Source organism: Micromonospora chaiyaphumensis, assembly GCF_900091435.1.
Lineage (GTDB): Bacteria > Actinomycetota > Actinomycetes > Mycobacteriales > Micromonosporaceae > Micromonospora > Micromonospora chaiyaphumensis.
In genome coordinates this window covers 56,987-113,362 of record NZ_FMCS01000002.1, presented here as the reverse complement: position 1 = coordinate 113,362, position 56,376 = coordinate 56,987, and the positions used below count along the sequence as shown (strand labels likewise).

Annotated in this window: 52 protein-coding genes and 1 pseudogene (2 of these 53 only partly in view); 36 read left to right on the top strand and 17 right to left on the bottom strand. The window is 73.5% G+C overall.

Going from position 1 to position 56,376, the window contains the following annotated elements:
* Together GA0070214_RS06270 and GA0070214_RS06265 are read left to right on the top strand one after the other, a co-directional pair.
* Positions 1–931, top strand: partial view of a hypothetical protein gene (locus tag GA0070214_RS06270; RefSeq protein ID WP_091260137.1) — the 3' portion only. It extends 107 nt beyond the left edge of the window; 931 of the gene's 1,038 nt are visible here — the last part of the coding sequence; its start codon lies off the left edge, out of view; the stop codon is at positions 929–931.
* A 254-nt stretch (positions 932–1,185) separates the two neighbouring features.
* Positions 1,186–2,190 carry an ArsR/SmtB family transcription factor gene (locus tag GA0070214_RS06265; RefSeq protein ID WP_091260133.1) on the top strand — a complete coding sequence of 335 codons (1,005 nt, stop codon included), beginning with the start codon at positions 1,186–1,188 and terminating at the stop codon, positions 2,188–2,190.
* A 50-nt stretch (positions 2,191–2,240) separates the two neighbouring features.
* On the opposite strand, the gene GA0070214_RS06260 is transcribed toward GA0070214_RS06265, so the two are convergent.
* Both GA0070214_RS06260 and cofD read right to left on the bottom strand, forming a co-directional pair.
* On the bottom strand, positions 2,241–3,326 hold the full coding sequence (locus tag GA0070214_RS06260) for a coenzyme F420-0:L-glutamate ligase (RefSeq protein WP_091260131.1): 1,086 nt from the start codon (positions 3,324–3,326) through the stop codon (positions 2,241–2,243).
* Positions 3,323–4,270, bottom strand: coding sequence for a 2-phospho-L-lactate transferase (gene cofD, locus GA0070214_RS06255; protein ID WP_091260128.1), 948 nt, complete (start codon positions 4,268–4,270; stop codon positions 3,323–3,325). The genes GA0070214_RS06260 and cofD overlap by 4 nt, the downstream gene beginning before the upstream one ends.
* A gap of 99 nt (positions 4,271–4,369) precedes the next feature.
* Between cofD and GA0070214_RS06250 the strand changes: the two genes are divergently transcribed.
* The 6 genes from GA0070214_RS06250 (at position 4,370) to GA0070214_RS06225 (ending at position 10,899) form a co-directional block, all read left to right on the top strand.
* On the top strand, positions 4,370–5,287 hold the full coding sequence (locus GA0070214_RS06250; RefSeq protein ID WP_091260126.1) for a hypothetical protein: 918 nt from the start codon (positions 4,370–4,372) through the stop codon (positions 5,285–5,287).
* Positions 5,288–5,365: 78 nt separating this feature from the next.
* Positions 5,366–7,873 (top strand): bifunctional FO biosynthesis protein CofGH, encoded by a 2,508-nt coding sequence (locus GA0070214_RS06245; RefSeq protein ID WP_091260125.1) that lies wholly within the window; start codon positions 5,366–5,368, stop codon positions 7,871–7,873.
* 154 nt (positions 7,874–8,027) lie between these two features.
* A complete protein-coding gene (locus GA0070214_RS06240; protein ID WP_091260123.1) occupies positions 8,028–8,309 on the top strand; it encodes a hypothetical protein in 282 nt (93 codons plus the stop codon).
* A gap of 86 nt (positions 8,310–8,395) precedes the next feature.
* Positions 8,396–9,793, top strand: coding sequence for a DUF4331 domain-containing protein (locus tag GA0070214_RS06235; RefSeq protein ID WP_091260120.1), 1,398 nt, complete (start codon positions 8,396–8,398; stop codon positions 9,791–9,793).
* A 60-nt stretch (positions 9,794–9,853) separates the two neighbouring features.
* The gene (locus GA0070214_RS06230) at positions 9,854–10,147 is read left to right on the top strand and encodes a phospholipase (protein ID WP_091261398.1); all 294 of its coding nucleotides are present in this window, start codon (positions 9,854–9,856) and stop codon (positions 10,145–10,147) included.
* 491 nt (positions 10,148–10,638) lie between these two features.
* Entirely contained in the window at positions 10,639–10,899 is a 261-nt protein-coding gene (locus tag GA0070214_RS06225) for a WhiB family transcriptional regulator (RefSeq protein ID WP_013284161.1), read from the top strand.
* 137 nt (positions 10,900–11,036) lie between these two features.
* Here the strand turns inward: GA0070214_RS06225 and GA0070214_RS06220 are convergent, their stop codons facing one another.
* Positions 11,037–11,486 (bottom strand): metallopeptidase family protein, encoded by a 450-nt coding sequence (locus GA0070214_RS06220; protein ID WP_091260118.1) that lies wholly within the window; start codon positions 11,484–11,486, stop codon positions 11,037–11,039.
* A gap of 154 nt (positions 11,487–11,640) precedes the next feature.
* Between GA0070214_RS06220 and GA0070214_RS06215 the strand changes: the two genes are divergently transcribed.
* The gene (locus tag GA0070214_RS06215; RefSeq protein WP_091260116.1) at positions 11,641–12,012 is read left to right on the top strand and encodes a DUF3499 domain-containing protein; all 372 of its coding nucleotides are present in this window, start codon (positions 11,641–11,643) and stop codon (positions 12,010–12,012) included.
* Positions 12,013–12,226: 214 nt separating this feature from the next.
* On the opposite strand, the gene GA0070214_RS06210 is transcribed toward GA0070214_RS06215, so the two are convergent.
* From GA0070214_RS06210 to GA0070214_RS06195, 4 genes are all read right to left on the bottom strand, one after another.
* Positions 12,227–13,603 (bottom strand): NAD(P)/FAD-dependent oxidoreductase, encoded by a 1,377-nt coding sequence (locus GA0070214_RS06210; protein ID WP_208602669.1) that lies wholly within the window; start codon positions 13,601–13,603, stop codon positions 12,227–12,229.
* Positions 13,603–14,343, bottom strand: coding sequence for a pyridoxamine 5'-phosphate oxidase family protein (locus tag GA0070214_RS06205; RefSeq protein ID WP_091260114.1), 741 nt, complete (start codon positions 14,341–14,343; stop codon positions 13,603–13,605). Before GA0070214_RS06205 ends, GA0070214_RS06210 begins: the two co-directional genes overlap by 1 nt.
* Positions 14,328–15,674 (bottom strand): aspartate aminotransferase family protein, encoded by a 1,347-nt coding sequence (locus GA0070214_RS06200; protein WP_091260111.1) that lies wholly within the window; start codon positions 15,672–15,674, stop codon positions 14,328–14,330. The genes GA0070214_RS06205 and GA0070214_RS06200 overlap by 16 nt, the downstream gene beginning before the upstream one ends.
* Positions 15,675–15,822: 148 nt before the next feature.
* On the bottom strand, positions 15,823–16,335 hold the full coding sequence (locus tag GA0070214_RS06195) for an Lrp/AsnC family transcriptional regulator (protein WP_091260108.1): 513 nt from the start codon (positions 16,333–16,335) through the stop codon (positions 15,823–15,825).
* Between the two features lie 207 nt (positions 16,336–16,542).
* Here GA0070214_RS06195 and GA0070214_RS06190 point away from each other — a divergent pair, with 207 nt between their 5' ends.
* Genes GA0070214_RS06190 through speB form a run of 7 tightly spaced genes read left to right on the top strand, consistent with a single transcriptional unit; the run spans position 16,543 to position 24,261 of the window.
* Positions 16,543–17,727 carry a polyamine ABC transporter substrate-binding protein gene (locus GA0070214_RS06190; protein ID WP_091260106.1) on the top strand — a complete coding sequence of 395 codons (1,185 nt, stop codon included), beginning with the start codon at positions 16,543–16,545 and terminating at the stop codon, positions 17,725–17,727.
* 5 nt (positions 17,728–17,732) lie between these two features.
* Positions 17,733–18,887: an ABC transporter ATP-binding protein gene (locus GA0070214_RS06185; RefSeq protein ID WP_091260104.1), complete on the top strand. Its 1,155-nt coding sequence runs from the start codon at positions 17,733–17,735 to the stop codon at positions 18,885–18,887.
* Positions 18,884–19,792 (top strand): ABC transporter permease, encoded by a 909-nt coding sequence (locus tag GA0070214_RS06180; RefSeq protein WP_091260102.1) that lies wholly within the window; start codon positions 18,884–18,886, stop codon positions 19,790–19,792. The genes GA0070214_RS06185 and GA0070214_RS06180 overlap by 4 nt, the downstream gene beginning before the upstream one ends.
* Complete coding sequence (locus GA0070214_RS06175) at positions 19,789–20,631, top strand: ABC transporter permease (RefSeq protein ID WP_244167577.1); 843 nt, start codon at positions 19,789–19,791, stop codon at positions 20,629–20,631. Before GA0070214_RS06180 ends, GA0070214_RS06175 begins: the two co-directional genes overlap by 4 nt.
* Complete coding sequence (locus GA0070214_RS06170) at positions 20,628–22,049, top strand: NAD(P)/FAD-dependent oxidoreductase (protein ID WP_091260100.1); 1,422 nt, start codon at positions 20,628–20,630, stop codon at positions 22,047–22,049. Before GA0070214_RS06175 ends, GA0070214_RS06170 begins: the two co-directional genes overlap by 4 nt.
* Entirely contained in the window at positions 22,049–23,251 is a 1,203-nt protein-coding gene (locus GA0070214_RS06165) for a saccharopine dehydrogenase family protein (protein WP_091260097.1), read from the top strand. Before GA0070214_RS06170 ends, GA0070214_RS06165 begins: the two co-directional genes overlap by 1 nt.
* Positions 23,248–24,261, top strand: coding sequence for an agmatinase (gene speB / locus GA0070214_RS06160; protein ID WP_091260095.1), 1,014 nt, complete (start codon positions 23,248–23,250; stop codon positions 24,259–24,261). Before GA0070214_RS06165 ends, speB begins: the two co-directional genes overlap by 4 nt.
* A 4-nt stretch (positions 24,262–24,265) precedes the next feature.
* On the opposite strand, the gene GA0070214_RS06155 is transcribed toward speB, so the two are convergent.
* From GA0070214_RS06155 to GA0070214_RS06140, 4 genes are all read right to left on the bottom strand, one after another.
* Positions 24,266–24,709, bottom strand: coding sequence for a hypothetical protein (locus tag GA0070214_RS06155; protein WP_091260093.1), 444 nt, complete (start codon positions 24,707–24,709; stop codon positions 24,266–24,268).
* A gap of 100 nt (positions 24,710–24,809) precedes the next feature.
* Positions 24,810–25,157: a DUF779 domain-containing protein gene (locus GA0070214_RS06150; protein ID WP_091260090.1), complete on the bottom strand. Its 348-nt coding sequence runs from the start codon at positions 25,155–25,157 to the stop codon at positions 24,810–24,812.
* Complete coding sequence (adh, locus tag GA0070214_RS06145) at positions 25,157–26,662, bottom strand: aldehyde dehydrogenase (protein ID WP_091260088.1); 1,506 nt, start codon at positions 26,660–26,662, stop codon at positions 25,157–25,159. The genes GA0070214_RS06150 and adh overlap by 1 nt, the downstream gene beginning before the upstream one ends.
* Before the next feature lie 40 nt (positions 26,663–26,702).
* On the bottom strand, positions 26,703–27,986 hold the full coding sequence (locus GA0070214_RS06140; RefSeq protein WP_091260087.1) for a GAF domain-containing protein: 1,284 nt from the start codon (positions 27,984–27,986) through the stop codon (positions 26,703–26,705).
* Between the two features lie 129 nt (positions 27,987–28,115).
* Here GA0070214_RS06140 and GA0070214_RS06135 point away from each other — a divergent pair, with 129 nt between their 5' ends.
* The 7 genes from GA0070214_RS06135 (at position 28,116) to GA0070214_RS06105 (ending at position 35,638) form a co-directional block, all read left to right on the top strand.
* Positions 28,116–28,976, top strand: a complete 861-nt coding sequence (locus GA0070214_RS06135; RefSeq protein WP_091260085.1) for an SCO6745 family protein — start codon at positions 28,116–28,118, stop codon at positions 28,974–28,976.
* 181 nt (positions 28,977–29,157) lie between these two features.
* Positions 29,158–29,823 (top strand): response regulator transcription factor, encoded by a 666-nt coding sequence (locus GA0070214_RS06130; protein ID WP_091260083.1) that lies wholly within the window; start codon positions 29,158–29,160, stop codon positions 29,821–29,823.
* Complete coding sequence (locus tag GA0070214_RS06125; protein ID WP_091260081.1) at positions 29,820–30,872, top strand: sensor histidine kinase; 1,053 nt, start codon at positions 29,820–29,822, stop codon at positions 30,870–30,872. Before GA0070214_RS06130 ends, GA0070214_RS06125 begins: the two co-directional genes overlap by 4 nt.
* Positions 30,873–30,972: 100 nt before the next feature.
* Complete coding sequence (locus GA0070214_RS06120) at positions 30,973–33,126, top strand: pyridoxal-phosphate dependent enzyme (RefSeq protein ID WP_091260079.1); 2,154 nt, start codon at positions 30,973–30,975, stop codon at positions 33,124–33,126.
* A complete protein-coding gene (locus GA0070214_RS06115) occupies positions 33,123–34,241 on the top strand; it encodes a D-alanine--D-alanine ligase family protein (RefSeq protein ID WP_091260076.1) in 1,119 nt (372 codons plus the stop codon). Before GA0070214_RS06120 ends, GA0070214_RS06115 begins: the two co-directional genes overlap by 4 nt.
* Positions 34,238–34,873 (top strand): M15 family metallopeptidase, encoded by a 636-nt coding sequence (locus GA0070214_RS06110; protein ID WP_091260071.1) that lies wholly within the window; start codon positions 34,238–34,240, stop codon positions 34,871–34,873. Before GA0070214_RS06115 ends, GA0070214_RS06110 begins: the two co-directional genes overlap by 4 nt.
* Before the next feature lie 81 nt (positions 34,874–34,954).
* Positions 34,955–35,638: an RlpA-like double-psi beta-barrel domain-containing protein gene (locus GA0070214_RS06105; RefSeq protein WP_091260069.1), complete on the top strand. Its 684-nt coding sequence runs from the start codon at positions 34,955–34,957 to the stop codon at positions 35,636–35,638.
* 46 nt (positions 35,639–35,684) lie between these two features.
* Here the strand turns inward: GA0070214_RS06105 and GA0070214_RS06100 are convergent, their stop codons facing one another.
* From GA0070214_RS06100 to GA0070214_RS06080, 5 genes are all read right to left on the bottom strand, one after another.
* Positions 35,685–36,674 (bottom strand): ABC transporter permease, encoded by a 990-nt coding sequence (locus tag GA0070214_RS06100; protein WP_091260067.1) that lies wholly within the window; start codon positions 36,672–36,674, stop codon positions 35,685–35,687.
* A complete protein-coding gene (locus tag GA0070214_RS06095) occupies positions 36,671–37,561 on the bottom strand; it encodes an ABC transporter ATP-binding protein (protein WP_091260064.1) in 891 nt (296 codons plus the stop codon). The genes GA0070214_RS06100 and GA0070214_RS06095 overlap by 4 nt, the downstream gene beginning before the upstream one ends.
* Positions 37,562–37,572: 11 nt before the next feature.
* A complete protein-coding gene (locus GA0070214_RS06090; protein ID WP_091260062.1) occupies positions 37,573–37,989 on the bottom strand; it encodes a GntR family transcriptional regulator in 417 nt (138 codons plus the stop codon).
* Positions 37,990–38,318: 329 nt separating this feature from the next.
* Positions 38,319–39,587, bottom strand: a complete 1,269-nt coding sequence (gabT, locus tag GA0070214_RS06085) for a 4-aminobutyrate--2-oxoglutarate transaminase (protein ID WP_091260060.1) — start codon at positions 39,585–39,587, stop codon at positions 38,319–38,321.
* A 3-nt stretch (positions 39,588–39,590) separates the two neighbouring features.
* The gene (locus tag GA0070214_RS06080; RefSeq protein WP_091260058.1) at positions 39,591–41,027 is read right to left on the bottom strand and encodes a gamma-aminobutyraldehyde dehydrogenase; all 1,437 of its coding nucleotides are present in this window, start codon (positions 41,025–41,027) and stop codon (positions 39,591–39,593) included.
* A 141-nt stretch (positions 41,028–41,168) separates the two neighbouring features.
* Here GA0070214_RS06080 and GA0070214_RS06075 point away from each other — a divergent pair, with 141 nt between their 5' ends.
* Positions 41,169–42,608, top strand: coding sequence for an aldehyde dehydrogenase family protein (locus GA0070214_RS06075; protein ID WP_091260057.1), 1,440 nt, complete (start codon positions 41,169–41,171; stop codon positions 42,606–42,608).
* Between the two features lie 6 nt (positions 42,609–42,614).
* Here the strand turns inward: GA0070214_RS06075 and GA0070214_RS06070 are convergent, their stop codons facing one another.
* Positions 42,615–43,847 (bottom strand): SUKH-3 domain-containing protein, encoded by a 1,233-nt coding sequence (locus GA0070214_RS06070; protein WP_091260055.1) that lies wholly within the window; start codon positions 43,845–43,847, stop codon positions 42,615–42,617.
* A gap of 81 nt (positions 43,848–43,928) precedes the next feature.
* On the opposite strand from GA0070214_RS06070, the gene GA0070214_RS06065 reads away from it, so the two are divergent.
* The 12 genes and pseudogenes from GA0070214_RS06065 to ahcY form a co-directional block, all read left to right on the top strand.
* The gene (locus GA0070214_RS06065; RefSeq protein WP_091261391.1) at positions 43,929–44,342 is read left to right on the top strand and encodes a YbaB/EbfC family nucleoid-associated protein; all 414 of its coding nucleotides are present in this window, start codon (positions 43,929–43,931) and stop codon (positions 44,340–44,342) included.
* Positions 44,343–44,347: 5 nt separating this feature from the next.
* Complete coding sequence (locus tag GA0070214_RS06060) at positions 44,348–44,704, top strand: hypothetical protein (protein ID WP_091261389.1); 357 nt, start codon at positions 44,348–44,350, stop codon at positions 44,702–44,704.
* 24 nt (positions 44,705–44,728) lie between these two features.
* The gene (locus GA0070214_RS06055; protein WP_244167608.1) at positions 44,729–49,006 is read left to right on the top strand and encodes a toxin glutamine deamidase domain-containing protein; all 4,278 of its coding nucleotides are present in this window, start codon (positions 44,729–44,731) and stop codon (positions 49,004–49,006) included.
* Positions 49,003–49,443 carry a hypothetical protein gene (locus GA0070214_RS06050; protein WP_091260051.1) on the top strand — a complete coding sequence of 147 codons (441 nt, stop codon included), beginning with the start codon at positions 49,003–49,005 and terminating at the stop codon, positions 49,441–49,443. The genes GA0070214_RS06055 and GA0070214_RS06050 overlap by 4 nt, the downstream gene beginning before the upstream one ends.
* A 75-nt stretch (positions 49,444–49,518) precedes the next feature.
* Positions 49,519–49,788 carry a hypothetical protein gene (locus GA0070214_RS06045; protein WP_091260048.1) on the top strand — a complete coding sequence of 90 codons (270 nt, stop codon included), beginning with the start codon at positions 49,519–49,521 and terminating at the stop codon, positions 49,786–49,788.
* Positions 49,785–50,515 (top strand): annotated as a pseudogene (nfi, locus tag GA0070214_RS06040) (deoxyribonuclease V). Before GA0070214_RS06045 ends, nfi begins: the two are co-directional and overlap by 4 nt.
* Positions 50,516–51,228: 713 nt before the next feature.
* On the top strand, positions 51,229–52,212 hold the full coding sequence (locus GA0070214_RS06035) for a hypothetical protein (protein ID WP_091261387.1): 984 nt from the start codon (positions 51,229–51,231) through the stop codon (positions 52,210–52,212).
* A gap of 185 nt (positions 52,213–52,397) precedes the next feature.
* On the top strand, positions 52,398–52,604 hold the full coding sequence (locus GA0070214_RS06030) for a Trm112 family protein (protein ID WP_091260046.1): 207 nt from the start codon (positions 52,398–52,400) through the stop codon (positions 52,602–52,604).
* On the top strand, positions 52,601–53,797 hold the full coding sequence (locus GA0070214_RS06025) for an SIS domain-containing protein (protein WP_091260044.1): 1,197 nt from the start codon (positions 52,601–52,603) through the stop codon (positions 53,795–53,797). The genes GA0070214_RS06030 and GA0070214_RS06025 overlap by 4 nt, the downstream gene beginning before the upstream one ends.
* Before the next feature lie 28 nt (positions 53,798–53,825).
* Positions 53,826–54,839, top strand: a complete 1,014-nt coding sequence (locus GA0070214_RS06020) for a cation diffusion facilitator family transporter (protein WP_091260042.1) — start codon at positions 53,826–53,828, stop codon at positions 54,837–54,839.
* Position 54,840: 1 nt separating this feature from the next.
* Positions 54,841–55,992: a mannose-6-phosphate isomerase, class I gene (gene manA, locus GA0070214_RS06015; RefSeq protein WP_091260041.1), complete on the top strand. Its 1,152-nt coding sequence runs from the start codon at positions 54,841–54,843 to the stop codon at positions 55,990–55,992.
* A 285-nt stretch (positions 55,993–56,277) separates the two neighbouring features.
* On the top strand, positions 56,278–56,376 hold the start of the coding sequence (ahcY, locus tag GA0070214_RS06010) for an adenosylhomocysteinase (RefSeq protein WP_091260039.1). The gene runs 1,401 nt beyond the window's last position; 99 of the gene's 1,500 nt are visible here — the first part of the coding sequence; it begins with the start codon at positions 56,278–56,280; the stop codon falls past the right edge of the window.

Below are 56,376 nucleotides of genomic sequence, written 5' to 3'. Positions count from 1 at the left end.
CTGGACCGTCCTCGACGAGGGCCCGGTGGAGCGGTGCCTGGCCGTGCTGCTGGAGCGCACGGACGGCGAGTGGGTGGCGCACCACGTGACCGCCGACGCGGGCCGGGAGAACGGCCGCACCGAGGACGGTGAGGCGCTCGCCCACCACGACGGCTGGGTCTACGTCTTCGGCTCGCACTTCGGCTCGAAGGCCGGCCCGCTGCGCCCCCGCCGGGCGTTCGTGGCCCGGTTCCGGGAGGACGACGCCGCACGGGGAACGCTGCCGCTGCAGGTGGTGCGCAACCGGTTCCGGCTGCACCGGGCGGTCAACGACGCGCTCGCCGCCGCGCCGCTGACCCTGCTGCCGGCGGGGGAGCGCGTCCGGCAGCGGTTCATCGTGGAGACCCTGGCCCGGGGCACCGCCCGGGCCAAGAGCTGGGTGAGCCGGCTGGCCGAGGACGACCTGCCGATCAACATCGAGGCGGCGGCGTTCACCCCGGCGGGGACGGCGCTGCTCGGGCTGCGTTTCCCGGTGACCGCCGAGGGCGAGCCGATCCTGGTCGAGCTGGCCGGGGTGCCGGACATGTTCGGCGCCCAGCCCGGCTGGCCGCGCGCCCTCGGGGCGTACGCCCTGACCGGGGTGACCCCGGCGGGCGCGCTGACCGGCTTCCGGGCCGTCGCGCCGACGCCGGACGGGGGCTACGCGGCGGTGATCGGCTCGATCGACGCCGTGGGCAAGGGCTCGGTGCTGCTGGACGACCACCCGCACGGCGGCCCGGTGACCTCCCGGCACGTGCGGTTCCGGCACGACGTCGGCCCGGACGCCCGGGTGGCGGGGAAGCTGGTGGCCGACCTGGCGCCGTTCCACCACGTGGAGGGGCTGGCCGAGCTGGACGGGCGCTGCTGGTACGTGACCGACGAGGACCACCGCGTGGCGCTCTGGCTCGGTTGAGCGGTCGCCGGACGACACCTCTACGGAGAACAGCCGCAGACCCTCGTGGTGCCGTCCGGCCGACCGGCGCGCCCGCTGAGCGACGACCGGGGTCGGCGGTGCCGTGCCCCGGCATCGGCGGGCAAGGGGAAGTCTGCCCAACCCGGCCGGGCACCGTCGAGGTTTTTCATCCCACGCTTAAAGATGGAGATAAGTACCGGCGGGTACAGTGCTCAGGGTGGCGGGCACTCCCTCGGTCCGCCCGGGAGAGCTCCATGCTGAAGGTCATTTTCTCCCGCGAGGACATCCTGCGGACCAGGGTGGCCCCTGCCGCGGACCCCGTGTGGGAACTGGTCCTCAGCCTGCACCTGCTTCAGGGCCGCGGGCGTGACCCGCTGCTGACCGCGTGGCGACGCACCGTGGCCCACGGGCTGCGGACGGACACCGCGGCCGAGGACTACCGGCTGCTGCTCGCCCTCAACCCGCCCCGCGGCTACTTCCCCGACTTCCTCACCCCGTACGCCAGCAAGGACGGCCTGGACGCCGGGCTGGACGCGGTCCGGGGCACCCCGGTCGACCTGCTCCGCCGCGACCTCACCCTGCTCGCCGAGGAGAACCTGCTGCCGTCGTCGGCGAGCGCGCTGGCCCGCGGTGAGCCCGAGGTGCTGCGCCACCTGACCGACTCGATGGTCCGGTACCAGTCGCTGGCCGTCACCCCGTACTGGCCGCGGATCCAGGCCGCTGTGGAGGCGGACCGGGCCCGCCGCGCCCGGGCCATGCTCGACGGCGGCGCCGAAGGGCTGCTGGCCAGCCTGCGGCCGAGCATGCGCTGGGCCGACGGCGTGCTGGAGGTGCTCGACTACCCGGACAGCCGGGAACTGCACCTCGACGGGCGGGGGCTGCTGCTGGTCCCCTCGTTCTTCTGCGCGCGCACCCCGGTCGCGCTCCTCGACCCGAGCCTGCCGCCGGTGCTGGTCTATCCCGTCGACCGGCTCGGCGGTCTCATGCCCGAGCCGGGCGGCGGCCCCCGCGGTGACGCCGACGCCGCCCAGCGGGAGGCGCTGGCCGCCCTGCTCGGCCGGACCCGGGCGGGCGTGCTGGAGGCCGCCGACGAGGGCTGCACCACCGGTGAGGTGGCCCGCCGGCTGGGCATCTCCGCGGCCGCGGCCAGCCAGCACACCACCGTGCTGCGCAACGCCGGCCTGCTGGTCAGCCACCGTGACCGCAACACGGTCCTGCACACCCTGACCCCGCTCGGCCGCGCCGTCCTCGACGCCTGACCGCCGCCCGCGGCGCTCCGCCGGGATCAGGCCGGCGGTGGCGCGCCGGGTCAGACGGCGAGGGCCGCGCTCGCGGTGCTTCCCGGCGGAGGGGGAAGCAGCGCCGACGAGATCCCCTCGGCGGCCAGCGCGGTGCGCAGTCGTTGCAGGTCGGCGCCGAAACGGACCAGGTCCGCCGGGTCGACCGGGGCGGGCGGCGCGCCGAGGATCAGGCCGGTCGCCGACGCCGGCCAGCCGGGCACGGTGGCGACCAGCCCGGCGCGTACCTCGTGGTCGGTGACGTGGGTGAGGACGGTGCCGGGCGCGACCACGCCGGCGACCGCGGCGATCGCCCGGTCGACGGCGGCCGGGTCGGCCGGGCTCGGGCCGGGGCCGTCGGCCAGGGTGGCGGCCTCCCGCAGGCCGGCGGCACGCGCCTCGGCGGTGCCCAGAGAGAAGAGGTCCAGCGACGCGTCCCGGACCAGCGCCCGGGCGCCCTCGTCGTCGTCCCGGGTCTCGCCCAGGTAACCGCGGATCACCGCGACCGGCACCTGGTCGCACTTGCCCTTGATCAGTTCGCCGGCGCCGGCCAGTTCGTCCACCACGGCCATCTGGGTGAGGTGGAGTTCGTTGCCGTAGGGGTCGATCTCGCCCCGGTGGTCGCGGATCGCCGGCATGCCGGCCACGCCAAGCGCCACGTCGGTGAGCCCGTTGCGCCACGGCCGGCCCATGGTGTCGCTGACGATGACCGCGACGTCGAGGTCGTACCGCTCGCGGAGCGTGGATCGCAGCGCGCGGGCGGAGGCGTCCGGGTCCACGGGCAGCAGCACCAGCCGCGTCTTGTCCACGTTGGACGCGTCGATGCCGGCGGAGGCCATCACGAACCCGTGGTGGGTCTGCACGATGCGGGTCGCGCCGCGGGCGGCCACCACCCGGGCGGTCTCCCCGGCCAGCACCTCGTCCCGGGCAGCGACCCGGTCGGGCCCGTCGGCCGGCACGTCGACCAGCCGCCCCTCCGCCTTCGACACGACCTTGCTGGTCACCACCAGCACGTCGCCGTCGCGCAGCCAGGGCGCGGCGGTGGCGATCAGCGCTGCCAGGTCGTCGCCCTCGGTCACATCGCCGATGCCGAGCACCGGCAGGATCTCCAGCCTCACATCAGCTCCAACGCGGCTCGGACCATGGCCGTCGTCGCCGCCTCGTCGGTCATCCGCAGCGGCGCCGCGCGCACGGTCACCTCCGGCACCACGGTGCCCTCGTCCTCGGGCGCGACCAGCCAGCCGTCGAGAATGCCCCCCGCCGAACGGCCGCCGTAGAGGCCGCCCACCCCGGCCGCGCTGCACTCGACGCCGAGCACGGACAGGCAGCGGTCGGCCATGCCGCGGACCGGGGCGCCGCCGATGACGGGGGACACCCCGACGACCGGGGCCGGCCCGTCGGCGACCGCGTCGCGCAGCCCCGGCACGGCCAGGATCGGGGCGACGCTGACCACCGGGTTGCTGGGCGCCACGAGCACCACGTCGGCGGCGCGGATCGCCTCCAGCACCCCGGGCGCCGGCTTCGCGGCCTCCGCGCCGACGAAGACGAAGCGGTGCGTCGGCAGGTCCGCCCGGTGGCGTACCCACCACTCCTGGAAGTGGATCGCCCGCTGGCCGCCGTCGAGGTCGACCACGACGTGGGTCTCCAGCCGGTCGTCGGTGGCCGGCAGCAGGCGTACGCCGGGCTGCCAGCGGGTGGCCAGCGCCTCGGTGACCTGGGACAGCGGGTAGCCACCGTTGAGCATGGTGGTGCGCACCAGGTGGGTGGCGAGGTCCTTGTCGCCCAGGCCGAACCAGGCCGGCTCGGCGCCGTACGCGGCCAGCTCGGACTTGACCGTCCAGGTCTCGCCCACCCGGCCCCAGCCCCGCTCCGGGTCGGCGCCGCCGCCCAGCGTGTACATCACGCTGTCCAGGTCGGGACAGACCTTCAGCCCGTGCAGCAGCAGATCGTCGCCGACGTTGACCACGGCGGTGACCTCGGCCCCCACCTCCCGGGCGTACGCCCGGACGCCGAGCAGGAACCGGGCGCCCCCGATGCCGCCGGTCAGAACCACGATGCGCATGACGTCCATCCTTCCGCACGCATGGCCGTCGATCGCCCGGTGGCCGGGGAGACTAGGCTCACGTCGGCAACTGTCCGTTTTCATCCCCAGGGGGAGTCCGTGACCAGCCCCGCCGAGCCCGCGTCCGGCGAGACCACGCAGGCCAGCCAGTTGACCAAGCCGCTGCGCGAACTGGCCGCGCTCGTCCTGCTCGGCGCGAACGCCGTGCTGCTCTTCGTCGGCCTGCTGCGCCTGCTGGTGCCGGTCGACGACTACAGCACGTTCAGCGGCCGGGCCGGGAGCACCTTCTTCGCCTTCGTCGGCCTGGAGTCGACCGTCCTGCCGGTGCTGGCCGTGCTGCTCGCCACCCACGTCCGCCCGGTGCTGCCGAAGGCGAAACTGATCACCCAGGTGGCGCTCGTCGAGTACGCGGTCGCCGCGGTGTTCGGCGCGCTGACCTTCCTGATCTGGCTGGTCGGCCGGCTCGCCGACGGCGAGGTGCTGGACGCCTTCCTCGGCCTGCTGACCCGGGTGGCCTGGCTGGCCGTCTTCGCGGTCGCCGCGTTCGTGGTGTTCAAAATCTGGCGCACCCTCTACTACGTCCCGAAGCCCAAGCCGCAGCCCGGTGTCTACGGCCAGGCGCAGCCCGGCTGGCCGCAGCAGCCCGGTGGCTACCCCGCCCCGGGCGGTTACCCGGGCGCGCCCCAGCAGCCGGGCGGCTACCCGCAGCCCGGCCCGTACGGCCCGCCGCAGTCGGCGCCGCCGTTCAACGCCGCCCCGCCGCACGCCCCGCAGTCGAGCCCGCCGTTCGGCGCCCCGCAGCCCGGCCCGCAGTCCGCGCCCCCGTACGGCGGTGCCCCGCAGCCGGCGCCTCCGTACGGCGGTGCCCCGCACCCCGCGCCGCCGTTCGGCCAGCCGCCGTCGGCCGACCCGACCCAGGCGATCCCGCGCCAGCCGGCCGACCCGGGCCAGCCGGCCCCGCCGGACGGCGACCGGACCCAGCGCTTCGACCGGGAGGATCCGAACCACCCGCGCTGAGGCGACGTTTCCGCGGCTGTTGCCCGCCTCCTCGCGGGGGCGGGCGGCGGCCGACCGGGCAGCGCATAGGCTGGGCGGATGGTTGATCGCAGCGAGCCCGTCCCGACCGAGGCGAGTGTCCGGCGGGCGCTGGGCCGGGCCGCCACCGGCCGGGCACTGGACCTGGCCGAGGCGAGCGCTCTGCTCACCGCCCGCGGCGCGGCGTTGGACGAGCTGCTCCGGATCGCCGGTGAGATCCGCGACGCCGGGTTGCGGGAGGCCGGCCGTCCGGGCGTCATCACCTTCTCGAAGAAGGTGTTCATCCCGCTGACCCGGCTCTGCCGGGACCGCTGCCACTACTGCACCTTCGCCACGGTGCCGCACCGGCTGCCCGCCGCGTACCTGGAGCGGGACGAGGTCCTCGCCATCGCCCGGGAGGGCGCCGCGCAGGGCTGCAAGGAGGCGCTGTTCACCCTCGGCGACCGGCCCGAGGAGCGCTGGCCGGCCGCTCGGCGGTGGCTGGACGAGCGGGGCTTCGACTCCACCCTCGACTACCTGCGCGCCTGCGCGGTGGCGGTGCTGGAGGAGACCGGCCTGCTGCCGCACCTGAACCCGGGCGTGCTGTCCTGGTCGGAGCTGCAACGGCTCAAGCCGGTCGCGCCGAGCATGGGCATGATGCTGGAGACCACGGCGACCCGGCTCTGGTCCGAGCCGGGCGGCCCGCACTACGGCTCGCCGGACAAGGAACCCGCGGTGCGCCTGCGGGTCCTCGACGACGCCGGCCGGGTCGGCGTGCCGTTCACCACCGGCCTGCTGATCGGCATCGGGGAGACCCTGGCCGAGCGGGTCGACGCGCTCTTCGCCATCCGGCGGGCGCACCGGGAGTACGGCCATCTCCAGGAGGTGATCGTGCAGAATTTCCGCGCCAAGCCGGACACGGCGATGCGCGGCATGCCCGACGCGGAGCTGCACGACCTGGCCGCCACGGTGGCGGTGGCCCGGGTGCTGCTCGGCCCGAAGGCCCGGATCCAGGCCCCGCCGAACCTCATCGAGGGCGAGTACGACCTGCTGCTGCGCGCCGGCATCGACGACTGGGGCGGCGTCTCGCCGGTCACGCCGGACCACGTCAACCCGGAGCGTCCCTGGCCGCAGCTGGACGAGCTGGCCCGGCGCACCGGGCAGGCCGGCTTCACCCTGCGCGAGCGGCTGACCGTCTACCCGGAGTACGTCCGGGCCGGTGACCCGTGGCTCGACCCGCGCCTGCTGCCGCACGTCACCGCCCTGGCCGACCCGGAGACCGGGCTGGCCGTCGAGGCGGCCCGTCCGGTGGGCCGGCCGTGGCAGGAGCCGGAGGAGGTGTTCGGCGGGCGGACCGACCTGCACGTCACCATCGACACCACGGGCCGGACCGGGGACCGGCGGGGCGATTTCGACGACGTCTACGGCGACTGGTCGGAGGTGGCCGCAAGGGTCAGCGTGCCGGCCGCCGTGGCGAGCGACCCCGACCTGCGCGCCGGCCTGCGGCTGGCGGCCGACGATCCGGCCGCGCTGCTGGACCCGGCGCACGAGGCGAAGGCGCTGGCGCTGTTCGGCGCGGACGGCCCGGCGCTGGACGAGCTGTGCCGGATCGCCGACGACGTGCGGCGGGACGCGGTCGGCGACGACGTCACCTACGTGGTCAACCGCAACATCAACTTCACCAACGTCTGCTACGTGGGCTGCCGGTTCTGCGCCTTCGCCCAGCGGGAGAGCGACGCCGACGCGTTCCGGCTCTCCCTGGGTCAGGTCGCCGACCGGGCCGAGGAGGCGTGGGCGGCCGGCGCCACCGAGGTCTGCCTCCAGGGTGGCATCGACCCGAAGCTGCCGGTCACCGGCTACGCCGACATCGTGCGGGCGATCAAGGCGCGGGTGCCGGGGATGCACGTGCACGCCTTCTCCCCCATGGAGATCGTCACCGCCGCCGCGAAGGCGGGCGTGCCGGTGCGGGAGTGGCTGCTCCAGCTCCGCGAGGCCGGCCTGGACACCATCCCGGGCACCGCCGCCGAGATCCTCGACGACGACGTGCGCTGGGTGCTCACCAAGGGCAAGCTGCCGGCCGCCGCCTGGGTCGAGGTGGTCGGCACGGCACACGAGCTGGGCATCCGGTCCAGCTCCACCATGATGTACGGCCACGTCGACCACCCCGGCCAGTGGCTGGCCCACTTCCGGGTGCTGGCCGGCGTGCAGGACCGCACGGGCGGCTTCACCGAGTTCGTGGCGCTGCCCTTCGTCCACACGAACGCGCCGATCTACCTGGCCGGCATCGCCCGGCCCGGCCCGACCTGGCGGGAGAACCGGGTCGTGCACGCGATGGCGCGGCTGCTGCTGCACGGCCGGATCGCCAACATCCAGTGCTCCTGGGTGAAGCTCGGCGACGCCGGCACGGTGGCCATGCTCCAGGGTGGCTGCAACGACCTGGGCGGCACCCTCATGGAGGAGACCATCTCCCGGATGGCCGGCTCGGGCAACGGCTCGGCGCGTACCGAGGAGCAGCTCCGGGCGATCGCGGCGGCGGCCGGCCGGCCGGTCCGCAAGCGGACGACCGCGTACGGTCACGTCGGCGCGTAGCGTCGAACCTTTCCCCGCCGCCGGCCGTACCAGTGGGTGCCGGCGGCGGTTGCGGCGAGGACCGCCGCCGGCGCACCCCCAGCCCGGGGCACCCGGCGGCGTCCGGGTCCCGGTCCACCGTGGGCGCTGCGGCGCCGGCCCGGAAAGGTTGCCCATGACCACTGATGAGCCGAAGCGGCGGCCCTGGCCGCGACTGACCCGCCGGCAGACGTTGACCGCCGCCGCGAGCGCCACCCTGGGCGCCGCCGCCCTCACCGTGCCGGGCCTGTCCGCCGCGCAGAACGCCCCCTCCGCGGGCCGTCGCGACGAGCCGATCGTGGTCCACCTCCGCGACGCGGCCTCCGGCGCGCTGGACGTCTTCGTCGGCACGACCCGGATCCAGGTACGCGACCGCGGCCTGGCCGACCGCCTGGTCCGCGCCGCCGGCCGGCGCTGACCGCCCCCGCGCCACCGGCGCGGCCCCGGCGCGACTCCCGGCGCCGGTCCCATTCCCCGCTACCCCCGACGAAGGTGTGGTCCGCCATGTCCTCTCACCGCGAGGCTCCGGAGATAGCCAAGGATCCGGTCGCCGACAGCTCCGATCTGTACGCGTTCGTCAGCCCGAGCCAGCCCGACACGGTCACCTTGATCGCCAACTACGTGCCGGTGCAGCTCCCCTCCGGCGGCCCCAACTTCTTCGAGTTCGGCGACGACGTCCGGTACGAGATTCACGTCGACAACGACGGCGACGGTTATCCGGATGTCACCTATCGTTTCGAATTCACCACCGAGATCACGAATCCGAACAGCTTTCTTTACAACACCGGGCCGATCGAGTCGCTGGACAGCAAGAACTGGAACCGGCGGCAGTTCTACCGGCTGACCCGGGTGTCCGACGGCCGCGAGCACGTGCTGGCGCACAAGCTGCCCTGCCCGCCGTGCAACGTCGGCCCGCTGTCGACCCCGAAGTACGCCGACCTGGTGCGACAGGCGACGTTCCGGCTGTCGACCGGGGAGAAGGTCTTCGCCGGCCAGCGGGCCGACGGCTTCTTCGTCGACCTGGGCGCCGTCTTCGACCTCGGCACGCTGCGCCCCTTCCAGCAGCTGCACGTGGCCGGCAAGAAGCTGTTCAAGACCGAGGGCGAGCCGGTCAACGCGCTGGACCGGCTGAACGTGCACAGCATCGCCGTGCAGGTCCCGCTCAGCAAGGTCCGGCGCAAGGCCGCCCGGTACGGCTACGCCGACCGCGCCTCGACCATCGGCGTCTGGACGACCGCGTCCCGCCAGCAGGTGCGGGTGCTCGGCGACCGGGTCGCCGCGGACACGGCCGCCGGCCCCTTCACCCAGGTTTCCCGGCTGGGCAACCCGTTGTTCAACGAGGTCGTCGTGCCGATGTCCAGGAAGGACCTGTGGAACACTCTCCCGCCCACGGAGGACAAGCGGTTCGCCCAGTTCGTCGAGCACCCCGAGCTGGCCGCGCTGCTGCCCGCGCTCTATCCGGGCGTCTTCCCGAGTCTGGACGCGCTGAACAAGTCGAAGAAGCCCCGGGCCGACCTGGTGGCGATCCTGCTCACCGGCGTGCCGGCCGGCCTGATCGACGGTTTCGCCAACACCACGGGCGACCTGCAGGCCGACATGCTCCGGCTGAACACGGCGATCCGGCCCAACCGCAAGCCGGACCGGTTCGGGGTGCTCGGGGGCGACCTGGCGGGCTTCCCCAACGGCCGGCGGGTCGGCGACGACGTGGTCACCATCGCGCTGCGGGCGATCGCCGGGCTGACCGTGCCACTGGTCGACAAGACGTTCAAGCCGGACGCGGCGGCGGCCGCGGTCACCCCGGGGCTGAGCGCGGCCGACGTGACGGCGCCCTTCCTCGGCGACTTCCCGTTCCTCGGCACGCCCTACGACGGGTTCAGCAACCCGCCGGCGAAGAAGTCCTGAGCGGGAGGTCCCGTGCACGACCACCACCACGCTCTCGGGCCCTCCCAGAGCGGCAGCGTCATGCTCGACCTGGGCGGCGAATCCGGTGCGCTGATCATCCACACCGGACGGCACCTGCACGGCCGCGAGATCGAGATCAGCCGGGCTGACCGGGACGAACCCCGGACCCATTCGGCCGTACGCGAGCGGCACGTCCGCGACGGCGTCGTCCACTGCGCCGTCTACCCGGACCTGGCGGCCGGTCCCTATACCGTCTGGTGGGACAGCGCCACGCCGGCCGGCGTGATTTCGGTCGCCGGTGGCGCGATCGCCGAATTCGTGTGGCCGGCCAGCTCACCTCCGGGTGCTGACTGACCGCTCAGGCCGCCGCACCGTCGCGCCCCGTCCACATGCTGGACGGGGCGCCGTCGGCGTTGGCGGGCTCGACGGGCGGTACCGCTCGTGTCGGGTTAACCTTGCCCCCACCAATGCTGATCTTGGACGGTGTCACGACGACCGCCCGGATGCGGTCCGCCGGAAGCCTCCACCGGGGGCCGCCGGCGGTGTCCACACCGGTGCGCCACGGCAGAAAACTTCGGGCAACTCGCCGGGGAAGGCGTTACTCGTCCGGGGTCTGAATCGATAGGGCAGGTTGCGAGGGTCGGGCGGCCACCACGGCCGTCCGGACGTGTCGGGAGGGCGACTCCATTATCAAGTTTGGCTTGACGGCGCACGCATTACACGCGTGTAATTTGAATGGGGTTGTTCGCGCGGAACGCAACAAATTGTGACCGGACGAACAAGCACGCCTTTCGCGTGGGGGGTTGCAGCGGCGATGACGCCGGTGCGCGACAAGGAGGCAACGGATGGACGGCCAGCTCGAGGTGGCCGACCTGCTCGGAAACGCGCCGGAGTGGCAGGAGCGGGCGCTCTGCTCGCAGACCGACCCGGAGGCGTTCTTTCCCGAGAAGGGCGGCTCGACCCGCGAGGCGAAGCGCATCTGCTCGCGGTGTGAAGTGAAGACGGAGTGTCTCGAATACGCCCTCGGTCACGACGAGCGGTTCGGGATCTGGGGTGGGCTCTCCGAGCGGGAGCGGCGCAAGCTCAAGCGGCGGGTCGCCGCCTGACGCACGTACCGGACCGGGGCGGTGGGGGCCGCCCGGGGTCCGGGGCCGGCGACCCGGCCGGCGGGGGCCGGCCGGGACCCGGCGAGCGCGCGTGGCGGCCGGCCGGGCAGGCGCGTGGCGGTCGGCCCGGCGGTGGCTCAGGCCAGTTCGTCGGGGTCGACCCCGAGCAGGTTCGCCACCTGCTCGATGATCACGTCGTGCACCAGGTCCGCGAGGTCCTCGCGGTCCATGGCCCGGAACTCCAGCGGCCGCCGGTAGAGCACGATCCGTGGCGGCACCTCCTGCCGGCCCGGGCGCCCGGGCAGCAGCCGGGCGAGCGGGACCTCGCCGTCCTCCAGCACGTCCGAGTCGTAGACGTTCAAGTCCGGCGGGACGTCCTCGACGGCGAACTCGACCCCGGCCAGTTCCTTGGCGAAGCGGCGTTCGAGCGTCTCCACCGTGTCCAGCACCAGGTCGTCGAAGACCTCGGCCTTCGTCCGGGCCAGCGGCACGGTGGCCGGCACCAGCCGCCCCCGCAGGCCCCGCCCGTGGCGGTCGCGGTGGGTGCGCCGGCCGGAGCCGGGGCGGCGGTTTTCCGGGCTCGTCATGACGCACAGGGTAGCCCGCGCACCGGGGTCGCCCGCCGTCGCGCCGCCGGCCCGGCGCGCCGACGCGCCGATCGGACGAATTGTGATCACCATGACGGGCGTGTCGCAACGCGAAGCGGTGCGCCGCACCCGGTAATGGAGATACCCTGCCGCCGTGAGGTCACCACGGCGCTGCTCCCGTAACGGCTGCCCCCGGCAAGCGGTCGCCACATTGACCTATGTCTACAACGAGTCCACGGCCGTGGTGGGCCCTCTCGCCGCGTTCGCCGAGCCGCACACCTACGACCTGTGCGAGCCGCACGCGCGCAACCTCACCGCCCCGCGTGGCTGGGACGTGGTGCGCCACGAGGGCGAGTTCGAGCCCCCACCACCGACGACGGACGACCTGGTCGCCCTGGCCGAGGCGGTCCGGGAAGCCGCCCGCCCGGCACCCCCACGCCCCCCGTCGGACGACAACGCCCAGGCCCAGCAAACCCCCCAACAGGGCCGCCGAGGCCACCTCCGCGTAATCCCCCCCAACCACTGACGGCCCGCCTGGCCCCGCCGGGCGGGTGGAGCGCAGTTGATCAAGAGGTTTGCGTCAAAATCCGGCCCCAGCCCGACGCAAACTTCTTGATCAACCCGCCCCCGGCCCGCGAGGGCCGGTTCCGGCGGGTTGATCATGAGTTTGGCGGCGTTTTTGATCTCCGTTGGTGCCGCTAACTTCATGATCGACGCGGGGGGCCACGGGTGGGGGTGGGTCAGTGGCCCAGGAGGTGGGAGAAGGCTTGGGCTCGGCGGGACGGGCGGTTGGTTCTCAGCTCGGCCTCGTCCGCTGACGACATGACCTTCAGGCCGGCGTTGACCGCCAGCCAGCGGAGGGGTTCCGGTTCCCATCTCGGGGAGCGGTGGTTGACCCAGGGGAGGGTGGTCAGGTCGGTCTGCTGGCCGCGGATGAGGTCGGCCAGGGTACGGCCGGCCAGGTTGCTGGTGCCGACGCCGTCACCGACGTAGCCGCCCGCCCAGGCGAGCCCGGTCGACCGGTCCAGGCCCACCGAGGCGGCCCAGTCCCGGGCCACGCCGAGCGGCCCGCCCCAGGTGTGCGTCACCGGCACCTCCGGCCCGAGCACCGGGAAGAGTTCGCCGAGCACCCGGCGCAGCGCCGCGAAGACCCGCGGCTCCCGGTCGAAGTCGGGGCGTACCCGGGAGCCGTAGTGGTAGGGGGCGCCCCGCCCACCGAAGGCGAGCCGGCCGTCCGCGGTGCGCTGGCCGTAGATGATGACGTGCCGGTAGTCGGAGAACGTCTCCCGCTCGGCCAGCCCGATCTCCGCCCAGGCCGCCTCGGGCAGCGGCTCGGTGGCCACCATGAGCGAGTAGACCGGTGCCACGGCCCGCCGCTGGCCGGGCAGCGCCGGGGTGAAGCCTTCGGTCGCCCGGACCACCACGGGCGCGCGGACCACGCCGGCCGGGGTCACCGCCGCCCCGGGCCGCAGCGCGGTCACCGGAGTCCGCTCGAAGACGCGTACGCCCCGGCGTTCCACCGCGGCGGCGAGGCCGCGGACCAGCTTCGCCGGGTGCACGGCGGCGCAGTGTGGGGTGTACGTGCCGCCGCGTACCCCCTCGGCGTGGCAGCGGGCGGCGGCCTCGGCGGCGTCGAGCAGCACCAGGTCGGCATCGGCGAGCCCGTGCTCGCGGGCCTCCGCGACGGCGGCCCGGGCCCGGCCGAGCTGGACCTCGGTGCGGGCCAGCACGACCGTGCCGCCGGCCCGCCAGTCGCAGTCGATGCCCTCGGCCGCGACCACCCGGCCGACCTCGCGGACGGTCTCGTGCATGGCGTGCTGCATGGCGAGCGCCCGGTCCCGGCCGTGCCGGCGGGCCAGCGCCGGCAGGGAGGTGGGGAAGAGGGCCGAGCACCAGCCGCCGTTGCGGCCGGAGGCGCCGTAGCCCGCGATCTCCTTCTCCAGCACGACGATCCGCAGTGCCGGGTCGGTCGCGGCGAGGTAGTACGCCGTCCACAGCCCGGTGTAGCCGGCGCCCACGATGACCACGTCGGCGTCGGTGTCGCCGGGCAGGCCGGGGCGCGGGGTCAGCGGCTCGTCCACGCTGGACAGCCAGTACGACAGGTCCTGGTAACGCATCACCACTCCGGTGGGGGCAGGTCGTGGCGCAGCTTCGGGTCGGGCTGCGGGATCCCGTACGTCTCGGCGACCGGCACCACCCCGGCCCAGACCGGCCGGTCGAGGTCGTCCTCGGGGTCGTCGGGCGGGCCGGCGCTGACCTTCACCGAGCACTCGTCCAGCGGCAGGGCGAGCACCAGCGTGGCGGCCAGTTCCTTCGCCGAGGGCGGCCGGATCTCCGCCCAGCGGCCGGGGAGCAGGTGCTCGGAGAGGCGGTGCAGCGCGGCCAGCTTCGCCTCGCCGGTCAGCGCGGTGAGGGTGCCGAGCACCATGGCGCAGCGGTAGTTCATCGAGGACTCGAAGGCGCTGCGGGCCAGCACCAGGCCGTCGAGCAGGGTGACGGTGAGGCAGGCCGGCGCGCCGGCGGCGAGGTGCCGGAACAGCCGGCTGCCGGTGGAGCCGTGCACGAGGACCCGCTCCCCGTCCCGGGCGTAGGCCACCGGCAGCGCGTACGGCTGGCCGCCGTCGGCGACGGCCAGGTGGGCGACCCGGCCGGCGTCGAGCACGGCGTGCAGCGTCGAACGGTCGTGGACGGCGAGGTCGGGCAGCCGGCGTACCCGGGTCCGGTCGGTGCCGCCGACGGCGCTCGTCGCGGCGGTCCGGTCCCCGGCGTCGGGTCCGGCGGCTCCGACGGCGCGGGGCCGGCTCCCGGTGTTCCGGGAACCGGCCCCGTCCGGGCTGCCGGTCAGAGGCGCGACCATGCCTCGGTCAGCACGGCGCGCAGGATCTGCTCGATCTCGTCGAACTGCTGCTGCTGGGCGATCAGCGGCGGCGCGAGCTGAATGACGGGGTCTCCCCGGTCGTCGGCGCGGCAGTAGAGCCCGGCCTGGAAGAGCGCGGTGGAGAGGAAGCCGCGCAGCAGCCGCTCCGACTCGGCCTCGTCGAAGGTCTCCCGGGTGGCCTTGTCCTTGACCAGCTCGATGCCGTAGAAGTAGCCGTCGCCCCGGACGTCGCCGACGATCGGCAGGTCGTTGAGCTTCTCCAGGGTGGACCGGAACGCGGCCTCGTTGGCGCGGACGTGGCCGACCAGGTCCTCGCGGGCGAAGACCTCCAGGTTGGCCAGGGCCACCGCGCAGGAGACCGGGTGACCGCCGAAGGTCACCCCGTGGGCGAACATGCCGGTCTCGGTGAGGAACGGCTCCATGAGCCGCTCGCTGGCGATCATCGCGCCGAGCGGGGCGTAGCCGGAGGTGATGCCCTTGGCGGTGGTGATGATGTCGGGCTGGTAGCCGTAGCGGACGGCGCCGAAGTATTCGCCGAGCCGGCCCCAGGAGCAGATCACCTCGTCGCTGACCAGCAGCACGTCGTACGCGTCGCAGATCTCCCGGACCCGCTCGAAGTAGCCGGGCGGCGGCGGGAAGCAGCCGCCGGAGTTCTGCACCGGCTCCAGGAAGACCGCGGCGACGGTGTCCGGCCCCTCCCGCTCGATGGCGCGGCCGATCTCGTCGGCGGCCCAGCGGCCGAACGCCTCGGGGTCGTCGCCGTGCTCGGGGGCCCGGTAGAAGTTGGTGTTCGGCACCTTGATGCCGCCGGGCACCAGCGGCTCGAAGTCGCTCTTGATGCCGGGCAGGCCGGTGATCGACAGCGCGCCCATCGAGGTGCCGTGGTAGGCGATGTAGCGGCTGACCACCTTGTACTTGTTGGGCTGGCCGGTGCGCTTGAAGTAGGCCCGGGCCAGCTTCCACGCCGCCTCGACGGCCTCGGAGCCGCCGGTGGTGAAGAAGACCCGGTTGAGGTCGCCGGGGGCCAGCGACGCGACCTTCTCGGCCAGCTCGACGGCCTTCGGGTGGGCGTACGACCACAGCGGGAAGTACGCCAGTTCGCCGGCCTGCTTGGCGGCCGCCTCGGCGAGTTCGGTCCGGCCGTGGCCGGCGTTGACGACGAAGAGCCCGGCGAGTCCGTCCAGGTACCGGCGGCCCTGCGAGTCCCAGACGTACGCGCCCTCGCCGCGCACGATCGTCGGGACCTCGCCGGCGGAGTAGCTGGCCATCCGGGTGAAGTGCATCCAGAGGTGGTCGGTGGCGTTGGCCATGTCAGCCCCATCGGGTCTCGGGCCGGTCAGGGGTGACACCGGCCGCTCTGCCCACGGTTATCCCACAGGCAATGCCGATAAGGCAAGTGTCGGGGGCAAACGGCAACGGATTCAGCGAGCGGCGTTTGTCACCGCAACGGAATCCGTATCAGGCGGTGCCCCAGCTGTAGGTCTGCTTGCGCAGCTTGAGGTAGACGAACGCCTCGGTGGAGACCACGCCCGACACCCCGCGCAGCTTCTGGAGGATCTCCAGCAGGTGCTCGTCGTTGCGGCAGACCACCTCGGCCAGCAGGTCGAACGAGCCGGCCGTGATCACCACGTAGTCGATCTCCTCGAAGTCGGCCAGCCGGTCGGCCACGCTCTCCAGGTCGCCGTCGGTGCGCAGGCCGATCATGGCCTGGCGGGGGAAGCCGAGCTGGAGCGGATCGGTCACCGCCACGATCTGCATGACCCCGGCGTCGAGCAGCCGCTGCACCCGCTGCCGCACCGCCGCCTCGGAGAGGCCGACCGCCTTGCCGATCGTCGCGTACGGGCGTCGCCCGTCCTCCTGGAGCTGCTCGATGATCTGCTTGGCCACGTCGTCGAGCAGAGCGTGACTGGCGCCCTCACGCACGGTCACGCGACGGCTTCCGTTGCCGTTCTCCAGTTGCCGGTTGGCCATCGTCCGCTCCCCATGTCCGAATCCTCGTGCTGAGCGTAGTGCCCCGCGCAGTCTGGCGTATTTCGTGGCCTCAGGCTATTCCCGCAACGGAATCCCTTGTAAGGAAGGTCACCTCATGTCAGGATCAGTCGTCCATCGCCATTGACCCTCCCGCCGGCGCGCCACCCCCGTCCCGCCGCCGACGATGACCCCCCGAGGAGTCGTCACATGCGTAGTCCCCTCCGGCACCTCACGCGGCGCGGTCTGCTCACCGGGACCCTGGGCTCGGCCGCCCTGCTCGCCACCGCCGGCACGCTGGCCGGCTGCGGCACCAAGGGCGCACAGCAGACCGAGGCCGGTTGCAAGAGCGACGATCTCTCCGCCACGGAGAAGAAGCTGGCCTTCTCGAACTGGCCGCAGTACATGGACGTGGACGAGAAGGACGAGTCCAAGCGGCCCACGCTGGACGCGTTCATCGCGAAGTCCGGGATCCAGGTGACGTACACCGAGGACGTCAACGACAACAACGAGTTCTTCGGCAAGGTGCAGAACCAGCTCGCCGGCTGTCAGACCACCGGGCGCGACATCATGGTCCTCACCGACTGGATGGCCGCCCGGATGATCCGGCTCGGCTGGATCCAGAAGCTGGACAAGGCGAAGCTGCCCAACGTCGAGGCGAACCTGCTGCCCTCGCTGCGCGGCCGCTCCTTCGACAAGGACAGCCAGCTCGCCATCCCGTGGCAGTCCGGCCTGGCCGGGCTCGCCTACAACGCCAAGGTGGCCAAGGAGATCCGCACCGTCGACGAGCTGCTGACCCGCCCCGACCTGAAGGGCAAGGTGACCGCGCTGTCGGAGATGCGGGACACCATGGGCCTGCTGCTCCAGTCGAACGGCCACGACCCGGCCAACTTCACCCCGGCCCAGTTCGACGACGCGCTGAACAAGCTGAAGAAGGCCGTCGACTCCAAGCAGATCCGCAAGTTCACCGGCAACGACTACGCCCCCGACCTGGCCAAGGGCGACATCGCGGCCTGCATCGGCTGGTCCGGCGACGTCATCCAGCTCGGCTTCGAGGACGAGAAGATCAAGTTCGTGGTGCCCGAGTCCGGCGTGATGCTCTGGTCGGACAACATGCTGGTGCCGAACAAGGCCACCCACAAGGCCAACGCCGAAGAGCTGATCAACTACTACTACGACCCGGCGGTCGCCGCGCAGCTCGCCGCGTACGTCAACTACATCTGCCCGGTCAAGGGCGCGCAGGCCGAGATGGAGAAGATCGACCCGGACCTGGCCGCCAACCCGCTCATCTTCCCGGATGACGCGATGCTCTCGAAGTCCAAGGTGTTCATGGCCCTGGACGAGAAGCAGGAGAAGGAGTACGAGACCAAGTTCCAGCAGGTCATCGGGGCGTGAGGACGATGGAGCACGAGACACCGGCCGGCGATCTGCGGCTGGCCAACCTGACCAAGCGGTTCGGGATCTTCACCGCGGTGGACGACCTCAGCCTCACCATCCCGCAGGGCTCGTTCTTCGCCCTGCTCGGGGCGTCCGGCTGCGGCAAGACCACCACCCTGCGGATGATCGCCGGGCTGGAGGAACCGACCAGTGGGCAGGTGCTGCTCGGTGACCGGGACATCGCCGGGCTGCGGCCGTACAAGCGGCCGGTGAACACCGTGTTCCAGAGCTACGCGCTCTTCCCGCACCTCGACATCCACGAGAACGTGGCCTTCGGGCTGCGGCGGCGCGGCATCCGCAAGGTGACCGACCAGGTCGAGCGGATGCTCGCCCTGGTGCAGCTCGAAGGGTACGGCCGGCGCAAGCCGGCCCAGCTCTCCGGAGGCCAGCAGCAGCGCGTGGCGCTGGCCCGGGCGCTCATCAACCACCCGCAGGTGCTGCTGCTGGACGAGCCGCTCGGCGCGCTCGACCTCAAGCTGCGCCGGCAGATGCAGATCGAGCTGAAGCGGATCCAGACCGAGGTGGGCATCACCTTCGTGCACGTCACCCACGACCAGGAGGAGGCCATGACCATGGCCGACACGGTCGCGGTGATGAACGCCGGCCGGATCGAGCAGCTCGGCGCCCCCGCCGACATCTACGAGTACCCGGCCACCGCGTTCGTGGCGAACTTCCTCGGCCAGTCCAACCTGCTGGCCGGGGAGGCCGCGGGCCGCACCGGCGACGACGTGCCGGTCACCGCGCACGGCGCGCGCTTCTCGGTCCCCGCCGACCGGGCCCGGACCGACCAGGGGCCGGTCTTCCTCGGGGTACGTCCCGAGAAGCTGCACCTGGTCGGCGGCCCCGACGAGGTGCCCGCCGGCCACCAGCACGTGGGTGGGGTGGTCAGCGACGCCTCGTACGTCGGGGTGAGCACCCAGTACCTGGTGCGCACGGCGTGGGGCAGTGAGCTGTCCGCGTTCGCCGCGAACAGCGGGGTCGGCGGGCGGCTGCCCGTCGGCACCCCGGTGACCGCGCACTGGGACCCGCGGCACGCCTTCCTGCTGCCCCGGGCCGCCGGGGAGGACGACCAGACCAGCCCGGTGCTCGACGAGCCGCCGGTGGGTGCGCTGTCATGAGCGCGCTGGCCCACGTACCGGCCTCGGCGGGGCAGCCCGCGCCGCCGGGCCCCCCGCGGGGGCGGAACCGGCTGCTGCCGTACCTGCTCCTGCTGCCCGGCGCCGCCTGGCTGCTGGTCTTCTTCGTCCTGCCGCTGCTCCAGCTCGCCGCCGCGAGCCTCTACGACCCGAGCGGGTCCCTGGCCACCGGCTACGCCATGACCGGCGAGGTCGGCAACTACTGGGACGCGCTGAGCGCGTACTGGCCGCAGTTCGCCCGCTCGTTCGTCTACTCGGCCATCGCGCTGGTGCTGGCGCTGCTCATGGGCTACCCGCTGGCGTACGCGATCGCGCAGAAGGCCGGCCGGTGGAAGAACCTGCTGCTGGTCGCCGTGGTCGCGCCGATGTTCACGAGCTTCCTGGTGCGCACCCTGGCCTGGAAGACCATCCTGTCCGACAACGGCGCCCTGGTCGGCCTGCTGCGGGACGTGCACCTGCTCGGCGCCGACGGCCGGCTGCTGGCCACCCCGTTCGCGGTGGTGCTCGGCCTCACGTACAACTTCCTGCCGTTCCTGGTGCTGCCGCTGTACGCGAGCCTGGAGCGGCTCGACCCGCGGCTGCTGGAGGCGGCGAGCGACCTGTACGCGAGCCCGCTGCGCGCCTTCCGGCGGGTCACCCTGCCGCTGTCGATGCCCGGGCTGATCGCCGGCACGCTCCTCTTCTTCATCCCGGCCACCGGCGACTACATCAATGCCGAGCTGCTCGGCACGCCCAACGAATACATGATCGGCAACGTCATCGACTCGGCGTTCCTGGTCCGTCTGGACTACCCGCAGGGCGCCGCGCTGTCGTTCCTGCTCATGGCGGCGATCCTCGCGATCGTGTTCGTCTACCTGCGCAAGGCCGGCACGGAGGAGGTGCTGTGAAACTCAGGCGTTGGCTCGCCGACCGCTGGGTCATGGGCGTGGCCCTGCTCGTCCTCGGCTACCTCTCGCTGCCGATCCTCGTGGTCGCCGGGCTCTCCTTCAACCGGCCGTCCAGCCGGCTGTCCTACGACTTCAACGAGTTCACCCTGGACAACTGGGCGCAGCCCTGCGCCACCTCCGACATGTGCGACGCGGTGGTGCGCAGCATGGAGATCGGGCTGATCGCCACGGTGGTCTCCACCATCCTCGGCACGCTCATGGCGTTCGCCCTGGTGCGGCACGGTTTCCGCGGGCGGTCCGGGATCAACGGCCTGATCTTCCTGCCGATGGCCACCCCGGAGCTGGTGATGGGCACCTCGCTGCTCGCCCTCTTCGTGGCCGCCGGGGTGCCGCAGGGCTTCTGGACCATCGTCATCGCGCACGTGATGTTCTGCGTGTCGTTCGTGGTGGTCACCGTGAAGGCCCGGCTCGCCGGCATGGACCGGCGGCTGGAGGAGGCCGCCATGGACCTCTACGCCAGCGAGTGGCAGACCTTCCGGCGGATCACCCTGCCCCTGGTGCTGCCCGGCATCGTGGCCGCCGCCCTGCTGGCCTTCTCGCTGAGCTTCGACGACTTCATCATCACGAACTTCAACGCCGGCACCACGGTCACCTTCCCCATGTACGTCTGGGGCGCCGCCCAGCGCGGCATCCCGCCACAGGTCAACGTCATCGGCACGGCGATGTTCGCGATCGCGCTGCTGCTGGTCGGGGCCAGCTCGCTGCGGGGCCGCCGCGCCCGCCGCGCCGCGCTCGCGGCCCCCGTCGCCGCCGTCGGGGCTCCCAAGAGCGCGTCATGAAACTCCCGCATACCGGCCGGGCGCTGGCCGACGCCGCGCCCGTCCCGTACTGGCTCGACCGGCCGGAACGCCCCGACCCGCTGCCGCCGCTGGCCGGCACGCACGACGCCGACCTGCTGGTGGTCGGCGGCGGGTACTCCGGGCTCTGGACGGCGTTGCTCGCCAAGGAGGCCGACCCGGACCGGGACGTGCTCCTGGTCGACGCGGGCACCTGCGGCTGGGCGGCCTCCGGGCGCAACGGCGGGTTCTGCGCCGCCTCGCTCACCCACGGGCTCGCCAACGGGGCCGAGCGGTGGCCCGGCGAGATCGCCGAGCTGGAACGGCTCGGACGGGAGAACCTGGACGCCATCGCCGACACCGTCGGGAAGCACGGCATCGACTGCGACTTCGAGCGGACCGGCGAGCTGGCGGTGGCCGTCGAGCCGTACCAGCTCGCCGGGCTCGCGGAGGACGCCGAGCTGGCCCGCCGGTACGGCCACGACGTCCGGGTGCTCGACCGGGACGAGGTGCGCGCCGAGGTGGCCTCGCCGACGTACCTGGGCGGGATGTGGGACCGGGACCGCGTGGCGCTGCTCGACCCGGCGAAGCTGGCCTGGGGGCTGCGCCGCGTCGCGCTCGACCTGGGCGTCCGGATCCACGAGCACACCCGGGTCACCGGGCTGGCCCGCGACGGCGGCGCGCTGCGTGCGGCCACGGCCGGCGGCCCGGACGCCGTGCCCGGCGCGGTCCGGGCCCGGCAGGTGGTGCTGGCCACCAACGCGTTCCCGCCGCTGCTGCGCCGGCTGCGCGCCTGGGTGGTGCCGGTCTACGACTACGCGCTCATGACCGAGCCGCTGACGCCCGCGCAGCGGGACGCGATCGGCTGGCACAACCGGCAGGGGCTGGCCGACACCGGCAACCAGTTCCACTACTACCGGATCACCGCCGACGGCCGGATCCTGTTCGGCGGCTACGACGCGGTCTACCACTACGGCAACCGGATGGCCCCCGAACTGGAGCAGCGCGAGGCCACCTTCACCGCCCTGGCCGAGCACTTCTTCACGACGTTTCCCCAGTTGGCGGGGCTGCGCTTCAGCCACCGCTGGGGCGGCGTCATCGACACCTGCACCCGGTTCTGCGCCTTCTTCGGCACCGCCTACGAGGGGCGCCTCGCGTACGCTGCCGGGTTCACCGGGCTCGGCGTCGGGGCGACCCGGTTCGGCGCCCGGGTGATGCTCGACCTGCTCGGCGGGGAGGAGACCCCGCTGACCCGGCTCGACCTGGTCCGCCGCAAGCCGCTGCCGTTCCCGCCGGAGCCCGCCCGGGCCACCGGCATCCACCTCACCCGCTGGTCGCTCGCCCGCGCCGACGCGCGGGAGGGGCGGCGCAACCTCTGGCTCCGTACTCTCGATCGTCTTGGACTGGGGTTCGACTCCTGATGCGTATCCTCCTCGTCGGCGCCGGTGGCGTCGGCTCCGCCGCCGTATCCATCGCCGCCCGCCGTTCCTTCTTCGAGACCATGGTGGTCGCCGACCACGACCCCGCCCGCGCCGCGCGGGCGGTGGCCGGCCACGGCGACCGGTTCGTGGCCGCGACCGTCGACGCCTCCTCGGCCGAGGCGGTCGCCGCGCTGTGCCGGGAACACCGGATCACCCACGTGCTGAACGCGGTCGACCCGCGCTTCGTCATGCCGATCTTCGACGGCGCGTTCGCCGCCGGGGCCGACTACCTCGACATGGCCATGTCGCTGTCCCGGCCGCACCCGGACGCGCCGCACGCGCGGACCGGCGTGAAGCTCGGCGACGAGCAGTTCGCGGCGGCCGCCGCCTGGACGGAGGCCGGCCGGCTGGCGCTCTGCGGCATCGGCGTCGAACCGGGCCTCTCCGACGTCTTCGCCCGCTACGCCGCCGACGAACTGTTCACCGAGATCGACGAGATCGGGGTACGCGACGGCGCGAACCTGACCGTCGACGGCTACGACTTCGCCCCCTCGTTCTCCATCTGGACCACCATCGAGGAGTGCCTGAACCCGCCGGTGGTCTGGGAGGCCGACCGGGGCTGGTTCACCACCCCGCCGTTCTCCGAGCCCGAGGTGTTCGAGTTCCCCGAGGGGATCGGCCCGGTCGAGTGCGTCAACGTGGAGCACGAGGAGGTGCTGCTCATCCCGCGCTGGGTGAAGGCGAAGCGGGTCACCTTCAAGTACGGCCTCGGCGACGAGTTCATCGAGGTGCTGAAGACCCTGCACAAGCTGGGCCTCGACGCGGTTTCTCCGGTGCGGGTCCGCGGCGTCGAGGTCTCCCCGCGGGACGTGGTGGCCGCCTGCCTGCCCGACCCGGCCACCCTGGGTGACCGGATGCGCGGCAAGACCTGCGCCGGCACCTACGTGACCGGTACCGGGCCGGACGGCCGGCCGCGGAAGGTCTATCTCTACCACGTGGTCGACAACGAGTGGTCGATGAAGGAGTACGGCCACCAGGCGGTCGTCTGGCAGACCGCGGTCAACCCCGTGGTGGCCCTGGAACTGCTGGCCACCGGGGCCTGGTCCGGCACCGGTGTGCTCGGCCCCGAGGCGCTGCCCCCGGTGCCCTTCCTCGACCTGCTCACCGGCTACGGCTCGCCGTGGGGAATGGAGGAGCGGTGACCCGCTACGGCCCGATGTTCGGCCCCGACGTGACGTTCCTCGGCGTGCCGCCCTGCACGCTGGACGAGCCGGTGACGTACGCCGACGCCGACGTGGTGATCGTCGGCGCGCCCTTCGACGGCGGCACCTCGCACCGGCCGGGCACGCGGTTCGGCCCGTCCGCCATCCGCCAGGCCTGCTACCTGCCGCACGACGGCTCCCGCCCGTCGCTGGCGCTGCGGGTGGACGCGCTGCGCGACCTGTGCGTCTACGACGCCGGTGACGTCGAGATGTTCTCCGGTGACATCGAGCGCTCGCTGGGCGCGCTGGAGACCGCCGTGCACGCGGTCGCCGCCGCCGGCGCCATCCCCGTCGTGCTCGGCGGCGACCACTCGATCGCCCTGCCGGACGCCACCGGGGTGGCCCGGCACCACGGGCTCGGCCGGGTGTCCCTCGTGCATTTCGACGCGCACGCCGACACCGGCGACATCGAGTTCGGCTCGCTGCACGGGCACGGCCAGCCGATGCGCCGGCTCATCGAGTCCGGCGCCGTACGCGGCGACCGCTTCCTCCAGATCGGCCTGCGCGGCTACTGGCCGGGGCCGGAGACGCTGTCCTGGATGGCCGGGCAGCGGATGCGCTCGTACGAGATGACCGAGGTGGTGGCGCGCGGGCTGGACGAGTGCCTCACCGAGGCGTTCGCGATCGCCACCGACGAGTGCGAGGGCGTCTTCCTCTCCGTCGACGTGGACGTGGTCGACCCGGGCATGGCCCCCGGCACCGGTACCCCCGAGCCGGGCGGGTTCACCTCCCGGCAACTGCTCGACGCGGTCCGCCGGGTCTGCTACGAGCTTCCGGTGGTCGGCGTGGACGTGGTCGAGGTCGCCCCGCCGTACGACCACGCCGACATCACCGCGTACCTGGGCAACCGGGTGGTGCTGGAGGCGCTGTCCGCGATAGCCCGCCGCCGCCGCGACGCCGCGGGCGGCGAACCCTGGAACCCGATCCAACCCCTCCTCGACGCCCGCTGACGCGTCAGCGCCGGGGGCAGCGCGGGACGAGGCGGAGCGGTTCGGTGGTCTCGGTGAGCGAGTTGGGCTCGACGACCAGGCGGGCCGTGGCCGTGGCGGGCCCGCCACGGAACGCGCCCTCGTCGGCGGGGATGGTCGCCGTCCACGTGCCGGCGGTCCGGTCGTCGGTGCACGCCCCGATCACCCCGAACCCGAAACCGGTGATCGAACCCCGGCGGACCCGCTGGCCGAGGTGGACCTCGATGTACGCGAGGCCCCGCTCGGCGCCGCAGGCGTACCGGCCGCCGATCGTGGCCGTGTGCGCGCGGGCGTCGGCGGTGCCGAACCAGTTGACGGAGATCCTCGGGGCCGGTGCGGCGACGGCGGCGCCCGGCGCGAGGCCGAGCGTGGCGGCCGTGGCGAGCGTGGTGAGGCCGGCGGCGAGCAGAGTCTGTCGGACCGGGCGCATGCGCGGGCTCCTGTCTGGCGGTGGTGGGAAGCTGCTCCGATGTGGACCGGCGTCAGCATCCCACCGGCGCGGCGCCAGGGAGCTGGAAGATCTCGGACAGTCAGGGGGCGAGGTGGGAGCGGATGAGGAAGCGGACGCCTTCCGGGGCCTCCAGGGAGAAGCCGCTGCCCCGGCCGGGCACCACGTCGACCGTGAGCCGGGTGTGTTTCCACAGCTCCCACTGGGCGGTGGACATCCAGAACTCGACCGGCTCGGGCACCCCGTCCACCTCCAGCGAGGCGAGCAGCACGTCCGAGCCGCCGGTGCGGAACTCGCCGGCCGGGTAGCACATCGGGGCGCTGCCGTCGCAGCAGCCGCCGGACTGGTGGAACATGATCGGCCCGTGGGCCGCCCGCAGCGACCGGATGAGTCCGGCCGCCGCGGGCGTCAGGGTGACGGGGTCACCCATCAGAAGAAGCCCAGCTTCTTGGGGGAGTAGCTGACCAGCAGGTTCTTGGTCTGCTGGTAGTGCTCCAGCATCATCTTGTGGTTCTCCCGCCCGATGCCGGACTGCTTGTAGCCGCCGAACGCGGCGTGCGCCGGGTAGGCGTGGTAGCAGTTGGTCCAGACCCGCCCGGCCTGGATGGCCCGCCCGGCCCGGTACGCGGTGTTGATGTCCCGGGTCCAGACGCCCGCGCCAAGGCCGTACAGGGTGTCGTTGGCGATCTTCACGGCGTCGTCGAGGTCGGCGAAGGAGGTCACCGAGACCACCGGGCCGAAGATCTCCTCCTGGAAGATCCGCATCGAGTTGTCGCCCTCGAAGATCGTGGGCTGCACATAGTACCCGCCGGACAGCTCGCCGCCGAGGTCGGCCCGCTCGCCGCCGGTGAGCACCTTCGCGCCCTCCTGCCGGCCGATGTCCAGGTAGGACAGGATCTTCTCCAGCTGGTCGTTGGACGCCTGCGCCCCGATCATCGTGTCGGTGTCCAGCGGGTGGCCCTGCGTGACCTGCTGCGTCCGCGCGACGGCGGCGGCCAGGAAGTCGGAGTAGTGGCCCTGCTGGATCAGCGCCCGCGACGGGCAGGTGCAGACCTCGCCCTGGTTGAGGGCGAACATGGTGAAGCCCTCGAGGGCCTTGTCCCGGAAGTCGTCGGAGGCGGCGCTGACGTCGTCGAAGAAGATGTTCGGGCTTTTGCCGCCCAGCTCCAGGGTGACGGGTTTGATGTTCTCGCTGGCGTACTGCATGATCAGCCGCCCGGTGGTGGTCTCGCCGGTGAACGCCACCTTCGCCACTCGGGGCGAGGAGGCCAGCGGCTTGCCCGCCTCGACGCCGAAGCCGTTGACCACGTTGACCACGCCCGGCGGCAGCAGGTCGGCGACCAGCGAGAGCAGGTAGTGGATCGAGGCGGGGGTCTGCTCGGCCGGCTTGAGCACCACGGCGTTGCCGGCGGCGAGTGCCGGGGCGAGCTTCCAGACCGCCATGAGGATCGGGAAGTTCCACGGGATGATCTGCCCGACCACGCCGAGCGGCTCGTGGAAGTGGTACGCCACGGTGTCGTCGTCGAGCTCGCCGAGCGAGCCCTCCTGGGCCCGGACCGCCCCGGCGAAGTAGCGGAAGTGGTCGATGGCGAGGGGGATGTCGGCGGCCAGGGTCTCGCGTACCGGCTTGCCGTTCTCCCAGGTCTCGGCGATGGCGAGGGATTCCAGGTTCTCCTGCATCCGGTCGGCGATCCGGTTGAGGATCAGCGACCGTTCGGCGACCGGGGTGCGGCCCCAGGCGTCGGCGGCGCCGTGCGCGGCGTCGAGCGCCTTCTCCACGTCCTCGGCGGTGCCCCGGGCCACCTCGCAGAAGGTCTGCCCGGTCACCGGGGTGGGGTTCTCGAAGTACCGGCCGCCGTGCGGCTTCACGTACTCGCCGCCGATGAAGTGGTCGTAGCGGGACTGCCAGTGGGTGGGGGCGTCGTAGCGCGTCATGGGTACCTCCGCCGTCCGTCAGGGGTGGACGGCGGGCACGTTAGTTTCCGCGACGTTGCAGCAACGTTGCGCGCGGCAGGTCGTACTCCTCGGCGAGCTGGCGGGCCCGGGCCAGGGCGAGGGGCCGGCGCGGCGCGCCCGGCGGCAACGCCCGGGCCAGGGCCTGCCAGGCGGTGAGGTCGTCGGCGCCGGCGGGCGTCGCGGTCCAGGCGGCGAGCAGCGCCGGGTCGGCGGCGGCCAGCACGGCCGCGCGGAGCTGGCCGTCGACCAGCCGGCGCAGTCGCGCCACTCCCGGCGCGTCCGAGCCGGGCAGCAGGGGCCCGCGGTACGCCCGCAGCGCCCCCGCCGCGTCGCCGCGTTCGAGCAGTTCGGTGACGGTACGGAAGTCCGCGCGCACGGCCGGCCGCAGCCGGTACGGGCGGGAGTCGAGCAGCTCGTCGCCGAGCGCCCGGCGCAGCCGGGACAGTTCGGCGCGCAGGGTGACGGGGTGCAGCCGGTCGTCGCCGTAGAGGTCGAGGCCGAGCTGTTCCCCGGTGCGCCCCTCGGGGTGGTCGAGGAGCAGCACGAGCAGCTCGCTGTGCCGCCGGCCGAGCCGGATCCGCCGGCCGCCGACGCGCAGTTCCGCCTCGTCGCGGCCGAGCGCGGCGACGTGCAGCACATCGGGTTCGGCGGGGGCGGCGCCGGCCAGGAACGCCTCGGCGGCCCGGGCGGTGGCGCGGACCAGGGCCAGGCTCTGCGGAGTGGCCAGGTGGTTCCCGCCGGTGATGTCGACGGCACCGAGCAGCCGGCCGGTCGTGGGGTCGTGGATCGGGGCGGCCGCGCAGGTCCAGCGCTGCACCGGCCGGACGAAGTGCTCGGTGGCGAAGATCTGCACGCTGTGGTCGACCGCGAGGGCGGTGCCGGGCGCGTTGGTGCCGGCGTGGGCCTCGTCCCACCGGGCGCCGGGCACGAAGTTCATCCGCTCGGCGTGCCGGAGCACGCCGGGATGCCCCTCCACCCAGAGCAGCCGCCCGTCGGCGTCGCACACCGCCATGAGGTGCGCGCCGTCGAGCGCGATGCCGCCGAGCAGGTCGCGGAAGAGGGGCAGCACGCGGTGCAGGGGGTGCGCGGCGCGGTAGCTCGCCAGCGCGTCGTCGGTGAGGTCGACCGGGGCGGTGGCCTCGGGGTCGAGCAGCGCGGACCGCTCCCAGGACCGGCGGACGACGTCGCGGACCCGGCCGGTGGTGGTGCCGGCGGTGAGGAACGCTTCGTGGGCGGCGCCGACCTGCGCGATCCGCTCCGCCGGATCGGCACCGAATTCCAGGGCGAGCCACGGGTCAGCCATCGGCGACCTCCTCGCGCCCATGGTGACCCAGCTCACCGCCGATCGCCAAGCGCCGGGCCAACTTGTCGTTGACAAGTTTCTCCGCCGACCGCAAACTTGACAACGACAAGATGCGATCGGGAGGTCGAGATGGAACTGGCGGCGGTCCGGAAGATGTGGCAGCTCGTCGAGCCCGTGCACGCGCTGGTCTACTACGCGCCCGAGCTGACCGAGGAGGCGGCCGCGCTCGGCCTGCCGACCGGGGAGCGCTGGCCCGGCTACTTCGCGCTGCGCAGCGCCCCGCTCGGCGCGGCCGGCCCGAACCTGGTCTCCGCCACCTACTACAGCTTCAGTCCCCGGATGGTCGCCGAGTACGTGCCGGCCGTCTGGGCCACCGCCGACCCGGCCAAGGTGCTCGCCGCCCGGCTGTCCGGGGTGGACCGGGCGCTGCGCGCCCTGCTCGGCGACCGGGTCGAGTCGGCCGAGCTGGCTGAGGCCGCCGCCCTGGCCCGCCGCGCGGTCCGCGCCGCCGACCTGGGCGGCCGCCCCCTCGCCGCCGCCAACGCCGACCTGCCCTGGCCGGACGCGCCGCACCTGGCGCTCTGGCAGGCCACCACGATCCTGCGCGAGCACCGGGGCGACGGGCACATCGCGGCGCTGCGCAGCGCCGGGCTGGACCCGGCCGAGTCGCTGGTCTCCTTCGCCGCCGTCGGCGCCGCCCCCGCGGAGGTCTTCGCCAGCCGCCGGTGGACCGCCGAGGAGTGGGCCGCCGCCCGCGACCGGCTGGCCACCCGGGGCCTGGTCGACGGCGACGGCACGGCCACCGAGGCCGGCCGGCGGCTCCGAGACGAGGTCGAGCGACGGACCGACGAGCTGGCCGCCGCGCCGTGGCGGGCACTCGGGCCGGCCGTCGGCCGGTTCGCCCAGCTCGTCGCCCCGCTCACCCAGGCCGTCGTGGCCACCGGACTGCTCCCGGTGCAGAGCACCCTGGGGATCAAGCGCCCGCAGTGATCCGGCTCACTCCCCAGCCTCCGCCGGCCCCTCCGGCCGGGACGAACGCCGCAGACGGCGCGACGGGGACCGCCGGGTCGCCGCCGGCGTGGAGGATTGCTCCGGCGGCGCTTACGGAACCCTTATCTCCTGCCTGGGACCGTATGCGGGACGGACGAGGAGCACGGGGGAGCGGACAGCGGTGCGGGTGTTGGTGGCGGACGACGAGCGGTTGCTGGCGGACACGGTCGCCGAGGGGCTGCGTCGCTTCTCGATGGCGGTCGACGTCTGCTACGACGGCGACGGCGCGCTGGAGCGGATCGGGGTCAACCGGTACGACGTGGCCGTGCTGGACCGGGACATGCCCGGCGCCACCGGCGACGAGGTGTGCCGCAGCCTCGCCGGGTCCGACGCCGGCACCCGGGTGCTGCTGCTCACCGCCGCCGCCGGCATCCGGGACCGGGTGGCCGGTCTCGGGCTGGGCGCCGACGACTACCTGACCAAGCCGTTCGCCTTCGCCGAGCTGGTGGCCCGGGTGCAGGCGCTGGGCCGGCGGTCCGCCCCGGCGGTGCCGCCGGTGCTGGAGCGGCACGGGGTGGTGCTCGACGTGGCCCGGCACACCGTCACCCGCGACGGGCGGCCGCTCGGCCTGAGCCCCAAGGAGTTCGCCGTCCTGCACGTGCTCATGCGCGCCGGCGGCGGCGTGGTCAGCGCCGAGGAGCTGCTCGAACAGGCCTGGGACGAGTTCGCCGACCCGTTCACCAACGCGGTGCGGGTCACCGTGATGACGCTGCGCAAGAAGCTCGGCCAGCCCTCGGTCATCCACACCGTGCCGAAGGCCGGCTACCGGATCGGCGAGCCGGCGTGAGCCCCCGCCGCCGCGTCCTGCTGGTCGGGGCGCTCGCCCTGCTCGGTGGCTACTGGCTGCCCGGCCTCGGCAAGCAGCTGCTCGCCGGGGTGTGGTGGCGGGCGCAGGCGTTCTGCGACCTGCAGACGGTCGGCGCGGTGTGCGAGCCCGCCCGCCCGCTCATCCCGGTGCTTCCCGGGCTGATCGAGCTGCTAATTCTGCTGGCCGGTGTGTTCGCGGTCTGGGGCGCGGCCCGCTGGTGCCTGCGCCCGGTGCGCGACCTCGCCGATCCGATCGCCGACCTCGGGCCGCAGAACCTCGGCCACCGGATCCGCCGCGGTGGCCGCGACGAGCTGGCCCGGCTGGCCCGCGCCATCGACGACATGATGGACCGGGTCACGGCCGGCTACGAGGGGCAGCGGCGGTTCGCCGCGAACGCCTCGCACGAGCTGCGCACGCCCCTCGCCGTGCAGCGGACGCTCATCGAGGTCGGCATGGCCCAGTCGCTCACCGCCGAGCAGCTCGACCTGCTCACGGCCCAGCTGCTGGCCACCAACGAGCGCAACGAACGGCTCATCGAGGGCCTGCTCGCGCTCAGCGAGAGCGACCAGGGGCTGCGCTCCTCCACCCCGCAGCGCCTCGACGAGATCGTCACCACCGTCCTGGCCGCGTACGCGGACCGGGCGGCCGAGGCCGGGGTGACCGTGGAGAGCCGGCTGGCGCCCCGGGTCGTGCCGGGTGAGCGGGTGCTGCTGGAGCGCCTCGTCGGCAACCTGGTGGAGAACGGCATCAAGTACAACCGGCCCGGCGGCCGGCTCACCGTCACCGTGGGCGGGGACCCGGCGCTGACCGTCCTCAACACCGGCCAGGCCGTGCCGGGCGAGGCCGTCGCCGGCCTCTTCGAACCCTTCCGGCGCCTGGCCCGGGACCGGACCAACCAGGGCGGCGGGGCCGGGCTCGGCCTGGCCATCGCCCGCTCGATCACGCAGGCGCACGACGGCATCATCGCCGCCCGCCCCGGCGAGGACGGCGGCCTGCGGGTCGACGTCCAGCTACCCGCCGTGCGCTGACCCACCCCTCGGAGATCCCGGGAGCCGCCCGTGCGGCGTCCCGCGATGACACCTGCCCGAAAACGACCCACGGCGTGCGACGCCGGGAGAGGAGACCGCCGTGCCGACCCGTACCGATCAGGGCGCGACACCGGTCGACCGGGTGGTCTGGGCCGACGTGGCCAAGGGCGCCTGCATCATCCTCGTGGTGCTCTGGCACGTCGTCGTGAAGCACTACCTGCGGATCGACTGGCGGATCGACCTGCCGGTGCCGGGGGCCTGGGGGCTGCTCGGCGAGCAACTGCTCCCGCTGCGGATGCCGCTCTTCTTCACCCTCTCCGGGATCTTCGCGGCGAACGCCGTTGCCCGCCCGTGGCGGGTGGCCGGGCGCCCCCGGATCGTCCGCAACCTCTACCTGTACGGCACCTGGTTGCTCGTCCACACCGCCCTGCTGGCCCTCGTGCCGGGCTTCCCGACCGACCGGGCCACCGGCCTCGGCGGCCTGCTGGCGCAGCTCACCGTCACGCCCTCCAACCTCTGGTACCTGTACGCGCTGGCGCTCTACTTCGCGCTGGCCAAGGCGCTGCGCCGGGTCCACCCGGCGGTGCTGCTCGCGGCCTCGGGCGCGCTCTCCGCCGTGGCGGCCACCGGCCTGCTGAACAGCCCCGGCAACCGGGGGCAGGTCTACCAGAACCTGGTGTTCTTCCTGGCCGGCGTGCACCTGCGGCCGCACCTCCAGCGCTGGGCGGCCGGCGCGACCGGCCGCCGCCTGGCCGCGACGGGCACCGCGTACGCCGTGGCTCTGGCCGCCATGGCCCTGGCCGGGGCCGAGAGCCGGCCCGGCGTCTGGCTGCTGGTGTCGGTCGTCGCGGTGGCGTTCGGCCTCACGGCCGCGGCCCGGGCGGCCCGGCTCCCGGTGATCGGCGGGGCGCTCGCCCGGCTCGGCCGCCGGACGCTGCCGATCTACGTGATCCACATGCCGGTGCTGGCCCTGCTGCACCGGCTCCTCGCCGGCCCGGTCGCCGACCTGAACCGGCCGGCGCGGGTGCTGCTGGCGGCCGGCTATCCGGTCCTGCTCACCGCCCTGGTGCTGGCGCTCAGCCTGGCCGTCCACCGGGGACTCACGGCGGCCGGCGCGCGCTGGCTGTTCGACCTGCCGCGCCGCGCCGGCACCGACCACAACCGAGAAGGAGAGACCATGTCCCGCAGCCACGCTCCGGCCCTGCCGGACCGGGCCCGCGTCGAGGAGGCCGCCTGGTGGCTGTCCGGCCGGGTGGTGCGTACCCCCGTGCTGAGCTGCCCGGCGATCGACCGGCTGGCCGGCGCCCGGATCCTGCTCAAGGCGGAGAACCTCCAGACCGGGGGCTCCTACAAGATGCGCGGCGCCATGCTCGCCGTGGGCCGGCTCGCCGCGGACGGCCACACCGGGGTGGTCGCGCAGAGCACCGGCAACCACGCCGTGGCGGTGGCGCTCGCCGCCCGCCGGCACGGGCTGGCCGCGACCGTCGTGCTGCCGGTCGACGCCGCGCCCGTGAAGGTGGCCCGGGCCCGGGCTGCCGGGGCGCGGGTCGTCCTCGCCGGCACCACCGTCGAGGAGCGGCTGGCCGCCGCCCGGCAGCTCGCCGACGCCGACGGTCACCCGCTGGTCGACGCGTACGACCACCCGGACGTGGTGGCCGGGCAGGGCAGCGCCAGCCTGGAGCTGATCGAGGAGGCGGAACGCGCCGGCACCCCGCTGGACGCCCTGGTGGTGCCGGTGGGCGGGGGCGGCGGCGTCGCGGGGGCCTGCCTGGCCGCCGCCGGCACGCCGATCGAGGTGTACGGCGTCGAGCCGGTCGGCTGCGACTCGCTGGCCCGCAGCCTCGCCGCCGGGCGGCCCACCCCGGTCGCCCCGGCGCCCACGATCGCCGACGGACTGCGCCCGAGCTGCGTCGGCGACCTGCCGTTCGCGATCGCGCGGGACGCCGTCCGGGGCGTCGTCCGGGTCGACGACGAGGCGATCGCCGAGGCCTTCCGGCTGCTCCTCCTGGAGCTGAAGGTGCTCGTCGAGCCGTCCGGGGCGGCCGGGCTGGCCGGCGCGCTGCGGCTGGCGGCGCGCTCGGGCGATCCCGAGGGCGTGCCGCAGTCGGCGGGTGGCGCCGAGGGCGGGCGGCCGGCGCGGTACCGGACGGTCGGCGTGGTGCTGACCGGCGGAAATGTCGAGGCGGAGCTGGTGGCCCGGCTGGCGGGCGGACCCGTCGCCGACCTGGCTCGGATGGAAGGGGTGGCGGCGTGAGGGCTGCGGTGCGGATCGGTGTCCTGTTCGGTGGCCCGTCGGCGGAGCACGAGGTCTCCTGCGCCTCGGCGCTCGGCGTGGCCCGTGCCCTGGTGGAGCGGGGCCACCAGGTGGTCGCGCTCGGGATCACCCGCGCCGGCGGGATGCGGCTCGTGCCGGAGCCGGTGCTGACCGAGTGCTGCACGCACGTGGGCGAGGGCCGGGCCATCGACGACCGGCTGCCGGTGACCGGCCCGGCCGTGGAGCTGCGGGCCGGCGAGCGGGCCGGCACGGTGGCGGTCACCGCGGCCGACGCGCCCGGCTCGGTGCACGCCGAGCTGGACGTGGTCTTCCCGGTGCTGCACGGCCCGTACGGCGAGGACGGCGTGGTGCAGGGGCTGCTCGAATCGCTCGGGGTGCCGTACGTCGGGTGCGGCATCCTCGCCTCCGCCGTCGGGATGGACAAGGTGGCGATGAAGCGGGCGCTGCGCGCCGAGGGGGTGCCGACCACCCCGCACGTCTGGTTCGACGCGCCGACCTGGCGCGCCGCCGAGGACCCGGAGAAGCTGGTCGTCGGGCTGCGCCGGCCGCTGTTCGTGAAGCCGGCCCGGATGGGCTCCTCCATCGGAATCTCCCGGGTGGCCGAGGGCGACGACCTGGCGGACGCCGTCGAGGAGGCGCTGCGGCACGACCACGTGGTGCTGGTCGAGCAGGGTGTGACCGGCCGGGAGCTGGAGTGCGGCGTGCTCGGCGGCTGGCACCCGGAGGCGTCGGCGGTCGGCGAGGTCCGGGTCGCGGGCGGCTGGTTCGACTACCGGCAGAAGTACTTCGGCGACGCCGATCCGATGATCGTCCCGGCGCCGCTGCCCGACGAGGTCACCGAGCGGATCCGGGAGCTGTCCGTGCGGGCGTTCACGGCGATCGGCGGCTGGGGCCTGGCCCGGGTGGACTTCCTCTACGACGAGACCACCGGGGACCTGTTCGTCAACGAGCTGAACACCCTGCCGGGCTTCACGGCGCACTCGATGTACCCGAAGGTGTGGGCCGAGTCCGGCGTCGACTACCCCGAGGTGGTGAACCGGTTGGTCGCGCTCGCCTTCACCCGGCACGCGGCCCGGCCGGGGGGTGCCGCATGATCCTGCTCTCCGATCCCCGGGTCGCCGCGGTGTCCAGCCGGGACGACGGCGATCCGCTGGTCGACCTGCGGGAACTGCCGGAGCTGCGACTGGACGGCCGGGCGGCCGACCCCGCCGGGGCGTACGCCCGGGTGCGCCGCGGGGTCGCGGACCGGTTGCTGGCCGCGCAGCGCGCGTTGCCGGCCGGCCTGCGCCTCCTGATCGTCGAGGGGTACCGGCCGTACCGGGCGCAGCTCGACATCTTCACCGGCTACCGGGACGAGTTGCGGCGGCGCCACCCGGACTGGTCGCCCGAGCGGCTGCACCGGGAGACCACCAAGTTCGTCTCGCCGGTCGAGGTGGCGCCGCACAGCACCGGTGGCGCGGTCGACCTCACCCTGTGTGATGCCGATGGGATCGAGTTGGAGATGGGCACGGCACTCGACGCGACCCCGGAGGAGAGTGCCGACGCCTGCTTCACGGCGGCCCGGCACATCCCCGTGAGCGCGTGGCGGAACCGGCAGGTCCTGGTGTCCGCGCTGAGCGGGGCCGGGCTCGTGAACTACCCGACCGAGTGGTGGCACTGGTCCTACGGTGACCGGTACTGGGCGCTGCTCACCGGAGCGTCGCACACCCGTTACGGTCCGTTGTGATTCGCCGATCCGGCTGAACGGTCCGGCGCTCCCGTCCGTACCAGGCGTCGAACGAGACCACCGGACGACGGGAGAGACAACGTGAAGGTGCAGCGCAAGCACGTGCTGGCGGCGACCGTGGCACTGGCCGCCTCGGCGGTCGTCGCGGTGGGCACGGGGATGGGGTTCGCGGAGACCACCCCGGCCGGGCAGTCGGCCTGTGCGGGGTCGGTGACCTTCTCGGCGGAGGGCGGGGCGCCGGCGGCCACCAGCGACCGGTTCCCGGTGGGCACCCGGCTGCGGGTGACCAACCTGGACAACGGCAAGGTGGCGACCGTGACGGTGACCGGCCCGTCCGGGAGTTGCGTGCTGCTCAACACGGCGGCCATGGACCTGGTCCGCGAGCCGGGCAAGAACGTGATCCGCCGCAACCTGGTCGAACGCCTCGACGGCGGCGCCGCGGCGACCGGCGCGGCCCGGCCGGGTGGTGGCGTCCAGGCCGGCGAGGCCCGGCCGGGCAACGCCCAGCCCGGTGGCGTGCGCGCCAGCGTCTGCGGCGGGGCGATCACCTTCTCCGCGGAGGGCGGCGCGCCGGCCGCCACGAGCGGGCAGTTCCCGGTGGGCACCCGGCTGCGGGTGACCAACCTGGACAACGGCAAGGCGGTGACCGTGACGGTGACCGGACCGTCCGGGAGTTGCGTGCTGCTCAACGCGGCGGCCATGGAGCTGATCCGCGAGCCGGGCAAGAACCTGGTCCGCCGCAACGTGGTGGAACTGCTGCGCTGACCCCGCCGGCAGGGTGGGTGGCTGCCCACCCACCCTGCCGGAGGGCTCAGGCGATCCGGCGGATCCGGCGTACGGCGAGGTAGAGCAACAGGGCGGCGAGGGCCACGAAGATCCCGGTCTCGATCCACTGGAACAGCCAGAACCGGTCCGCCGGCTGGTACAGCTCCCAGTTGTAGGCGCCGGGCTGGAGGCCGAGTTCCTCCCCGCAGCGATGGCCGTCCGGGCCCTTGCCGCCCGGCGGGCACATGATGCGGGTGTCCGCCGCCACCATCTTCCCGTCGGGGTTGCGCACACCGCTGGCCAGGACCCAGTTGCCCCGGGACTCCTGCAGCGGTTCGGCTCCCTCGATCGGGAAGGTGCGGGTGCGGGCGGCCTGGTAGTGGGGTCTGGCCAGGATCGCCACCGCCGCCCGGACCCCGATGAACGCGGCCAGGGTGACGCCCATCGCGGGCAGCATCCGGCGCCAGAGGGTGCCGGCGAAGATGCCGAGCGCCACCGCGAAGAGGGTGTAGCCGATCGGGGCGATGCCCTGCAGGTCGAAGACGATGAAGCCGAGGCGGCCCTCGTGCGCGGCCTGGGTGAGCGGGCTGACCCACCAGGCCATGCCCAGTCCGTAGCCGATCGCCAGGGTCACCGTGACCACGACGGCCAGGCCGAACTTCACCAGGGCCCACCGTGTCCGGCCGACACCCTGCGTCCAGGCGAACCGGTGCGTGCCGTGCTCCACCTCCCGGGCCACCAGCGGGGCGCCCCAGAACAGACCGACGAGCACCGGCAGGACGACGAGCAGGACCGCCACCAGGTTCAAACTCTGGTACCGGTTGGTGAACTGGCGGAACGCCGACTCGCAGCCGTTCGCGGCGGCCCCGTCGACGTCCGAACGTGCCAGCTGACTGACGCAGTCCGGCAGCCCGAGCTCGGTGAAGCTGTGCCGCATCGACAGGCCGATCGGGACCATGAGGGCCGCCAGTGCGGCGAAGCCGAGGAGGGTGAAGAGCAGCTGCTTGCGGTGCTGCCGCCAGGCCAGCCAGATCATGCCGGCACCTCCCAGGCAGCGTGGCTCGTGGTGGTCTCGCCCTCGGCGAGGTACGCCAGCACGAGGTCTTCCAGCGTCACGTCGTGCACGGTCCACTCCGGCGCGAGGATGTCGCCGCTCGTGCGGACGAGCAGCGTCGACTGCCGGGCGGTGTGGCTCGCCCGGACCACGGCGTCGACCCCGTCGATCGGTTCGCCGCCGTGCCGGGGCCCGACCAGCTGCCGGTGTGTGGCGACCAGGTCGTCGACCGCGCCCACCAGGTGCACCCGGGCGGCCTGCAGCACGACCAGGTAGTCGCAGACGCGTTCCAGGTCGGCCAGCAGGTGCGAGGAGAGCAGCACGGTCGTCTCGGAGTCGGCGACGCTGCCCATCAGCGACTGCAGGAACTCCCGGCGGGCCAGTGGATCGAGGCTGGCGACCGGCTCGTCGAGGAGCAGCAGCCGGGGTCGCTTCGCGAGTGCGAGCGCCAGCGCGACCTGCGCCCGCTGGCCGCCGGACAGCTTGCCGACGGGCAGCTTCGGCGGGATGCCGAGCTGGGCCAGCCGGTTGCGGGCCAGTGCCCCGTCCCAGCGTTTGTTCATCCGGCGGCCCGCCTCCACCAGCTCGGCTGCGGTGAAGTCCCGGTAGAGCGGGGTGTCCTGGGCGACGAAGCCGATCCCGGGCAGCACCGACGGGTTGGCGTACGGCGCTTCGCCGAAGATCCGCACCGCGCCGGCGTCCGGCCGCAGCAGGCCGACCGCGAGGTGCAGCAGGGTGCTCTTGCCGGCACCGTTCGGGCCGACGAGGGCGGCGATCCGCCCGGCGGGCAGGCGCAGCGAGCAGTCCCGCAGCGCCCAGGTTCTTCCGTACCGTTTGCCGAGCTGCTCGGCCTCCAGCGCGATCTCCATCAGCTGTCCTCTCATCCTGCTGAGGCGGGTTCGGCGCGCGACGACTCGGCGGCGAGCGCGGCCCGCATGGTGGTCTCGACCAGGGCGGTGACGTCTTCAGGGGTGAGCCCGGCAGCGCGGGCGCGGTGCAGCCAGGCCACCAGCTCCTCGCGGAGCTCGGCCTGATCGGCCAGCGACGAGCCGGCGACGCTGTCGCGGACGAAGGTGCCCACGCCGGGGCGGCCCTCGACCAGACCTTCGATCTCCAGCTCGCGATACGCCTTCAGCACCGTGTTCGGGTTGATGGCCAGCGACTGCGCGACGTCGCGGACCTTCGGCAACTGGTCGCCGGCCGTCAGCAGCCCCACCCGCAGAGCCTGTTTGACCTGCTGGATCAGCTGCACATAGGTGTTCACCTTGGACCGGCCGTCCAGAACGAACTCGATCACGCGACGCCCTTCTATTGTCCTACGACAGTAGGACTATAGGACAGGACGGCGGCGCACGGGACCCCTGTGGAGGATCGGACGTGTCGGCCCGTGCCCGCTCCGGCTCGAGCCGACGTTCGTCAGCGAGCTCGCGGCACTGCGGGACGAGCGGATCGACGGTGTCGCCGCGGTGTGACGGACCGCCGAGGAGTGGGTGGCTCGGCCGGATGAGAAGCCAGTCGCCGAGTTCGTGGGGGAGTTGCGTGCACCGGGGGCCTGGGGTGAAACACCACGGGCGGTACCTGGGGGGATCGACGCCCGTGGTGTTCCACGATCGGGGCTGACCTCGGTCAGCCGAAGGCGGCCTCCAGGATGTCCAGGCCACGGGCCAGCTCGTCGTCGGAGATGACGAGCGGGGGCAGGAAGCGCAGCACGTTGCCGTACGTGCCGCAGGTGAGGGTGAGCAGCCCGGCCGCGTGGCAGGCCGCCGAGATCGCCGTCGTGGCGGCCGGGTCCGGGGTCAGCGTGCCCGGCTGGACGATCTCCACGGCGAGCATGGCGCCCCGGCCGCGTACCTCGGCGACGCGCGGGTCGCGGGCGGCGATCGCGCGCAGCCGGTCGACCATCACGGTGCCGATCCGCCGGGCGGCGGCAGCCAGGTCCAGCTCGTGCATGGTCTCGATGGCCGCGAGCGCGGCGGCGCAGGCGATCGGGTTGCCGCCGTACGTCCCGCCGAGGCCGCCGACGTGCACCGCGTCCATCAGCTCGGCCCGGCCGGTGACCGCGGCGAGCGGCAGCCCGCCGGCGATGCCCTTGGCCAGGGTGACGAGGTCCGGCTCGACGCCCTCGTGCTGGCAGGCGAACCAGTCGCCGGTCCGGCAGAACCCGGTCTGGATCTCGTCGGCGACGAACACCACCCCGGCGGCGGTCGCCCACTCGCGCAGCGCCGGCAGGAACCCGTCGGCCGGCACCACGAAACCCCCCTCGCCCTGGATCGGCTCGATGAGCAGCGCCGCCACGTTCTCGGCGCCGACCTGCTTCTCCACCATCTCGACGGCCCGCGCCGCCGCGGTCGCCCCGTCGAGGCCGCCGTCGCGCAACGGGTACGACATGGGCACCCGGTAGACCTCACCGGCGAACGGCCCGAACCGGTGCTTGTACGGCATGTTCTTCGCGGTCAGCGCCATGGTCAGGTTGGTCCGGCCGTGGTACGCGTGGTCGAACACCACGACCGCCGGCCGGCCGGTGGCGTGCCGGGCGATCTTCACGGCGTTCTCCACCGCCTCGGCGCCCGAGTTGAACAGCGCCGAGCGCTTCTCGAAGTCGCCCGGCGTCAGCGCGTTGAGCTGCTCGCAGACGGCCACGTACGACTCGTAGGGCGCGACCATGAAGCAGGTGTGGGTGAAGCGTTCGACCTGCGCCCGGACCGCCTCGACCACCCTGGGCGCCGAGTTGCCCACGTTGGCGACCGCGATGCCGGCCGCGAAGTCGATCCACTCCCGCCCGTCGACGTCGGTGATCGTCCCGCCGCCCGCGCGGTCGACGTAGGAGGTGATGGTGCTGCCGACGCCCCGGGCCACGGCCGCCCCGCGGCGCTTGTGCAGTTCCTCGCTGGACATGGGTCAGCCCTCGATGTTGTGCATGACGTGCTTGATCCGGGTGTAGTCCTCCAGGCTGTAGACCGAGAGGTCCTTGCCGTGCCCGGAGTGCTTGAAGCCGCCGTGCGGCATCTCCGAGACGAACGGGATGTGGGTGTTCACCCAGACGCAGCCGAAGTCCAGCCGGCGGGTCATGCGCATGGCCCGGCCGTGGTCCTTCGTCCAGACCGAGGCCGAGAGGCCGTAGTCCACGCCGTTGGCCCAGCGCACCGCCTCGTCCTCGTCGGAGAAGCGCTGCACGGTGATGACCGGGCCGAACACCTCGTCCTGGATGATCTCGTCGGCCTGGCGGACGCCGGAGACCACGGTCGGGGCGTAGAAGTAGCCGCGCTCGCCGACCTGCGAGCCGCCGGTGTCGACCTTCGCGTGGTCCGGCAGCCGGTCGACGAAGCCCCGCACCCGGGCCAGCTGGTTGGCGTTGTTCAGCGGGCCGTAGAGCACGTCCTCGTCGTCCGGCGCGCCGGTCTTCGTGTTGCGGGCCTGCTCGGCGAGGGCGGCCACGAAGTCGTCGTGGATGCCCGGCCCGGCGAGCACCCGGGTCGCGGCCGTGCAGTCCTGGCCGGCGTTGAAGTAGCCGCCCACCGCGATGGCCTCGGCAGCCGCCGCCACGTCCGCGTCGTCGAAGATCACGACCGGGGCCTTGCCGCCCAGCTCCAGGTGGGTCCGCTTGAGGTCCGGCGCGGCCGCCGCGGCGACCTCCATGCCGGCCCGGGTCGACCCCGTGATCGAGACGAACTGCGGGGTCGGGTGCGACACCAGCGCGCGGCCGGTGTCCCGGTTGCCGCAGACCACGTTGAACACGCCCGGCGGGAAGAACTCGGAGGCGATCTCGGCGAGCAGCAGCGTCGACACCGGGGTCGTGTCGGACGGCTTGAGCACCACCGTGTTGCCGGCCGCCAGGGCCGGGGCGATCTTCCAGACCGCCATCATGAGCGGGTAGTTCCAGGGCGTGACCTGGGCGCAGACGCCGATCGGCTCGCGCCGCACGTAGGAGGTGTGCCCGGCCATGTACTCGCCGGCCGAGCGCCCCTCCAGCAGGCGGGCGGCCCCCGCGAAGAACCGGAACTGGTCCACCGCCGGCGGGAGCTCCTCGTCGGCGGTGAGCTGGCGGGGCTTGCCGGTGTTGCGGACCTCGGCGTCGACCAGCTCGGCCGCCCGGGCCTCCACCGCGTCGGCGAGCTTGAGCAGGGCCTTCTGGCGCTCGCCCGGGGTGGCGTCCCGCCACGTCTCGAACGCGGCGGCGGCCGCCTTCATGGCCGCGTCCACGTCCGCCGCCCCGGAGACCGGCGCCTGGGCGAAGACCTCGCCGGTGCACGGGTCGACGAGGTCGGCGTAGCCGCCGTCCACCGGGTCGACGTACTCGCCGTTGACGAAGTTGCGCAGCTGCTGCTGATCGCTCATCAGATGTCTCCGAGGGGTGGCCGGGGGGAAGGTCAGCGGAGGTTATCGCAATCTGACTGCCATCTTGGCTACTGAATCCGAGGCAGACAAGGGTTTGAGCAACTGTTTCCGCGCGGCGTTGCGTGGTCTACGCTGCCGAGCGTGGAGCCGAGAGCCTTCTATGTCGCCGGCCGCCCCGCCCACGGCGAGGGTGAGCTGACCGTCACCCACCCCTACGACGGCCGGACGGTGGGGCGTACCACCCTCGCCACGCCCGACCAGGTCGAGGCCGCCGTCGCGGCAGCCGCCGAGGTGGCCGCGGCGGCCGCGGCCCTGCCCGCGCACGTCCGCGCGGCGGCCCTCGACCACGTCTCCCGGCGACTGGCCGAGCGGGCCGACGAGGTCGCCGCGCTCATCACCGCCGAGAACGGCAAGCCGGTGAAGTGGGCGAAGGCCGAGGTGGGCCGCGCGGTCTCGACGTTCCGCTGGGCCGCCGAGGAGGCCCGGCGCTTCTCCGGCGAGCTGCAACGCCTGGACACCGACCCCGCGGCCACCGGCCGGATCGCCCTGGTCCGGCGGGTGCCCCGCGGCCCCGTCCTGGGGATCACGCCGTTCAACTTCCCGCTCAACCTCGTCGCGCACAAGGTCGCCCCGGCCATCGCCGTCGGCGCCCCCGTCGTGGTCAAGCCGGCCCCGGCCACCCCGCTCTCGGCGCTGCTGCTCGGCGAGATCCTGGCCGAGACCGACCTGCCGGAGGGCATGTTCTCGGTGCTGCCGCTGCCCAACGAGCGCGCCGCCGACCTGGTCGCCGACCCCCGCCTGCCCGTGGTGTCGTTCACCGGCTCCGGGCCGGTCGGCGCGGCCATCCGCCGGGCCGCCCCCGACAAGCACGTCACCCTCGAACTCGGCGGCAACGCCGCGGCGGTCATCTGCGAGGACTGGGCCTCCGACGGGGACCTCACCTTCGCCGCGCACCGGATCGCCACCTTCTCCAACTACCAGGCCGGGCAGTCGTGCATCGCGGTGCAGCGGGTGTACGTGCACGAATGGCTCTACGACGGCTTCCTGCCCCGGCTCGTCGCGGCCGTCGAGGAGCTGCGCACCGGCGACCCGGCCTCCGAGCTGACCGACGTGGGCCCGCTGGTCTCCGTCGAGGCGGCGGAACGCGTCGAGGCGTGGGTCGACGAGGCGGTCGCCGCCGGAGCCACCATCGAGGTCGGCGGTCGGCGCGACGGCGCCACCTACCCGCCGACCGTCCTCAGCGGGGTGCCGTCGTCGACCAAGGTCAGCACCGAGGAGGTGTTCGGGCCGGTGCTGGTGGTCGCCCCGGTCACCGACGCCGAGGCCGCGTTCGCCGCGGTCAACGACTCGGCGTACGGGCTGCAGGCCGGCGTGTTCACCCACAACCTGCAGACCGCGTTCCTCGCGGCCCGGACCCTGGAGGTCGGCGGCGTGATCGTCGGGGACGTGCCGTCGTACCGGGCCGACCAGATGCCGTACGGCGGGGTGAAGGGCTCGGGCGTGGGCCGGGAAGGGCTGCGCAGCGCCATGGACGACTACACGGAGCCGCGCGTCATGGTGCTGACCGGGGTGAAGCTCTGACGCGACTCACCAGGTGCCGTCGTCGCGGACCCGGCCGGGGGCGCGGCCGAGCAGCAGCGTGGTGAGGGCGGCGTCGATGTCGGCGCCGAGGAACCACTCGCCGGCCTGATCGAGGGCGAAGACCCGGCCGCGCTCGTCGACGGCGAGGATGCTCTCCTGGCGCTCGCTGCCGAGCGGGAACAGCCGGGTGCCGAGCACCGCGCCGAAATCCGCGAGCGTGTCGGCGCTGTGGGCGCCGCGCACCGGATTCGTGGTGAACTCGCTGATCCACACGTCCCGTCCCGGCCCCCGCCGATGGCTGAGGATCGCCGGGAAGGCGGTGAGCGTTCGTTCGGCCGCCGGGAACACCTCATGCCGGTGCTGCCGTCCGGCGATCTTGCGGGTGTCGGCGATCGCGCCCATCGCGAGCGCCTCGTTGAACATGCTGATCTGCCAGCCCGCACTCATGAGCGCGTGCCCGACCTCGTCGGGGAAGCGGCCGGGCTGAATGACCTGCCGCGGCTCGGGCCGCGACTCTTCGGTGTGTGCGAGATCGGACCACGGAAGGACGTTGAAGCGCACCAGGAAGGTGATGCAGGAGTCGCAGGGAAGCTCCGCCGGCCCACCGGCGGGATCTCCTGGTTCCCGGATGCGCAACACCTCGAACCGCCCCGAGCCGAGGAGCGCTCGGGCTTCCTCGATCGTGAGCGGCGGAAGGGCCTCCGCCGCACGTCGGTGGTCCTGCTCGTGCAGGACGTCGGAGACGACGATCATCTCGGCGTGCCGCTCGCCGCCCCGGACCAGGTGGCCCGGTGGCAGCCCGTCCAGGTAGGACTGGACCAGCGGATGGTGGCGCAGTTCGAGGTCGCCCTTGGCGCCGTGCGCGACGTGCGTGCGACCGTCGAGGGTGAGATGTGCGGCGGCGCCTGGCGTGGGCAGCCGGGTGATCTCGCGGAGCAGTTGGTCGGCCGGGTCGACGGTGCGCGGCGCGGCCGGCCCGGTCGGCCGGCGCTGCCGGAACATCTGCTCGACGACAGCGGCCGGCACCCGTGGCCAGGTCGACACCTCGCCGGTCTCCTTGTCGATGACCGTGGTCGGCAGATCGCCGGGCAGGGCCCTGGCTGCGGCGGCCACAGTGGACATGACCAGGTAGCCCAGGTCGAACTCCTCGACCACCGGCGTGCACGGGAATCCCAGGCGCTCGGAGTCCCGTCGGGCCCAGACGGCGGCGAGTTGTTCGGCCTGCTGTCGTTCGATCACAGCCTGAAGTTACCGGACCCCACGGATTCCGTGGCGCCCGGTATGGTCGGGCCTACTGACGGTGACGGAGGGGGAGCGGTGGTGGCCGAGAGCGCGGACCGGGATGCCAACCGCGCGCTGCGAGCGCGGTTCGACGAGGTGTACGGCCAGTACCAGCGACTGCGGTCCGGTTTGGACGAACTCCAGATCAGGCTCGCCGAGCTGCGGGTGACCGAACGCTCCGACGACGGCCAGGTCACGGCGGTCGTGGGTGCCCGCGGTGAGGTGATCAGCGTCGAGGTCGCTCCCTCCGTGTTCCACGACCGGGACGCCCCGGCGCTGAGCCGGAAGATCACCGAGACCGTGCTGCGGGCGTCCCGCGCCGCGGTCGCCGCGACCCACGAGCTGGTCGCCGGCTACCTGCCGCCCGGCTCGCCGTCGGTGGAGTTCCTGCGTACCCATGATTTCGGCGCCCTGCTGGGCCGGGCCGACGCGGTCCTGTCACGCGGCGAGTGACGGCCGTGGCCGACGGGAAGATCTGGCTGGCCCCGGACCGGGCCCGACGCGGTGGCGCCGACCTCGCGCTGGCCGGGGAGGCCGTCACCACGTCGCGGCGGGAGGCGGGCGACCCGATCGCGGCGGCCGGCGCGCAGCAGCCGTGGGGCCGGGACGACATCGGCGCCGCCTTCGACAAGCACTACCAGGGCTACGCGGAGACCCTGCTGCGGGCCTGGGAGATCCTCGGCCGCTCGCTCGAAGGGCTGGGCACCGACGTGGTGCGTTCCGTCGTCGCCACGGTCGAGACCGACCTGACCAACGCGCGCCAGCTCGGCGAGATCCCGCACCAGCAGCACAACCCGCACCGGCCCTGGCGCTGACCACCGGAGGATCCGCGCGTGAGCATGCTGCCCAGCCCGATCCCACACCCGCTCGACCACTGCCCCTGGGACGTGCCCGGCTGGATCTACGAGGCGCTCGACTGGGTCGTCGGCGTCGAATGGCCGGAGGGGAACGAACGCGCCGTCTGGGACCTGGCCGATCAGTGGTACGGGGTGACCGACGTCCTGGCCGGCCCGCGGAACGACGCCGTTACCGCCGCGGGCGAGGTTCGCAGCGGATATGGCGGCGTCGGCCTGGTGGCGCAGGCCTTCGACATCGCCTGGGGCAAGGTCGCCGAGGGCGAGGACGCGCCGCTGCACGTGCTCGTGGCGGCGACCGGCGAGCTGGGCAAGCTGGTCGACTCGTGCGGCTGTGACATCGAGGGCGCCAAGCTCGAGGCCTGGATCGAGCTGGGCATCCTGGTCGTCGAGCTGCTCTCGCTCGCGGTGGCCACGGTGCTGACCATGGGCGCGGCCTCGCCGGCGGCCGGAGCCGCCATCGCGGCAAGCCGGGTCGCGGTGCAGCAGATCTTCCGGCGGCTGGTGGCCCAGCTGGCCCGCAAGGCCGTCAGGGAAGGGCTGAAGGAGGCCGGCGAACGGGCCGCCAAGGAGGTCGTGAAGAGCGGTGCCCGGGGGCTCGCTCGCCGGGCCGTGCTGGCCGGGTTGGTCGAGGCGGGGCAGGAGGCGGGCACCAGCCTGGCGACGCAGGCGTACCAGAACTCCACCGGCCGCCGGGACGGCCTGGACCTGACCGACGTGGGCATGTCGGGGCTCGCTGGGTTCGCCGGCGGGGCGGCCGCGCCGCTGGCCGGCCTCGGGCGCCACGCGAACGGGCGGTTCGCCGAGATCGGCGAGCGCTTCGGGCGCGAGATGGCCGGCGAGACGCTGGCCGAGAGCGCGGCGGGGCTGGCGACCGGTCAGGACCTGTCGCTGGAGGACATCGCCCGGGCGGCGGCATCCGGGGCCAGCGGTTCCGCCACCGGGCAGGCCGACAACGCCCTGCGCCATCGGCTCGACGAGAAACTGGCCGGTCTTCCCGCGCAGCCGGTGGACCCGGGGCTTCCGCCGTCCGGGCCGATCCCCTCCCAGCGAATGCCGGACCCGGCCCCGCTCATCGAGGACCCCGGACCGGTGTCGCACGCCGGGGCTGTCGATTCTCTCCCGAACCCTCCGGCGGCGCTCGTCGGCGGTCGGCCGGCTGCGGTGCACCTCTCGTCTCTCGACGCGGGGCATGCCGGGGAGGGGGTCGACGCCCCGCCGGCTCATCCGGTGGACGTGGAGGTGGCGACGGGCCGATCGAACGTGGAGATGACGGCGGGCCTAGCGCGGGTGGAGGCCACGGCCAGCCCCTCGCTCTCGTCCGTGGCCGTCGAGGCGCCGGTTCCGGTCGCCTCCGGCCCCGTCGAGCACCAGCCCGGTCCGGTCAAGGGCCCTGTCGTGCCCGACGTCGGTGCGTCGAACCACATCGGTCCGGTGCAATCGGCCCTGCCGACCACCGTCGGCCCGCACGCCGGCGTTCCCTCACCGCCGCATTCCCCGCCGTCGATGCCGCCGAACCACACGCCGGTGAGGACCGTGACGGACCGCGCCGGACCGGTGGCCGCCCCCACGGCGAATCCGCACTCCGTACCGGTCACGGGCCCGGGATCGGGGGCACCGGTCAACGACCGGAATTCGCAGCCTGCTTCGAATCCACGATTCCCACTGCTGGAAGCGCTGGCCCCACAGCGCCTGGCACCGAACCCACAGCCGTCCCAGCCCGGCCACTCTGATCCGTTGCGGCCGCACGCGAGGACGGCCCAGGACCGGGCCGCGCGACTGGCGGCCGACCGGGAGGCCCTCGACCGACGCCGCTATCAGGGCTACCTCCGGCACCAGCGTGAGCTGTATGAGGAGAACCGGCGGCAGGGCGAGCTGAGGAAGCTTCGCGACGTCGCCGAGCAGCACTATGAAGCCGCGCGCTGGCTTCTTCAGCGAGCGCACGAACTGCGCGAGGCGGGGCGGCAGCAACTCGCCGACCAGCACGTTCGCGAGGGTCGGCGTAGAGAGCAGTTCCACTACCGGGCCACCGACGCGGCGGAGGCGGTGCGTGCCGGCGAACGGCTGCCCGCCGAGGTGACGGTCGAGGACGACCTCGACTTCTACCGGATCAATGACGACGTCGCCGACCTCGCGCGGGGCGCCGTGGAGACGGCGGATGACTCGGCACTCACCGGCCACGGCCATCCACCGCCGATCGACCGCTCCCGGCGGTACGGCATGCGCGGTGGACTCCGGCCGCCCCTCGCACTGCACCAGACCGACCTGGAGCGGCAGATGCCGCGCAACCCCGACGGCAGTGTGGTGCGGACCGCTGACCCCCGCCAGGGCGGGTGGTTCCGGTTGGCGAACGACGGCGGGCCCGCCGCGGACGCCACCCGAGGCATCAACTGCCTGGACTGCACCCTGTCGCTCTTCGAGACCTGGATGCACGGCCGGCCGCGGGTGTCCGCGCCGCGCACCTTCGACGGCTACCTCCTGGGGGACGTCCACAAGCCGGTGGGCGGCGAGGCGGACGGACCCCGCCGGGTCGAGGAAACCACGGGCGGTCGGTTCCAGAACCTCGGCCCCACCGCCCTGTCCGGCCACCCCGGTCACGAGACGCGCGAGGTGATCGAGGACGGTTACCGCGACCTGCAAGCCCAGTTGGCCGCGGGTGGCCACGGCAGCTACGCCTTCCTCATCACCGGCATGGAGGGCGGCGGCTCCCACGCCTGGGTGGCGCTGAACCAGAGCGGGACGATCCTCTACCTCGACCCGCAGATGGGCAGGGTGAGCAGACACCCGCTCTACACCCACAGCGGGATACCGAGTCCCGGCAACGTGGTCGGCCTCGACGCGCTGGTGCTCGGCCCCGACGGCCGGCCGATGCCACTCCCCGGGCGGCCGCCTGGTGACTACAACGTCCTGCCCGACCCGGCGCCACCCCGGCCGCTCGATCCGCCGCCACCGACGGACGACGGCGACGCTCCGGATTTCAACCACGTCCACCTGCTCGGCGAATCCACCACCTTCCACCGGCCGGACGGCACCCCGTTCCCCGGCAGCGCACCCGGCGCGGCCTCGGAGGCGGTCCAGTTGCGGAACGCGCACCGCGATGCGCACGCCGACCGGATCGCCGCCGGGCTGTACGTCCGTGATGCGCTGACCGCTAGCGGGAGCCTGGACGACGTCTTCGCCGCCGGGGTGACGCCGGTCGAGCTGGCACAACATGTCGACGGGCCGACGCTGCAACGGCTGGTACCCGAACTGGATCCGGCGGCGGCCGGCGACCTGACGAGGCTGCTCGCCGACCCGCGCGTCCAGCAGATGCTCGACCACGCGTGGGAGGCGCCGCCCCGAGGCGAGGAACTGCTGGCCGAAACGCTGGTACGGCAGCTCGCGCACCGGCCCGACCTGGTCCGGATGATCCTGTCGACGCCAGAACTCGCCAACTCGCTGACCGCCCGCCCCGTCACCCTCCACCACCTGGCCAGCCACCAAAAGGCAATCGACGTCCTGAGCGAGGTCCTGGACGAGATTGCCCATCGAGGTGCTGCCGTTGTTGCGACAGCACCGGCATCACCCGTTGAACCCACACCGCTTAGCCAGGAGCAGATCGCGGTCAGCTGCCACTTCGATGGCGAGAGGCCTGCGGCCCTGCAACCGGGATTCGATGAAGCACGGTCCGGCGACCTCGCGTATCGAGGACACTATTTGGACCAGCTGTATGTGGCCGCCGCAGAGGCGCAGCGGGAGCTTGACTCCCTCGGCCGCGAGCTAGCCGGCATGTCATCCAATGGCGCCGAGTATCAACCACGACCTGGACCGAAGGAGCGTACGCGGGCCGAGGACAAGGTGGCAAAGCACGGCGGGAACGCTTCTCGTCTCCGGGACCTGGCAGCCGGCCGGGTCTCGTATCGGACCCTGGAGGACCTCTACTTAGGGCTGGCGCATATTAGAGCAAACTCACAGCTCCAAGTGGCGAGGTACGAAGACCGCTTCCGTGAGCCGCAGGACAGCGGCTACCGGGACATTCAATTCCTGGTGCGGACTTCGACAGGCCATGTTGCGGAGTTCCGGCTACAACTAGCCGCACTCGATCGGGTGACGGAGTGGGAGCACTCGCTGTTCGAGGTGTGGCGTGATCTCGAAGCAGTCCCCCGCGAACAGGGACGTATCCTGGCAGAAACGGAGTCGGCGATCCGTAAGGGCATCGTCCAGCGCCAGCGTGAGCACTTCTGGGCTGCGCTCCAATCGACCTTGAGTGGCGGATGGGAATGACGGAGACGACGGACGGCTTGACTCGCACCGGCTACTACGACTATTACGACACTCCGGTCAAGATTCTGCCGACCACCGAGGGTGGGCTTATCGCCTGGAGGTTGGATCGGCAGACGGGCGGCTGGCGACCGGCCAACGACATCATCGACGAAATCCTTTTCGCGATGGGCGGGGACGTGTTCGTTCGCTCGGCCGAACGGTTCGTGCAGCGCGTGGAAGAAGAGCGTGGGCGCTATACCAAAGGTGATGGGCCTGTCTTCGCGCTCTACGAAACGGTCAACGCCATCGAGGATGTGGCCATCGCTGAAGGCCGTGCCTACACGCCGGAGGAGGCTGCGCTGATTACTGGCATTCGTCGACGGACGTTCGTGATGTTTGAGGAGCAGCTTCAGCAGGCCGGCGACCCTGGCGCCGACCCCACTATCGCGACCGGCTGACACCGCCCGCCCTAGTGGGAGCGGAGAGACGGCCGCGTCGGTCAGCGACTCGCACCCGACGGTTACGGTGACCGGATGACGGGTTCGTCTCGGCGCCAGGCCGCCTCCTGGGTCGCGGGCCTGCTGATCGGACTCGTGATCGGCCTGCTCACCATCGGCGGCTTCGGCGGCGTGGCCTTCGGGATCGGCATCGGCCTGGCCTTCGGCATCGCCCTCACCAAGACCACCGCCAGCAACGACGATGCGGAATCGCGAGCGGCCACCGAGCGGGATCCCCAGCACACCGGCGGACCGCACCAGGACGCCGGCGACCGCGACCCCGACCGGGACGACCGCCGGCTGTGACGAGCGGGGGAGTGCCGTACCAGCCGCCGGCCGACGTGGCGGAGGCGCTGCGCGTACAGGATGAGTTGCGGTCCCGGGTCGACCTCGTCGGGCCGGGGCCGACCGCGCCCGCGACGGTCGCCGGGCTGGACGTCGCCTACGCGGAGAGTGGTGACCGGCTCGCGGCGGCCGTCACGGTGCTGGACGCGGCCACCCTCGCCGTCGTGGACGAGGCGGTGAGTGTGGGCCGGCCGGCGTTCGACTACGTGCCGGGGCTGTTCGCCTTCCGTGAGCTGCCGGCGTTGCTGGCGGCGCTGGAGCGGTTGACCATCCGGCCCGACCTGCTGGTCTGCGACGGGCACGGGTTGGCGCATCCGCGCCGGTTCGGGTTGGCCTGCCACCTCGGGCTGGTGACCGGGCTGCCCGCGATCGGGGTGGGGAAGACGCCGCTGGTCGGGGTCTGGGACGAGCCGGCGCCGGAGCGGGGCGCCTCGACGCCGCTGCGCACGGCGGCGAGGTGGTGGGCCGGGTGCTGCGGACCCGGGACGGGGTGAAGCCGGTCTTCGTCAGCGTCGGGCACCGCATGAGTCTGGAGAACGCGGTCGACCGGGTGCTGGCTCTGACGCCCCGGTACCGGCTGCCGGAGACCACCCGGACGGCCGATCGGCTCTGCCGCAAGGCACTCGCCGCCGCCAGCCCCCCAACCGCCGCACCATCCGACAAGGGCGATCCGGCCGCGAGAGCCTGACGGCCGGCAACGGCGACCCGGCCGGAACCGCCTCATGGCCGGCCCGCAACGGCGACCCGGCCGGAACCGCCTCATGGTCGGCCCGCAACGGCGACCCGGCCGGAACCGCCTCATGGCCGGCCGGCAACCGCGACCCGGCCGGAATCACCGCATGGCCGGCCGGCAACGGCGACCCGGCCGGAACCGCCTCATGGCCGGCCGGCAACGGCGACCCGGTTCGGAACCGCCGGGCCGGGGACCCTGCGTGCCGGGCGGCAGAGCGAACCAGCAACGAGCGCGTGCCCCGGCCAACCGCCGCCTCCAGCCAGCGTCGATCTTTGGGGGTGCACGCCGATGTGAATCTTGGACAGTTGCCGTTCGTGGCGAACGGTAAGTGTCCAAGATCTCCCGCGTCCTCGTCGGCCAACCCCGGCGGCCCGGCAACGGCGACCGGCGCCGTCGCGGAGCGGCCTCGACGGCCCGGTTCCCGGCAGCGGCGACCGCGCCGTCGTCGGCCGGCCCGGCGGCCCGGCGGCCCGGCGGCCCGGCGAGGGGCGAACGCGCCGTGAGCCGCCGCAAGTGATCATGCGAGCGAGGCTGGTCGCGTCGAGGATGGAGCCGGTGCCGTGGGGTGTCGCGGCGCACATGCGGGGCGCTCGATGGGCGGGTGCCCCTCGGGCCCGGTAGTAACCTGACCCGGGGATCCCGTCCGGGGCGGAAACGGTGAGGTGGAGATGTCGGTGAGGCGGCACGCGGCGCGGTGGGCCACGGTCGGCGCGATGCTGGGCGGCCTGCTGGCCGGCGCGGCGTCCCCGGCGCTGGCCGCCGACGACCGGGTGGAGGTGCGCTCGGCGAGCCGCTTCACGGCGGGTGCCTCGGCGGGCACGGTGGCGGTCGAGGTACGGAAGCGTACGGACGGGTGCGTGCTGCTCCGCACCGCGCTCGGGCTGCGCCTCGACGGGCTGCGGGCGGACCAGGTCCAGGTGCAGGTGGCCACCGGCGGCCGGTGGGTGCCCGTGCCGGTGTCCGGCGGTGGTGGCGCGGTCGCCACGGCTCAGACCTCGCCCGCCAACGCGGCCCTGTGCAAGGGCAAGGGGATCACGGTCCGCTACCGGGTGGCCTTCCTGGCCGGCACCGTCGGCGGGCGGTTGACGGTGGCCGGCGAGGCGAGCGCCGCGAACGGCCGCGTGCTCGGCCGGTCCAGCACGGCGGCGCGGGTGGTGGGCGCGGAACCCACCGCCAGTCCGAGCCCGACGCCGTCCCGCAAGCCCTCGCCGACGCCGACCCCGAGCGCGGCCGCGACCACCCCGGCCGAGTCCGACACCACCTCGGCGCTCGCCGCCGCGCTCGACCCGGCCGCCGGCGCCGCGGCCGACGACTCGTCCTCCGGAGGTTCCCCGATCATGTGGTTCGGCATCGCCCTGGTGCTCGTCGGCGTCGCGCTGATCGTGCTGCTGGTCCGCCGCAACCGCGCGGAGAAGACCGACGGGCAGCCGGGCGCCGGTCTGCCGCCGGTCCCGCTGCCGCGCAGCAGCACGACCTACCGCTCGGGCGCGCCCGCCGGTCCGGTGTACGGGCAGCAGCCGCCCGCCCCGGCGCCGCGCCCGACGGGGAACGTCTACGGCGCCCCCACGGCCACGACCGACCGGCCGGACGGCGAGCCGCCGGCCGCCGCGGGTGGCGACGCCACCACCGTGCTGCCCCGCGTGCCCCGCTGAACCGGAACCCGGCCGGTCGCCGGGGTTACGGTGACGGTGGGTGACGGGGCCCTGACCGGGGTGCCGCACACCGGCCGCCGGGTGCCGCGATGTGGCGCGGTGCCCGCGCCGGTTCGCCGATAAGATCGCGTGCGCCGGACGGCACCGCCGACCGGTGAGACCGCATACGTGGAAGGAGCCGCGCCGTGGCCCTGGACCCGCAGTTGCTCGAGATCCTCGCCTGCCCGGACACGCACCACGCACCGCTCGACTACGACCCGCAGGCCCAGACGCTGACCTGCACCGAGTGCGGTCGGATCTTCGAGGTCCGGGACGACGTGCCGGTGCTGCTCCTCGACGAGGCGCGCGGCGGACCGGCGACGGACGACGCCCGCGGTGGGTCGCCGCGATGATGGAGGGTACGGCCGGCGTCAGCGGGCACCGGCACGCGGACGAGTCACTGCTGGACAATCCGGACCGGCTGGCCGAGCAGGACCCGGGCGGGATGCTCCGGTTCACCGCCTCGGCCGGCGCGCAGGTGCGTGAGTCGGCGGCGCTGGCCGCCGAGGCGAACCTGACCGTGCTCGCCGACGAGGGCCGCCCGCGGGCGGTGGTCATCGCGGGCATCGGCACCGCCGGGCGTACCGGTGACGTGCTGGCCACGGTGGCCGGGCCGCGTTGCCCGGTGCCGGTGATCCCGCACCGCAGCGCCGGGGTGCCGGGCTGGGTCGGTGCGGCGGACGTGGTGATCGCGGTGAGCGCCTCCGGCCGCAGCCCCGAGGCGCTGGGCGCCGCCGAGGCCGCCCACCGGCGGGGCGCCCGCCTGGTTGCCGTGGGCGCCCCGGACTCGCAGCTCCAGTCGGTGGCCGAGCGGGCCCGCGCGCCCTTCATTCCGGTGCCCCGGCGCGCTCCGGCCCGGGCCAGTCTCTGGGCGCTCACCGTGCCGGTCCTGCTCGCCGCCCGTACGCTCGGGCTCGTGAAGGTCAACGAGGCGGACCTGGCCGAGACCGCGGCCCGGCTGGACGCCGACGCCGACCGGTGCCGGCCCACCGCCGAGTCCTTCGTGAACCCGGCGAAGTCGCTGGCCCTGGGCCTGTCCGGGTCGATCCCGATCGTCTGGGGCTCGTCGCCGCTGGCCACCGTGGCGGCCCGCCGCTTCGGCGACACGCTCTCCGCCAACGCCCGCTATCCGGTGGTCACCGGGGCGCTGGGCGAGGCGGGCCGGGGGCGGGTCGGCCTGCTCGACGGCGTCTTCGGCGGTCTGGTCGAGGGGGAGCGGGACATCTTCGCCGACCCCGAGGAGACCGACGGCGACGCCACCCGGCTGCGGCTGGTGCTGCTGCGCGACGGCGGCCTCAACGCCGAGGACGACACCGACGAGCCGCTGGCCGTGGAGGAGCGCCGCGCCGACGCGGTGCAGACCCTCGCCGAGCGGCGCGGCGTGCGCTGCGACGTGGTCACCGCCGAGGGCGGGTCGGCGCTGGAGCGGCTCGCCTCGTTGATGGCGGTCCCGGATTTCGCCTCGGTCTACCTCGCCCTGGCACACGGACTGGACCCGATGGCCGTGCCGGCCATCACCGAGATGAAGGAGCTGGCGAACCAGTGAGCACGTGCGGCATCGGGCGGGGAGAGGCATGAGCGCCAACGGTGGGACGCGGGCGATCGTCGCCGCCCTGGCGGCCAACATCGGCATCGCCGTCACCAAGTTCATCGCGTTCCTGCTGACCGGCTCCTCGTCGATGCTGGCCGAGTCGATCCACTCGGTCGCCGACTCGGGCAACCAGGGCCTGCTGCTGCTCGGCGGCCGGCGGGCCAAGCGCGAGGCCACCCCGGAACACCCGTTCGGGTACGGCCGGGAGCGCTACATCTACGCGTTCATCGTGGCGATCGTGCTGTTCAGCGTCGGTGGCCTCTTCGCGCTCTACGAGGCGTACCACAAGGCGCAGCACCCGGAGCCGATCACCGACTGGCAGTGGGTCCCGGTGGCGGTGCTGGTGATCGCGATCGCCATGGAGAGCTTCTCGTTCCGGACCGCCATCAAGGAGTCCAACCACATCCGGGGCAGCCAGTCCTGGGTGCGGTTCATCCGCCGGGCCAAGGCCCCGGAGCTGCCGGTGGTGCTGCTGGAGGACTTCGGCGCGCTGGTCGGTCTGGTCTTCGCGCTGTTCGGCGTGGGGATGACGCTGATCACGGGCGACGGCATCTGGGACGCGGCCGGCACCGCGATGATCGGCGTACTGCTGGTGATCATCGCGATCACGCTGGCCATCGAGACCAAGAGCCTGCTGCTCGGCGAGGGTGCGGAACGCCACGATCTGGCGAAAATCGAGCAGGCCGTGACCGAGGGGCCGGAGGTCGAGCGCATCATCCACATGAAGACGCTCTACCTGGGCCCGGAGGAGCTGATGGTGGCCGCGAAGATCGGGGTGTCGGCCTGCGAGACCGCCGAGGAGCTGGCTCGGGGCATCAACGCCGTCGAGGCGCGGATCCGCGCCGCCGTGCCGATCGCCCGGGTCATCTACCTGGAGCCGGACATCTACAGCGTGGCGGCGGACCGCGCGGGCACCGGGCAGGCCGCGCCCACGGCCGTCCCGCAGCCCGACCCGGAATCCGGCAGCGACGGGACCGCCGGACGGCCCGGGAGCTGACGTGGAGCTGCTGCAGGGCCGGATCCGGGACTACGCCTGGGGCTCCCGCACCGCGATCGCCGAGTTGCAGGGGCGCCCGGTGCCGAGCGCCGGGCCGGAGGCCGAGCTGTGGCTGGGCGCCCACCCGGGTGCCCCGGCCACGGTGGACCGGGCGGGCAACCCGGTCGACCTCACCGATCTGCTGGTCGCCGAGCCGGCCCACTGGCTGGGCGAGCACCTGGTCGGGCGGTTCGGCACCCGGCTGCCGTTCCTGTTGAAGGTGCTGGCGGCGGACGCCCCGCTGAGCCTCCAGGCGCATCCGAACGCCGAGCAGGCCCGGGCCGGGTACGCCGCGGACGCGGACCGGGTGAACTACGTCGACCCGTACCACAAGCCGGAGCTGCTGGTCGCGCTCTCGGAGTTCGAGGCGCTCTGCGGGTTCCGGGACCCGGCCGAGTCGGCGGCGGCGATCGGGGCGTTCGGCGTACCCGCGCTGGAGCCGGTGGTGGCGGCGCTGCGTACCGGGCCGGCGGGGCTGCGCGAGGCCGTACGCCTGCTGCTGAGCTGGCCGGCGGCGGAGCGCGCCGGGCTGGTGGCGGACGTGCTGGCGGCGCAGGTCGCCGGGCCGGACGCCGAGCTGGCCCGCGCGCTGGCGGTCGACTACCCGGCCGACCCCGGCGTGGTGGTGGCGCTGCTGCTGCACCACGTCCGGCTGGCGCCCGGCGAGGCGATCTGGATGCCGGCCGGCAACCTGCACGCCTACCTGCGCGGCACGGGCGTGGAGATCATGGCGGCCAGCGACAACGTGTTGCGCGGCGGGCTCACCCCGAAGCGCGTGGACGTGGACGAGCTGCTGCGGGTGCTGCGCTTCGAGGTGCTCGACGAGCCGGTGGTGCGGCCGGAGCCGGTGGCGCCCGGCGTGGTGACCTGGCCGGTGCCGGTGGACGACTTCGCGCTGCACCGGGTCGAGGTGACGCCCGGCGGCCCGGAGGCGCGGCTGGCGCTGCCCGGCCCGCGGGTGGTGCTCTGCCGCGCCGGCAAGCTCACCGTGGACGACGGGGTGGGCCGGGTCACCCTGGCGGCCGGCCAGGCGGCGATCGGCGCCGCGGCGGGCGGCCCCCTGGTGCTCGGCGGCGACGGCGAGGCGTTCGTCGCCACCGCGGGCGCGCGCTGAGCGAGCAAGTCCGACTTTCCCGAAACGGCTTGACGGCCCAGTCACTCGGTGTGACTCTATGGGTACGCAGCGTTGTCGCGACGAAGGTCCGGTAACGCGCGGGGGAACCAAACCGGGGGGATGCACGGGGCGGCCGGGCCGTGAGCGGAAAGTCCGTTCACGACCGACCGCCCCGTGCGCTGTCCGCCGACCGGGCCGTTACCGCGTCGGCCAACCGGGCCGGGGAGAAGAAAGCCACGCGCGTAAGGTGGAAGGCTGCGCAGTCTTCGTTCGACAGGAGCTTCCATGACCAGCACCCTCCCGGCGGCCCCCCGTGGCGCGTCGTCCGGAGCCCGGCCGAGCACCCTCGCCGAGGGCGACTACAAGGTGGCGGATCTGTCGCTC

What these genes read in the sequence shown, in the direction of transcription:
- GA0070214_RS06265 (WP_091260133.1), top strand. Translation starts at nt 1,186, where the DNA reads ATGCTGAAGGTCATTTTCTCCCGCGAGGACATCCTGCGGACCAGGGTG.
- cofD (WP_091260128.1), bottom strand. Translation starts at nt 4,270, where the DNA reads ATGCGCATCGTGGTTCTGACCGGCGGCATCGGGGGCGCCCGGTTCCTG.
- GA0070214_RS06245 (WP_091260125.1), top strand. Translation starts at nt 5,366, where the DNA reads ATGGTTGATCGCAGCGAGCCCGTCCCGACCGAGGCGAGTGTCCGGCGG.
- GA0070214_RS06240 (WP_091260123.1), top strand. Translation starts at nt 8,028, where the DNA reads ATGACCACTGATGAGCCGAAGCGGCGGCCCTGGCCGCGACTGACCCGC.
- GA0070214_RS06235 (WP_091260120.1), top strand. Translation starts at nt 8,396, where the DNA reads ATGTCCTCTCACCGCGAGGCTCCGGAGATAGCCAAGGATCCGGTCGCC.
- GA0070214_RS06230 (WP_091261398.1), top strand. Translation starts at nt 9,854, where the DNA reads ATGCTCGACCTGGGCGGCGAATCCGGTGCGCTGATCATCCACACCGGA.
- GA0070214_RS06225 (WP_013284161.1), top strand. Translation starts at nt 10,639, where the DNA reads ATGGACGGCCAGCTCGAGGTGGCCGACCTGCTCGGAAACGCGCCGGAG.
- GA0070214_RS06220 (WP_091260118.1), bottom strand. Translation starts at nt 11,486, where the DNA reads ATGACGAGCCCGGAAAACCGCCGCCCCGGCTCCGGCCGGCGCACCCAC.
- GA0070214_RS06210 (WP_208602669.1), bottom strand. Translation starts at nt 13,603, where the DNA reads ATGCGTTACCAGGACCTGTCGTACTGGCTGTCCAGCGTGGACGAGCCG.
- GA0070214_RS06205 (WP_091260114.1), bottom strand. Translation starts at nt 14,343, where the DNA reads ATGGTCGCGCCTCTGACCGGCAGCCCGGACGGGGCCGGTTCCCGGAAC.
- GA0070214_RS06200 (WP_091260111.1), bottom strand. Translation starts at nt 15,674, where the DNA reads ATGGCCAACGCCACCGACCACCTCTGGATGCACTTCACCCGGATGGCC.
- GA0070214_RS06195 (WP_091260108.1), bottom strand. Translation starts at nt 16,335, where the DNA reads ATGGCCAACCGGCAACTGGAGAACGGCAACGGAAGCCGTCGCGTGACC.
- GA0070214_RS06190 (WP_091260106.1), top strand. Translation starts at nt 16,543, where the DNA reads ATGCGTAGTCCCCTCCGGCACCTCACGCGGCGCGGTCTGCTCACCGGG.
- GA0070214_RS06185 (WP_091260104.1), top strand. Translation starts at nt 17,733, where the DNA reads ATGGAGCACGAGACACCGGCCGGCGATCTGCGGCTGGCCAACCTGACC.
- GA0070214_RS06180 (WP_091260102.1), top strand. Translation starts at nt 18,884, where the DNA reads ATGAGCGCGCTGGCCCACGTACCGGCCTCGGCGGGGCAGCCCGCGCCG.
- GA0070214_RS06170 (WP_091260100.1), top strand. Translation starts at nt 20,628, where the DNA reads ATGAAACTCCCGCATACCGGCCGGGCGCTGGCCGACGCCGCGCCCGTC.
- GA0070214_RS06165 (WP_091260097.1), top strand. Translation starts at nt 22,049, where the DNA reads ATGCGTATCCTCCTCGTCGGCGCCGGTGGCGTCGGCTCCGCCGCCGTA.
- GA0070214_RS06155 (WP_091260093.1), bottom strand. Translation starts at nt 24,709, where the DNA reads ATGCGCCCGGTCCGACAGACTCTGCTCGCCGCCGGCCTCACCACGCTC.
- GA0070214_RS06150 (WP_091260090.1), bottom strand. Translation starts at nt 25,157, where the DNA reads ATGGGTGACCCCGTCACCCTGACGCCCGCGGCGGCCGGACTCATCCGG.
- adh (WP_091260088.1), bottom strand. Translation starts at nt 26,662, where the DNA reads ATGACGCGCTACGACGCCCCCACCCACTGGCAGTCCCGCTACGACCAC.
- GA0070214_RS06140 (WP_091260087.1), bottom strand. Translation starts at nt 27,986, where the DNA reads ATGGCTGACCCGTGGCTCGCCCTGGAATTCGGTGCCGATCCGGCGGAG.
- GA0070214_RS06135 (WP_091260085.1), top strand. Translation starts at nt 28,116, where the DNA reads ATGGAACTGGCGGCGGTCCGGAAGATGTGGCAGCTCGTCGAGCCCGTG.
- GA0070214_RS06110 (WP_091260071.1), top strand. Translation starts at nt 34,238, where the DNA reads ATGATCCTGCTCTCCGATCCCCGGGTCGCCGCGGTGTCCAGCCGGGAC.
- GA0070214_RS06100 (WP_091260067.1), bottom strand. Translation starts at nt 36,674, where the DNA reads ATGATCTGGCTGGCCTGGCGGCAGCACCGCAAGCAGCTGCTCTTCACC.
- GA0070214_RS06095 (WP_091260064.1), bottom strand. Translation starts at nt 37,561, where the DNA reads ATGGAGATCGCGCTGGAGGCCGAGCAGCTCGGCAAACGGTACGGAAGA.
- gabT (WP_091260060.1), bottom strand. Translation starts at nt 39,587, where the DNA reads ATGTCCAGCGAGGAACTGCACAAGCGCCGCGGGGCGGCCGTGGCCCGG.
- GA0070214_RS06080 (WP_091260058.1), bottom strand. Translation starts at nt 41,027, where the DNA reads ATGAGCGATCAGCAGCAGCTGCGCAACTTCGTCAACGGCGAGTACGTC.
- GA0070214_RS06055 (WP_244167608.1), top strand. Translation starts at nt 44,729, where the DNA reads ATGCTGCCCAGCCCGATCCCACACCCGCTCGACCACTGCCCCTGGGAC.
- GA0070214_RS06050 (WP_091260051.1), top strand. Translation starts at nt 49,003, where the DNA reads ATGACGGAGACGACGGACGGCTTGACTCGCACCGGCTACTACGACTAT.
- GA0070214_RS06045 (WP_091260048.1), top strand. Translation starts at nt 49,519, where the DNA reads ATGACGGGTTCGTCTCGGCGCCAGGCCGCCTCCTGGGTCGCGGGCCTG.
- GA0070214_RS06035 (WP_091261387.1), top strand. Translation starts at nt 51,229, where the DNA reads ATGTCGGTGAGGCGGCACGCGGCGCGGTGGGCCACGGTCGGCGCGATG.
- GA0070214_RS06025 (WP_091260044.1), top strand. Translation starts at nt 52,601, where the DNA reads ATGATGGAGGGTACGGCCGGCGTCAGCGGGCACCGGCACGCGGACGAG.
- GA0070214_RS06020 (WP_091260042.1), top strand. Translation starts at nt 53,826, where the DNA reads ATGAGCGCCAACGGTGGGACGCGGGCGATCGTCGCCGCCCTGGCGGCC.